Genomic DNA, 55,236 nt, shown 5'->3' on the forward strand with positions numbered 1-55,236 from the left:
CAGCGCCAACTCACCGGAATCATTCCCGACGGCGATCGCCGCGGCTGTTGCTGCTGCCCTGGTCCTCGGTGCTGCAATCACAGTGCGGACACGGGCGGCGCTGGCACGTCGCTAGCGTTTGCCTGCTGGCTGGCTACGAAACCCGCACTAGTTCGCTGCGCGAGCCGCAGAGCGGTGGGCCATACGGACAGGGGCGGGATTGCACGTCGCTAGCGCGTAGCCGCTGGCCGGCTACGAAACCCGCACTAGTTCGCTGCGCGACCCGCAGAGCGGTGGGCCATACGGAAAGGGGTGGGATTGCACGTCGCTAGCGTGGCCGCTGGCCGGCTACGAAACCCGCACTAGTTCGCTGCGCGAGCCGCAGAGCGGTGAGCCACGCGGACAGGGGTGGGATTCGGGGTGTGCTGGGTTCGGGGTGGTTGGTTCTGGTGTGCTGGGTTCGGGGCTGGTTGGTTCTGGTTGGTTTTCCACATAGGAGGATTGCGGTCTTATTGCGTTCTCTGGTGGCTGGAAGAGTGGGGGCATGGAGCAACTGCGGGAGGGCGAGGCGATTGATGCAGTCGTGCTTCGTCGCGATCCGGAGGGCTCTCCGTATGGGCCCCGGGTTTCCGATGTCCTCTCGCTCCTGAACACTGTCCGCTTGGGCGCCGATAGTGCCGGGCTGATCGAGCAAATCCGGGGGTTGGAGAACCTGAAATCGGCAATTTCCGCTGTGCACGCACGGGCGGCTGTGGCTTTCGATCTCGCCCAGCGCCGGGAGCAGGAAGCAGCCGGGGTCCCTGCGTCCGACCGTGGCCAGGGCGTGAGTTCTCAGGTGGCGTTGGCGAGGCGGGAGTCACCGAACCGCGGGTCCCGGCTCCTTGGTTTGGCGAAGGCCCTCGTGATGGAGATGCCACGGACTTTGGCTGCATTGGAGACGGGCCAGTTGAATGAATGGCGGGCCACGCTGCTGGTAAAAGAGACCGCGTGCCTCTCTGTTGAGGACCGGTGTGCGGTGGATGAAGAGCTCGCCGCCGATACCGGGACCTTCGATGGTGCCGGGGATAAGGTGATCCTTGCGGCGGCGAAAGCTGCCGCGTATCGGCGGGATCCCCGGTCCGTGGTCGGGCGTGCCAGCCGGGCCGCCGCCGAACGGACCATGAGCCTGCGCCCGGCGCCGGACGCCATGACCTACCTGACCGCCCTGCTGCCCGTCGCCCAAGGCGTAGCCGTCTACGCAGCCCTGAGCCGGGCGGCTGATTCGGCCCGTTCCAGCGGTGATCCAAAATCCGCGGGGTCTGTTAGGGGCGCGGGGGTTGTCGGGGGCGCGGGGTCTGTTAGAGGCGCGGGGTCTGTCGGGGTTGTCCGGAACCGTGGCCAGGTCATGGCCGACACCCTGGTCGAACGCGTCACCGGCACACCCGGCGGGGTCTCGGGGATCAACCTGGACCTCGTCATGACCGACCGCACCCTCTTCCAAGGCGACAGCGAACCAGCCCGGCTTCAGGGCTACGGAATCGTCCCGGCCGAATGGGCAAGAACCCTCGTTAATGAGGAGCAAACAGGCCAAGAGCAAACGACAACGCCGGATACAGAGTTCACTGTCTGGCTCCGCCGGCTCTACACCGCGCCGGGCACGGGCGAGCTGCTGAGCATGGACTCCAAAGCACGGCTCTTCCCTGGCCGTATGCGGCGCTTCATCGAAACCCGCGACGACATCTGCCGCACCCCTTACTGCGACGCGCCCATCCGGCACATCGATCACATCGTCCCGTGGCACTCAGGCGGAACCACCACCCTGACCAACGGAGCAGGGCTGTGCGAAGCCTGCAACCACACCAAAGAAAACCCGGGATGGACCGCCAGAACCACCTCAGGCACCGGGCCTTCCGGAGTTACAAACGCTGGCATCGGGCTTAGCGGGAGTACGGACAGCACGAACACCAGGGAGGTGCACACCATCGAAGTCTGCACTCCCACCGGTCACAGCTACCGGTCCAGACCCCCACCCCTCCCGGGACATCGGGTTGGGCCAACGAAACCGTCGCCTACAACACTTCCCCAGTCAGCCTGAACTCAGCACCCGTGAAGCCTTGCACCCTACACACGCAAACGGGCGGACCGCCCAGCTGTCCGCCCGTCTGGTGTCATCAGGCCCTTAGGAGCGCATTGCGTTTACCTTCCGGTCACGGATCCCGTGCGGGTGTTGGTGGTCCGTCGGCTAAGCGCCAGGCCGAGCGCCAGCATGCCCACTCCCAAGATGAGGTGAAGCCAGTTGTCGGCGTTGTTGACCGGCACGAAGTTCGCGCTGGATTCCTGATCGATGACCAGACCGTAGATCCAAAGCACCAGGTACACAGCGCCACCACCAATAAGGTAGTTGCGTGCCTGTCCTGGCGTACGGGCCATCAGGATTCCTACCACACCAAAGAGCAGGTGCACGATGTTATGCAGGATCGAAACTTGGAAAATTCCCAACAAGAGTGCGTCGGAATCATGTCCTGCGAACGACAATGACTCGTAATTCGAAGTGATTCCAGGGATGAATCCCAGCACTCCAACGAGGAGGAATACTGCTCCCACGATTTGTGCTGCTCGTTGGATGGTTGATCGGGTTCCGGCGGGGCTATTGGTGGATGTCATGAGTTCTCCTCTATTGGCAAACGGCTCAAGATCCTGGTTGTCGTGACCGGAACCGTCTGCTCAATCCCAGTCAACCTGAAAATATCATAAGGCTGCTTAGTATAAAAGGAATCAAGCTCACTGCAGGTGGGATAGTTTGCAACGGCATCCGACATCCGGACCGCTGAAATACTGCTACGGTGCGCAGGCGTCCTTGAGGGCCTGAACCGACTCGGCCGGCACCTCGTCTCCGGCTTCCGCGATCTGGTTCAACGGCGTCGTGATTTCAGCGGGAACGCCGGCAGCACCGGCGGCCGAGACCAAGCCGGCAAGCAACTGCTTGTCCTGAACGCTGACCAAGCCGTCCTGGACTACAGCGCAGACCTGCTTGGTCACTTCATCGGCGGCGGCCGTAGCCACCTTCGATGCGGCGCCGCTGGCTGCGTTTGTAGCTGCTTCCTCCACGGCTCCGCAGCCGACGAGCAGCAGCAACAGGGGGACGGCGGTCAGGGCAGCAAGGCGACGGGTCATGAGTCCAGCCTAGCAATCGGACGCGATGAGCTCCTTGACGGGACCTTCGTGCAAGGCCAGATAGACGTCGTCGCGGATCCGGTTAGCTTCAGGATCGGTCATCGTGCGGCCAAGAGGGCGCAGTACCAGCCGAATCAGGGCGTTGGCCTGCCCGGCAAGAATGTGAAGACGTTCTCGAGCCGCTGGCGGCAACTGGCTGTAGGTAGTCAAGGCCAGCAGCTCAACGCTTTCCAAGTCCTCGGCTCGGCCAGCCAAGGCTGACCGGACCTTGTCGCCAAGCAATTCAGCGTCTGCGTCCTCCCCAATCACAATGGAAAGATCCCTGCTGATAGGAGGCAATTGGGACACAGGTTTCCAGGGGGACAGGTCAAGCATTTGCTGTGCAACCCGCAGGTCGGCAGACCTGAGCAACCTGATGTCCGGGATGCCCTTGCGAAGCATCAGGGCACGGTCCAGTCCCATCCCTAGAGCCAAGCCGGACCAGGTTCCGGGATCCAAACCTGCATCAAGGAAAAGTTGAGGCGCCATGAGTCCGCATTCGGCGAGCTCAAGCCAGTCACCATTCATGAGGACGTCGATCTGCAAGCCCTCTCGGGTGTAGGGATGGACGGCCGGAACGGCGCGCCATTCTGCGCCCGGAAGCACGGCATCCACCAGCGAGCTGATCATCTCCTGCAGGTGGCCTGAATCCAGCGACTTAATGGAGCAGACGCGCCACAAGTCCACCTGATGGGGCGTTCCAACGTGGGTGCGGTCGATGGAGTCGCGGCGATAGACCAGCCCGGAGATGGCCCAAAGCTCGTCCAACAACGCCTCCGGATCAAGCGAGCGCAATAGCGATGGAATGGACGCCGATGTGTGGCTGCGCAGCATCACGGTGGGGCTGACATAGCGGGAATACCTTTGGTCACGCGTGACGTCTGCGGGGCTGAAGCCCAGCCGATCGTAATTGTCGGCAACGCTGACCAATGGACTATGTCGAACTATTCGTTCGGGCACATTCCATTGCTCGCGCAGGGCGTGAAGCACGTCGTGCAGTAGGGATTGCATGGCGTGTGGGCCATGATCGGGATCCGAGAGATCCCTGATGCTCAGGGCGTCGTGAAGCTCTAAAGAGCTGAGATAAGTGGGCATTGCTGGTCCTTGGGTTGGAATGAATGGAGGCTTCCTCCCCCGACTCACTCCAGCGCCAGGACCTAGGCGCGCGCCAAACAGCCCTCGCGACCGGAGACCGGTCGGGGGCAAGTAAATCGACGCAATGAGAGCATGGGCCGACTATACCGCTGTCCCGGGCTGCAGGACAGCCGCATGCTCAGCCAGCCGGTACACCGATACGTGACTCCGGGACTCCGCCGTGAACTCACTACGGTCCCAGTCCGCCCACCTGGATTCCAGCTCGAATCCGGCCAACCGCGCCATGAGGTCGAGCTCGCTGGGCCAAATGTATCGGTGTGGGGTCCGCCTAAGCCGCGCCTCACGTCCATCTGAAATCTCCGGGCCAAAGTGCACGTGGTGAGAAATGACGTGTTGGCGAAGAACATCGTAGGTGTCCACCAGCAGGTACCCAGGCTGGCTCACCTCCACAGTTCCGCCGCGCCCAGGTGGCAGGGAACGCAATTGCGGCACCCAGAGCTCGATGACGAAACAGCCGCCAGGCGCAAGATGACGGGCTGCGTTCTCGAAACACGCGATTTGCTCGTCCTGGGTCAGGAGATTGGCGATGGTGTTGAACACCAGGAAGGCTAGCGAGAATTCTCCGGCGACACGCGCCTGGGCCATGTCGCCCTGAACCACGGATATCAGGTCCTCGCTTACCTTTTCGCGAAGGCGGGCGATCATCGCATGGGACAGTTCGATGCCACTGACAGGGACACCAGCCTCCGAAAGGGGGATGGCCACGCGACCAGTACCGATCGCGAATTCGACAGCAGGACCTCCCTCAGCAAGCCCGGAAAGTACCTCAACTGTGGGCCGCAGTACCTCGGGCGAGAACATACCATCACCAGGAGTGTCGTACTGGCCTGCGGCTTCGTCGTCCCAGAGCTGTTGCTGGTTGATCATGGTTCCACTATTGCACCCACCTATGCTTGACGGATGGGAGAAAAGCCAGTGGACCACGTGGCGTTGGCCGTCTGCATGATCGATATCTCGTCCGACATCCGGCGTAAGTCGCTCAACGAAACAGGCCTTCGCCCCATTTCGAACGGTGTACTGGAGATTCTCAGGGTCATCGAGAGCCACCCCGGAGTCACCGTTGCCGAGGTGGCCGCGCGCCTGGGCCGGCAACTGAGCAATGTAAGCGTCCAGTTGCGCGAGCTGGTGGCTGCCGGCCTGGTTACGCGAGTCAAGGATGCAGCAGACAAGCGGTACGTCTCCCTCCACCCCACAGACGAATCCAAACGCATTAAGTCACTCCTCGAGGGCGCATGGGCTGAGGCCCTCACAAAAGCCAGCGAACGCTTGCTCCCCGAAGAGCGTGAACAGATCGCGGCCAGCCTGCCCGCCTTGGAGCGGTTGGCTTCGTTCCTTGCGGAACCCGAAAAGGTGCCGGAACAGGTAACCGAACTGGCACAAACCCCACGACCAGAACAGCACTAGGACATAAGTCACTCCCTCACGGCTTACACGAGTCATCCAAAGTACTTATACTTTCATAAGTATTACTACTTAAAAGAATGGGTGACGCGTGGCATCACAACTACTCGAGACGTCGGACCCTTTGGGTCAAGGCGGCAAACAAGGTCAACATAATAAGAAGGGGATCGGCTGGCGCGCCCTCCCCTTCCTGGCCTTGGCCCAGTTCATGGTTGTCCTGGACGGCACCATCGTGAACCTGGCACTCCCCCGCCTCCAGATGGAAATGGGCATCAGCGACTCGACCCGGGCATGGGTGGTCACCGCCTACGCACTGGTCTTCGGCGCTTTCCTGCTGCTCGGCGGGCGCATCGCGGACTTCTGGGGCCGGAAGCGGACCTTCATCACAGCCTCGGCAGGCTTCGCCGTCGCATCCCTGATCGGTGGACTTGCGCAGCAGCCGTGGGAACTGATTGGAGCCCGAGCCCTGCAGGGTATCTTCGCAGCCCTACTCGCACCGGCGGCGCTGGCGCTTCTGACGGTTGCTTTCCCCGGAGGCAAGGACCGCGGCACCGCGTTTGCCATCTTTGGCTCCATTAGCGGGGTGGGCGCGGCGGCTGGAGTCTTACTCGGCGGCTTCCTCACCGAGTTCGTCTCTTGGCGCTGGTGCTTCTTCGTCAACGTCCCCATTGCCGTCATCGCCCTCGTTGGCGTCTGGGCTTTGGTGAGTGAAAGCAAAGCCGGCGGCTCCACCAAATACGACTGGCCCGGCGTCGTTCTTGCCGCGCTGGGGCTGGGCTCCCTGGTCTACGGCTTCGCCAACGCCGAGCACGGCTGGGGTGCTATCGAATCATGGGGTTTCATCACTGCAGGTGCGCTGCTGCTGGTACTGTTCGTCGCTGTCGAACGCAAAGTCAGGAATCCACTGCTGCCGCTGCGCGTCGCTACGGAACGCAACCGTGCAGCAGCGTTCCTGGCATCATTCCTGGCAGGAGCGGTGTTGATTGGCGGCATCCTGTTCATCAATTTCTATCTGCAGATCGTCCTCGGTTTCGCGCCGTTTGCCGCAGGAATCGCATCGCTACCCATGACGGTGGTCCTGATTGTCACCGCTGGCATCGTTGCGAAGAACCTACCCAAGTTGGGCGCGAGAATCCCCAGCGCCGTGGGCCCCGTCTTCATGGCCGCTGCCATGCTGTGGCTCACCCAGGTCACACCCGAGGGTACTTACGCCGTCAACATGCTTCCTGCACTGGTACTGATGGGCATCGGCCTCGGAATGGTCTTCGTCCCCATGCAGAACCTGGCCCTGTTCGGCGTGGACAAGGACGATGCCGGCGTCGCGAGCGCACTGGTTAACGCGTCACAACAGATCGGTGGCTCGCTGGGCATCGCGCTCTTCAGCGCCATTGCGGCCGCAGCCACAGCCGCAGTTGGTGGCGGGACACTGGCCGCCCTGACCTCGGGCTATTCACTGGTGTTCCTATGGGCGGCCGGCGTGGCGGTACTGATCGCCCCGATTGCCTTGCTCCTCATCAGGATCGACCGCAAGACCTTCAGCGGCGCGGAGGACACTCCCCACATCCACCTCGGATAGACGCAGAGGCGCCGCCACCCCGTACGGGGCGGCGGCGCTTTTCTGCTTTGAGCGGCGGAACTATAAATCACGACGGCGGTTAACTCGCGTAACGATTGACATGACATAACTCACATTCTGTAAGCTAATTTCATAGTCACGCAGCCGGCTTCCTTCGCACTCATCAGGGAGGTCCGCCTTGGCCCCCAATTCCCTCAAGTCAGAGATCCTCCTGGCCCATGGGGCCGCACCTTCCGCGGCCAGCATTGCTCGACGGAGAGCAGCCGCACACCATGGAAGCCACGGCGTGTCCAACAAACCCGATGCCCTTCTTGGAGCCATCGCCGTCAGGCAGTTGTTTCACCGCTGGCCTTTAGTGCCATCACGTGAACTGGAACGGATCCGCCATGTGCTCCTGCACTGCGACCAACTAGGCTCCCCCGACACCCACCACCTGTCCGAGCCGGCCCAAGCGCTGCTGGAGCTGATCAACTGCGAGTTGGAACGGCGTCGAAACGCCGCGGCTCCGCAAGGGACGCCAGGGGCAAAGACGCCCGTAGACGTTCCGGAACGGGGTGCCGCTTAGATGGCAGGCCACTTTGAGTTGTTCGAAGAATCCGGAGGTGATTGCCGCGTCCGGCTCGTCGATGGTGACGGGACGGAACTCGCTCTTTCCATCTGTTTCCACGACAAGGACTCCGCCGCCAAAGCCATCTACTCTCTACGGGAGATCGCGGCGAGTGGCCTGATAGAGGACCACACGTCGCGGGCATCCTGACGTTGCAGTTCGGGCTGAGGGTACAGTTCGCTCCTACCGGATAATGGGAAGGCCCGCCGTCGGAAAGACGCTGGGGAAGATCGACGGCGGCGGGACGGCTACGGTGTCCAAGGGCACCGTGACGGTTTCCGCGCCAACAGTGACGTCGTAACCCCGCACATCAATCCGCAACGGCTGGTCACTGTAGTCCTCGCCGGACACGAGCGTCAGTGCGATGGAACCCTGAGAGAGGTCCACGGCCAACAGGCGTCCCTGCACCTTGAGCCGGAAGGACAGGCCTTCCCACTCTGACGGAAGGCGAGGATCAAAGCGCAGCACCTCGCCCTGGTCGCGCATGCCTGCGAAACCGCATACCAAGGAGCTCCAGATACCACCAGTGGAGGCGATGTGGACGCCGTCGATGGTGTTGCCATGGGAGTTGTCGAGGTCGATGAACAGTGCCTCGGTAAAGTGCTTCAGCGCCACGTCGCCGTAACCAACCTCGGCCGCCATGATGCCCTGCACGCAGGCGGACAGGGTGGAGTCGCCCGTGGTGATGGGATCGTAGAAGTCGAAAGCGCGCTGCTTTTCCTCGGCCGTGAAGTCCTGCCACTGCAGGAACATGGCCAGCACGGTGTCAGCCTGCTTGAGGACCTGGTGCCGGTAGATCACCAAGGGGTGGAAGTTCAGCAGCAGCGGGTACTTGGACTTGGGTGTGTTCCAGTCCCACGGCTCCAGAGTCATGAAGTCGTTGTCCTGGCTGAAGACTTCCAGGTGGGGGTCGTACGGGAGCGACATCCGCTCGGCCGCCTGCCGCCACACCATGCGCTCGGTTTCGGCGATCCCCTCGTGTTCCAGCGCGGCGGCGGCCCGCAGATTGAAGCGCGCCATGACGTTGGTGTAGAGGTTGTCGTTGACTACGGCAGTGTACTCATCCGGGCCGGTGACACCGTGGATGTGGAACATTCCGTCCTTGCCGAAGAAGCCCAGCGAGGCCCACATCCGTGCTGTTTCAATCAGCAGGTCGGCGCCGAGTTCGCCGCGGAACGTATCATCGCCGCTGGCCCACTGGTATCGGTTGGCTGCGAAGGCGATGGCCGCGGCAATGTGGAACTGGGCAGTACCGGCTGCGTAGTAGGCACTCGCTTCGAGGCCGTTAATGGTCCGCCACGGGAACAGTGCACCGTCCACGCTGAGCTCCTTGGCCCGGACGCGCGCGTCCGGCAGCATCGCGTGCCGCGACTCCAGCACCTTCCGCGCTCCGCAGGGATTGGTGTAGGTCAGGTACGGAAGGAGGTAGACCTCCTGGTCCCAGAAGTAATGGCCCTCGTAACCGGAACCACTCACACCCTTGGCCGGGATACCCGCAACGCCGGCCCGGGCAGTGGCTTGTGCCAACTGGAACAAACCCCAGCGCACCGCCTGCTGCATTTCCGGCTGCCCGCCAATTGAGATGTCCGCCGTGGTCCAGTATTCGGCGTAGTGGGCCTTGCTCTGGGCCAGGATGTCGGAGAAGGACACCAGGTTCGCTTCGGCTTCGGCCGCGAGGCTTTCGCCACGGTCTTCGGCGTCAGAGGAGCCGGCAACCACGTAGCTGACCGACTTCTCCAAACGGAAAGTGTCGCCCTCGTGAATGGCCAAAACGTAGCGGACGGACGATTCGTCCTCCGCCACCAAGGTCTCGAAGGGCTGGCCTTCAGCCGAAATCCAGTGGTCAACGGCCATGGCGACGCGCTGGCGGGACTCGGACGTTTCCCATGCCAGGCGAAGCGAGCCGTCGGTACCCTGGAGGTGCAGCGGCAGCAAGACCCGGCCAGCGTGCCGGCCCGATCGACGGGGGTCGTGGACTGAGTGGTCCTCCACAGGCTGGTCCTGGCGGTTCACGACGCCGGAGGTGATGTCCGCGGATACGTCGCGGTCAGCTGTCAGCGACAGTTCCAAGCCAAGACATCCGCGGGAATCGAAGCCTACGGCGCGACGCTCCACCGTGGTGACGGTAGCGCCCGAGCGGCAGGCCCAGGTGATGCTTTCCTCGTAGACGCCTGTGGAAAAGTCCACGCTGCGGTGATAGTCCAGCACCGTGGATTCGGCAAGGCTCAGGGCTTCGCCATCAATGGAGACGGTGAAGTTGTTGGCGTCCGGCACGTAGACGATCCGCTGGCCGGTCCGGGCAAAACCATACGCGTTTTCGGCGTGCTTGATGTCCCAAATCTCATGGAAACCGTTGATGAACGTGCCGGGAAGCTCGCCGTCCCCGGCTGTTGAATGCGAGCCACGGATACCAAGGTGGCCGTTGCCAAGCGCGAATAGCGTTTCCAGCGTTCCCTCGTCACCGGGGACGTGGATATTCTCCACGAGCTTCCAGGGCTCGCAGGGGAAGCGAAGCCGATCGGAGCTGATGAGTGCCATGGGCTGTTGAAGTCCTTCGAAAAAAGTAGGGTCAGAGAAGATCGTTGAGGTCGTCCACCACCAGCGTGGCGCCGGCGTCGAGCAGGGTTTTCCGGCCTGCCCCGCGGTCCACGCCGATCACGGCGTAAAAGTCGGCTCCTGCACCGGCCTGCACGCCGGACACTGCGTCCTCAACCACGATGCATTCCTCCACGGGCACGCCCAGCAGGCTTGCTCCATAGACGTAGGTGGCCGGGTCCGGCTTACCGGGAAGTCCGACGCCGGCAGCAACCTGGCCGTCGACGACCACCTCAAAGTGGTGGTCGAGTCCGGCGGCCTTCAGTACCGCAGGCGCGTTGCGCGAGGAGGACACCACAGCCACCTTGAGACCCAGCTCTACTGCTGCGTTGATGAACTTGACCGAGCCCTCATACGGCTCAACGCCGCGGGAGTTCACGATCTCGTTGAATATCGCATTCTTGCGATTGCCCAGGCCTTGAACCGTCTCGTTGTCCGGGTGGTCATGAACCGGCCCTTCAGGCAGCGTGATGCCGCGGGACGTCAGGAAGTCACGGACGCCGTCGAAGCGAGGCTTGCCATCGATGTGATCGAAGTAGTCACTCTCCCGGTATCCCTGAGGGTGGCCCGTAGCGGCCAGGTAACCGTCGAAAAGTTCCTGCCACGCCTGCTCATGCACCACGGCAGTGGGCGTCAGCACGCCGTCGAGGTCGAACAACAGCGCCGAGGCGCCAGTCCAGGCATTACGAAGATCAGTCATGTGCATTGTTCCGTTCAGCGCTTGTGGCGCGTGGTCTTGCGTTCGATGAGCTTGGTATCGAGCAGGTGGTTGGAGGATTGATGGGGGGTTTCAGTATTCAGCAGGCGTTCACACAGCAGGTTTGCTGCGAAGGCACCTTGGTCGGCAACGGGTTGCGCCACGGTGCTCAGGCCCAGGAACCAGCTCATGGGGTGATCGTCTATGCCGATCACGGACACGTTCTTGGGCACGGAAAGGCCGTGTTCACGCAGTGCCATCAGGGCACCGAACGCGGCCTCATCACAGTGGGCGAACACTGCTGTGGGCCTCCCGCCGCGGGTCATAAGTTCAGTCATTGCCCGCCTGCCGTCGTCGATGCTCGGCCCGGTTCCCACCACAAGGTCCGGGTGGACGGTGAGGTGGTGATCATCCAGCGCACGTTTGAAGCCACGGAACCGTGGAGTCTCAGTCACAACGGAGTCTTCATTGCTCGAGAGAACGGCCAAGTCCCAATGGCCCAGCCCCAGCAGGTGTTGGGTGGCCTGCCAGGCTGCGTGTTCGTCATCGATACCTACATTGTCCCACGGAACATTTCGCATGCCCACGCTGGCCACTGCCAGCCCGCAGGCTTCCAACGCTTCCACCTCTTTGGGGGCGAGGTCAATATTGAGCAGCAGTAGCCCATCCACTCTTTGCGTCAGGTTTCCCAGGTCCGCAAAGAATTGTTGCCGCACGCTGGCTTTGTTGCGCAGGCTGATCAGGACTGTGTCGTAGCCACTGTCGCCGAAGACTTCTTCTGCTGCTTCCACGGCCTGGGCGAAGAACCAGGCAGTGGCTGTCGGGGCCACGATAGCCACCGAACCCGTATTCCCACCGGCCAGCCTGGAAGCTGCGGCGGAGGCTTTGTAGCCAAGTTTGCTGGCGGCTTCCGCCACCTGTCGCTGGGCTTTTTCAGAAACATTGGGGAGGTTCCTGAGGGCCCGCGACACCGTGCAAATGGACAACCCGGACAGAACGGCTACGTCCTGGATTGTCACTCTGTGAGTCCTAACCATGCAACACGGCCTCAACCCTTTCCATCCTCGTCTGACGCCTTCGCGTGAGCCCCTAACCGGGACACCAGCCAAAAGTGTAAGCGCTTACAATTTTGTCATTCAATAGAGTGTGGTCGAATGCGATATTGTGACGCGAATCTCGCCGAAAGCTTGATTCCGAGGCCTTGATGCCTTCTAATCCTTAGGGCTTAACCCAAGACGTAGTACTTGAGGAACGCGCTCACATCCACCAGCTCCGGCGGCTCGATCCTGTGTCCCATCCCCGGATAGGTGCGCGCCGTTAGTGCGACGTTGGCGTTCAACCACTCCTCGGTGTGGGCTATGGCGTCCTCATTGATCACCGGATCAGCCTTGTCCCGCCCCCAGAAGAAGGGTGGTGGAGCGTCAAAAGACTCACTCAGAGCCAGGAGATCGTTGTCCAGGACGAACCCGGACAGGCCCACCGTTGCCTTGAACGCGTTGGGCCGCAGACGGAGGAGAGTGCTGGCCATGGCCATGCCCTGCGAATATCCCAGCAGGCTGACGCTGCTGTGGTTGTCCTTGACGGAGTTGATCCAGTTGAACACTGAGTTGGTGGATGCGATGACATCCGCGAAGTCGTTGGTCAAGAAGTAGTCCAGCAGGAACCAGCCATAGTGGTCACCAATGATCTTGGGGCCGCGAAGTGCCGCGCAGGTGAACTCACCCGGAAGGTGCGGGAAGAGGTCCACCATGCGCTGCTCGCTGGTGCCATACCCGTGCATCATTACCAGCAACGGGGTGCCCTTGCGCTGATTTTCGGGCTTCGACCACACCACTGATTCCATGGGGACGAGCCTAGTAGACTGTGCCCATGACTCCGCAGGAACTGGCCAACCTGGCCCATCTGCGGCGCGCCCGCGACTTCATCGATCGCGAATACGCGCGTCCGCTGGACGTTCCCACCATGGCCGCCGGGGCACTGATGTCCCCCGCGCATTTCTCCCGCCAGTTCAAGGCCGCCTACGGTGAATCGCCGTACAACTACCTCATGACCAGGCGCATCGAGCGTGCCATGGCCCTGCTCCGCGCAGGAACAAGCGTGACGGATGCCTGCATGGAAGTCGGCTGTACCTCGCTGGGCTCGTTCAGCAGCCGCTTCACGGAGATCGTAGGAATCAACCCCAGCGAATACCGGACCCGGGAGCACCACGCCGTGAAGGCCATGCCCAACTGCATCGCAAAACAGCACACCCGCCCTGAGAGAACGGGCAACAAAAATCTGAGCAGGATTGAAGAAGCGCCCGCGTCATAGCTGCAATAGCGTGTGATCCATGAACATTTCACTGAAGTACGCACACGTCACAGTCAACGATGTCGATGAGTCGCTCGCCTTCTACCGGGACGCCCTGGGTTTTGACGTTCGGAACGACGTCGGCTCCGACGGACAGCGCTGGGTAACCATCGGCAGCGATGCCCAGCCTGACCTTGAGCTTGTCCTTTCTCCGCCACACGCAGGCCGCTCACAGGCCGACGGCGACGCCATCCAGGAACTCCTTACCAAGGGCGTCATGCCCATGCTCGTGTTCACCACGGATAACCTCGACGCCACCTTCGAAAAGCTACGCGCATCCGGCGCCGAAGTACTCCAGGAGCCGATCGACCAGCCGTGGGGCCCGCGCGACTGCGCCTTCCGCGACCCCTCGGGCAACATGATCCGCATCAATCAGGGCTAACCATCCTCGCAGGGTTCACAGTCCGAAAGCACGACGGCGGGATGTCACCGTGGGCACCCACAGCGACGTCCCGCCGTCGTCGTTCTTCTGTTGTCAGAGACTCATCAGGCTGGCATCGGACCGCTCGCCGCCCTGATGCGTGGAGGTGATTGCCTCAGTTACGACGTCGGACAGCCGCTGCCGTCGGCCATAAGCTTGCCGCTGCAGCCGCTCGCCGGTTCCGCGCCGGAGGATGTTCGCCACCCCTGTCCGCGCGAGCGCGAGGTCCCCTGATTCGGTCAGGGCCCGGCGGATGTGCCGGAGTAGGGCAGCGGCCACATCAGCGGCAGCATATGGCGCCTGCTCCAGCGGGTGCAGCAATTGGTTATTGACGCCGAAACGGCTCGCCTTCCAGTTGGCCATGCGGATCACCGGGGTCAAAGTGCTCGACGGCGGTTCCCCCTTGCGCCACTCGCTTGCCGACGTTTCCACAAGGGCCCGTGCGAGGACCGCAATGGTGAGGGCATCCGCTGCATAGAGGCAGACGTCGGCAATCCGAAGTTCCACCGTCGGGTGTCCCCTGGACAGGCGGGCGTCGAAGTAGATCATGCCCTCGTCCAGTGGAACTCCGGTGCCCAGCAGCTCTGAAAGCACTGCCCGGTAGCCGTCAGCCGAACCGAAAACATCCATGGGACCAGCCGTAGGCCATCTGTTCCAGATCTGGGTGCGATAACTTGCGAACCCCGTGTCAGCCCCCATCCAGTAAGGGGAATTGGCGCTCAATGCCAAGAGGACCGGCAGCCAATGGCGCATCCGGTCCAGCACTGCGACGCCCTCATCCGGCGACTCGATGGACACGTGGACGTGGAAGCCGCAGGTGAGTTGCTCACGGGAAATGAGGCCAAATTCCGTGCCCATGGCGGCGTAGCGCTGATTGCCCGCAGTGGGTGTGGCATGGAAGACGGGCGGGGTTGCCAATGCCGCAACCCGCGCCCCCACGGCCCGGGCGGCGGAGTCCGCCAACGCCCGGCCGGCCCGGATCTCGGCCCTCAGTTCTTTGGCAGTCCGGCAGGGCAGCGAGTTGACCTCAATCTGCTCCTGCTTGAACTCCGACTTCAGCGAAGGCTCTTTAGGGTTGGACTCCGGGCCCTCAGGGGAGGCCACATCCAGGATGTCGGCGGCCAATGCCAAGGGCATGCCATCCACCGGATCAGCAATGAGCAGTTCCTCTTCGACGCCAAACGTACGCATAGCCACCCCTCCCCGCGACGAGTTGTTTAGAGACGGCGATTATCCAACGTGGCGCGGAACCTCCATTTGGAAACCGCAACGACAGTGGAGCACCTGCGTTTGCAAGTACACCTCAAGGAGGCTGGGACTGTCCGGATCGTCAGTGGTCCGGGGCGCCTCGATGACGCGTTCCGTGGGGCGTCCCAAGGTCATGGGATCACCGCAGTGGGTGCAGCTGAACCAGAGGCCCGCTGCGGACGTGGAAAGAAATTCACTCTGGATGGCTGGTATCAAGGCATCCAGTCGGACTGCGTGGGCGTAAAACGTATCGCATTCGCTACAGGTGTAGCTGACTTCGACGATCTCCGACTGATTCGGTGTTGCTTCCACAACCGTCTCTACAAAAACGTAGGAATCAGTATTGCAAACGGTGCACCACGGGCGTGCTCCGGTATCGGCAGTTGCAGGTGCCTGTCCACTTGCAGGCTTCGGGGCGGGAATCGGGGATCCAAGCGTCATTGCCATTCTCCTTTTACTCCTTCAAGGAGCCTGCATGGAGGCACACTGTGAGCCGGCCGAAAAGGGCCACGGCTAAAAAGGTGCAGTTCTTGGACCATCCGGGATGGCACAACTCATGAGGCTCCAAGGGCTATCTGCTTAACCCATGTATGAATGTAGTTCACTAGTGGCGCCCGTCACAAGTGATCGGGTTTCCTCCTACCCCTGGTGCGCGCGCTTTTAAGCTTCGAAGTGCGCCACGGGAGCTTCGTTGGCCACGCTCTTGACGATAGCCTCCGCCACGTTCCGCAGCTTCTGGTTCCGGGTGCTCGATGCCTTCTTGAGGATTTGGAACGCTTCTTCCTGCGTACAGCGGTTTTGGCCCATGATGATTCCACTGGCGAGGTCGATCACCGTACGAGTCTGCATGGCTTCCTGCAGATCGTCTGCGTGCTGCTGCTTCACACCAATCCGTACGGCCAGCCGCAGGGAGCGCTCGGCTTGGCTTGCGTAAAGTTCGCAATTACGGATGGTGGCGTCATCATATGCGTGGGCTTGCGGGGCGAAGAAGTTGAGGGCTGCGGTGGCTCCTTCGTCCAATTCCAGGGGCACGCAGAGGGCCGAAAGATGCCCTCGCTCGGCGATGACCCTGCAGTATTCCGACCACCTTTCTTCGGTTGATGTGTCAGGAACATGCTGGGTCCCATGGCTGCGCATGGCCTCCAGGCACGGACCATCACCGTACGCTTGCTGAACTTCATCGATCAGCCTGGCTTCATGGGTGCTTCCAGCTACCGTGGCAGTGCGTCGGCGCCGGCTGAGGGTGATGCCGCAGAGCACATCCATGCCAACGGCCTGCGACACGGCAGAAGCCGAAAAAACCGCGAGCTCATGGAGAAATCCGCCCACATCTTCGCTGTCTATCACCAGGTCCTGAAGCTGCTCAGGCACCGAAACATCGTCGGGCGCAGAGACAGCATCAGGCGCCGCAAAATCAACGTTCATTTCGTCCATGCCTCATTTTACGGTCGCCCAGGCCCAACTCGTCACCCGTCCGGCAATGGAAACAGAATCCTTGCATCTGGCGTGCACCTATGTGCACAATCGATTTATAGTCCACGTCACAGGACTCAGGCTTTTCAGCTCATGCAGACGGGCACCCCGCATTTTTTGATGCAGAGGTACAGACCCATGCCGGCTCAGCCAGCGTCCAGAGTCCCGGACGAAGCACATCAACCGCCAGATGAACCGCTTTGGTGCTCGCGCTGCAATACCGACCAGCACCTCCTGGTGAATTCCATTCAGTCGCACTATCCGCCCGCGCCCAACATGGTGGAAGTGGCATACGAGTGCCATGTTTGCAGGTACTCCTATGAACATGTCGCCTCCGTACGACGCGTGGCCGCGATCCTGAACCGCCCCGGCGTCCCCCAAGGCGTTCTGCAATTCGGCGGCCAGTACCTCCACTGCGGTGAACCTATGAAAACCAAAAGTTGCGAGCTTCGCAGAGTCCAGGCCCCTCTGGTGCTGACTCCTGGAGCGCAGCTGCGGATGTACGAGGTACTTATCAACACACGCATCCTCGGGTGCCATTGCGGCTTCCGTATGGAAATTCCGGACTGAGATTGGGGACGACATGGGGAGCAGCGCCATGAGAAACAACGCGATGAGAAGCTACACCAACAATTCTGAAGCTACCGGGAGGGATAGCATGCACGCAGAATCGCAACGAAAAGAGTCTTCCACCACGGCTGGAAAGCTGGGGCAAGCCGGCAAGCGCCGCCTTCCGGATCCGCCCGATCCGGACAACCTTCCCATCGACTACCCGGGCTCGGGGTGGGACTCCAGCAGGTATCCCTCCGCTGTTCCGGGAAGCCTTCGGCCGCAACACTCCGCACATCGGCGGAGCGCCTGATCATGAGTGAATTCCCGCCGGACCCATCACATCCTGATCCCACCCGCGAGCCGGGTCCCACTCCTGAGCCCGTTCCGTTGCCGGAACCAGGGCCGCCGCCCGTTCCGGAGCCCACACCCGGACCTACAGTGCCTTCGCCGCCAACACCGGGAGAACCGCCCGGGCCTTTGACCTAGCCCACGGCGGCAGGAAAACCAGGCAGGTTCACTCCACAGACCGGATCCCGTACATATCCCCCAGTCGGGATCCGAACGAGGGCGTGCCGCGCTACAGGGAGCGCGGAACGCCCTTTTCGTGCGCTTGGAGTCTTCTGTCGTCCGCACTATCCGCATCTGCATCTGCGTTTATGTTGGTTTCTATTGACTTACCAACATAAACAAAGATAGAGTCAAGCAATTCCACATCGTTGTGACAGCAGTCACTGATGTGGCTGCACTGATAAGCCAGCTTGACCGCAATGGAGGGTAAGTGTTCGCCGAAGAACGCCAGCAACTGATCTCCGCACTCGTCGCAGAGCGCGGACGGGTGAGCGTCACTGACCTTGCCGACCGTTTCAGCATCACCACTGAGACAATCCGCCGTGACCTCGCGGCCCTTGAGGTTTCCGGGAACCTGAGGCGCGTTCATGGCGGCGCCGTCACCTCCGACCTCCTGAGCACACGTGAGGAGAGCATCCTCGAGCGCGCCGTCCAGCGTCAGGTGGAAAAACTTCGCATCGCTAACGCGGCACTCGCCCTGATCCCCCAACTCACCACGGGAAGCGTCCTCCTGGACGCGGGTTCCACCACCGAGACCCTCGCCGACCTACTGGCCCAGCGCACGCCACCGGCCAACGGAAATGATGAGCTCGTGGTCATCACGCACGCCATCCCCATCGCCGGCAAGCTCTCCTCCTCGCAGGGCATAGCACTCCAGATCCTTGGCGGCCGTGTCCGCGGACTGACGCAGGCCGCCGTCGGGCAGTCAACCGTGGAGGCAGCTCACAAACTTCGGCCGGACATTGCCTTCGTCGGTGCCAACGGCATCCACGCAACATTTGGGCTCAGCACGCCGGATCCCGAAGAAGCCGCGGTGAAAGCCGCCTTCGTCACGTCAGCCCGCCGCGTGGTGGCCCTGGCCGACTCTTCCAAGCTGGACGCCGAAACACTGGTCCAGTTCGCCACCCTGAAGGACGTTGACACTTTGATCACAGACAGCGAACCGTCCGCGGAACTCGCAGCGGCCCTGGCCGATGCCGGGGTCGACGTGGTGATCGCATGATCATCACTTTGACCGCCAACCCGAGCCTGGACCGTACGGTTGAGCTCCCCGGCGCCTTGGCCCGCGGTGAGGTTCAGCGCGCGGTGGCCGTCCACCAGGAATCCGGCGGAAAGGGTGTCAACGTTTCACGGGCGCTGGTTGCCTCTGGCCTGGACACTTTGGCAGTCCTTCCGGGCGCCGATTCGGATCCTGTACTTTCAGGGCTGCACGACGGCGGCGTACCGTTCGCGGCGCTGCCCATCGGCCAGGCGTTGCGCAGCAACGTCACGCTCACCGAACCGGACGGTGTCACCACCAAGATCAACGAACCCGGCCCGGAGTTGAGCGGTGAACAGCAGGAAGCCCTGATCGGGCTGCTGCTGGAACGCTCCCGTGGCGCCAGCTGGGTGGTTCTCGCAGGTTCGCTCCCACCAGGAGTACCCGCGGATTTCTACGCCACCATCGCTCGTCGACTCCGGTCGAACGCGGACGGAACGGCCGCCCCAAGCATCGCCATTGACTCCTCCGGAGCGCCGCTCGCGGCCGCCTTGGTGGGCGATGCCGCAGGAAAGCCGGACCTCCTCAAGCCGAACGCGGAAGAGCTCGCAGAGCTTGCCGCCGCGGCCGGTTTTACCAACGTCTCCACTGCTGACGAACTGGAAGCGGATCCGGCCAAAGCTGCTGAAGCCGCTGCCGCCGTCGTCGCCAGCGGTGTAGGTGCCGTTCTTGCAACACTCGGGTCCAAGGGAGCAGTCCTGGTGACGGCCGACGGAGCATGGTTCGCCACGCATCCTCCCATCAAAGCCGTCAGCACGGTGGGCGCCGGGGACTCTTCATTGGCCGGCTATTTGTTGGCTGCTACCCAAGGTGGCTCTGCGCAGGACTGCCTTCGTCAAGCCGTGGCACATGGTGCCGCTGCTGCTTCGCTGCCGGGCTCCACTGTCCCGGCAGTCCACCAGACAAACCCCAATGCCGTAACCATCACGGCCCTCCAGAAGGACTCACAGTGACCCAGCTGATCACACCCCAATTGGTCACCCTCGACCAAAACCTGGGCGACTCCCCTGCCGACGTCATCCGCGTCCTGGCTGGCAAAGTTGCCGCCACCGGCCGTGCTTCCGAGGTTGAAGGCCTCTTCGCCGACGCCTTCGCCCGCGAGCAAAAGACCGCAACCGGCGTTCCCGGCGGCATCGCTATTCCGCACTGCCGCTCCGCTGCCGTCCAGGAGCCTGCCCTGGCCATGGCGCGCCTGTCCCACAAAGTGGACTTCGGTGCCAAGGACGGCCCGGCTGACCTCATCTTCTTCATCGCGGCCCCGGACGGCGCGGACCAGGAGCACTTGAAGCTGCTCTCCAAGCTGGCCCGTTCGCTGATCAAAAAGGACTTCACGGCGGCTCTGCGTGCGGCAGCCACCGAGCAGGACATTGTGGACCTCGTCGATGGCGCCCTGGCCGACAAGCCGGCTGCAGCACCTGCGGAGGCTGCACCCGCTGCCGCTACCGCCAGTACGACGACGACTGCAGCACCAAAGCGCATCGTGGCCGTGACTGCTTGCCCCACAGGTATTGCGCACACGTATATGGCTGCCGACTCCTTGGTGGCCGCCGCCAAGGAAATGGGCGTTGACCTTCAGGTCGAGACCCAGGGATCCTCTGGCGCCAAGCCGCTTGACCCGGCAGTGATTGCAGCAGCTGACGCAGTAATCTTCGCCGTCGACGTGGATGTTCGAGGCAAGGAACGTTTCGCCGGCAAGCCGGTCATCAACGCACCGGTCAAGCGGGGCATCGACGAACCCACCAAGATGGTTCAGGAAGCACTTGCAGCTGCCGACGACCCCCGGGCACGCCGCGTTCCCCATGCAGGCCCTGAAGAGCAGGCTGAGCGCGATGCGGAGGAGAAGGGCGAGCACATCGGCCAGAAGCTGAAGCGAGCACTCCTCACCGGCGTGAGCTACATGATTCCGTTCGTAGCCGGTGGTGGCCTGTTGATGGCGCTCGGATTCCTTATGGGTGGCTATCTCATTACGGACTTCGCCGACAAGATCGTCGTCGAAAACAGCATCTTCAACCTCCCCACCGCCTTCCCCGACAACGCTTGGGGTCCTCTGGGTGCTTATCTGGGAGCCGTGTTGTTCAAGATCGGCAACCTGTCGATTCAGTTCCTGGTGCCTGCGCTGGCTGGCTACATTGCCTACGCCATCGCCGACAGGCCCGGTATTGCACCCGGCTTCGTTGCCGGCGCGGTGGCTGGATTCATGGGGGCGGGCTTCCTCGGCGGCATCGTCGGCGGCCTCCTCGCCGGCTACGCCGCTTACCAAATAGGAAAACTCAACGTTCCTCGTTGGCTCCGAGGTTTGATGCCCGTAGTCATCATCCCTCTTATAGCTTCCATTGTGGCGTCCGGACTGATGTTCCTCATCCTTGGGCGCCCCATCGTGGACCTGACCAACGCACTCAATGCTGGACTTTCAAGCCTGACGGGTGCGGGCGCTATCCTTCTGGGCATCATCCTCGGCCTCATGATGTGCTTCGATCTGGGTGGCCCGGTCAACAAGGTGGCTTACTCCTTCGCGGTCGCGGGTCTGGGAGCTGCTTCGGTAGCAAACCAGGCACCATGGCAGATCATGGCAGCTGTCATGGCTGCCGGCATGGTTCCGCCCCTCGCGATGGCTTTGGCCACGGTCTTGAACAAGAAGCTGTTCTCTTTGGCTGAGCGTGAAAATGGAAAGGCTGCATGGCTTCTCGGGGCTTCGTTCATCTCGGAAGGTGCCATCCCCTTCGCCGCTGCTGATCCCCTTCGCGTCATCCCTGCCAGCATGGTGGGTGGTGCAGTAACCGGCGCACTGTCCATGGCCTTTGCCGTAACGTCCAAGGCGCCCCACGGCGGCCTGTTCGTGTTCTTCGCGATCGACAACTTCCTGCTGTTCTTCCTGTCAGTTGCCGTTGGTGTGGTCATCACCGCACTTCTGGTTATCGCCCTCAAGCGCTTTGCAGTCAAGAAGCCGGTGGAAGCGGAACCCATTCCTGCTACTGCCAGCGTGTAGCCACAACGGTCTAGACTTCCCACAAAGCAACCCCTCAACACAGCCACCCCTTACAAAGAGGAGCACCAATGCCAGAACGTACAGCCACCATTGCAAGCCGTGTGGGCCTCCACGCCCGTCCGGCAGCCATTTTCGCCGAAGCAGCTGGAGACCTGGATCTCGACGTCACCATCGCACGCCAGGGCGAGCCCGCGGATGACGCCATGGACGCCGCGAGCATCCTGTCACTGATGAGCCTGGGCGCTTCCCACGGCGACGTTGTAGTCCTGCGCGCCGATGGTGAAGGTGCGGATGCGGCCTTGGACAGCTTGGTCAAGATCCTCGAAACGGACCACGACGCCTAACCCGGGATACGCAAGTCCCTCAGCGACACAGATAGAGCCTGTCAACACCGGAATAAGGGTGTCGGCAGGCTCTATCTGTGTCTGCCGCCGTCAATCACCGGCTAGGTCTTCTCTTCGTTCAGGAAGGCCGCAACAGACGCCTCCGTTGGCTTCACTTCCTTGAGCTTGCCCGAGAGGTAGGCCTCGATGATCCTTGGGTCGACGTACGAAGAGCGGGCCACCGACGGGGTGTTGCCCAGCAACTCCGAAGCTTCCTTGATGGCCCGCACTATCGCTTGGCGTGGTGTGCCCTTATGGCCGGACTTGATCAGGCATATCGCCGCAGCTGCAGTGCCTTTCCACGTCCGGAAATCCTTTGATGTGTAGGCTTCGCCGGCGATGCCACGCAAGTATTCATTGATCATGGACGCGTCAACGGAAACCCATGACCCGTTGGCTTGGTAGGCCAGCAACCGCTCTTTGCCGGGCCGTTGTGCGAGCGGTTCCAGGAAGGCTGCCAGCCCGGGGTCGTGTATGGATGTGTCCCACAACTGGCCGCTCTTACCGGGGAACTTCAGGAAGACATCCTGCCCTTCCACCCGGGCGTGGCGGCATCGGAGTGTGGTGAGCCCATAGGAGCCGTTCTGCTTCATATAGATCTCGGAGCCGACGCGGAGCGCACCCAGATCCATGAGCCGTACCGCAGCGGCGAGGGTTTGTTGCCTGGGATCTTCGGAGTTCTGCAGGTGCACCGTGACGTTGCGCCGAATTGCGGGCAGGACAAGGCCTAGCTTGGCTGCGCGAAGGAACTTCTCGGTGTCCTTCCGTTCCCTCCACCGGGGATGGTAGATGTACTGGCTGCGGCCTGCACCATCAACCCCGGTGGCCAGAATGTGGCCGTGCTCGTAGGGGCTGATCCACACGTCGGTCCACGCAGGCGGGATCGCCAGCGCATTAATGCGCTGGCGATCCTCTTTGCTGACAAGGGTCCCGTCCGGATGCCTGTAGCTGAACCCTTTTCCTACCTTGCGGCGGACGATGCCGGGCTTGGACAGGTCACTGCGCTTAAGCCTGGGCACGGTTCTTCCGCCCTACTCGTGGTCGCCCGGTCCTTTAAGGCCTAGGCCTCGTCCGGATCCGTCACGGCAGCGCCGGCGTTCATGATTTCCGCGTTAATCATCCACACCAGCTGCTCAAGGCGGGAGATGAACGCGTGAAGCAGGTCCGCCGTCGTGGGGTCTTCCTCGTCCACTTCGTCATGGACATCGCGCATGGTCTGAACGGCACGCTCCACACGCTCAGTGACCAGCTTGACGGCGTTCTTGGTGTTGACCAGGCCTGCCGGGAATTCCTCCAGGCGGGTGCCCTTGGCGATGGTTGCGCTGCGGCCGTCGGGCAGGGCGTGGAGTGCACGCATGCGCTCGGCTGTGTCGTCAGCGAATTGGCGTGTGGCCAGGACCAGCTCGTCCAGCTGGAGGTGGAGATCGCGGAAGTTCGGTCCCACAATGTTCCAGTGCGCCTGCTTCCCCTGGAGCTGCAGCTCGATGAGGTCGGTCAGGACGATCTGAAGGTTGTCTGCAAGCTGCTGTGACGCTTTCATGTGTTCCTCTCATGGACGTTCATGTGAGCCAAAAACGCGCCGCATAATCTCTGCGGCAACTGCCCAATCATCAGGTGACGACTGCCATAAGCCTTTCATAAGGTTGCTTAGTAGTACAATGAAGAGTGTTACTGTTCACGACTGGCGAACTTCACCACATGGCGAAGACCGGCATGTGATACACGAAAAGGCACTTTGAGGCCGTGGAACGCCTCCAAGTACCGGCATAACTCAATCGAAGTAAATCGGAATGCATAGTTTGGAATCGGCGATTCATCAAAGATTCCCCCAGAAAGGAATGTGCTGACCATGAATACGCTTCTGATCATTGCTGGTGTAGTAGCAATTGTTCTTCTCTTGGTAGGCGGCTTCACTGAAGCCCTGAGTTGGTTGCTGTGGGTAGGCGTCATCCTCCTCGTCATTGCGGCCATCGGCTGGTTGCTGAGCTTCATGTCGGGTCGCAGGGGACACACGGTATAAACCAAAACCGGACATACCCCTCCCGGATCCCACGGCCAGGCCCTAAGCAGTTACAGACCGTGAGGGCTGTTCCCATCACTGCAAGTGCACTGGGAGCAGCCCTCCTGTATCACCCGTCGCCGTCGGCGCCTTTACCGGTCGCTGAAGGTGGCGGGGCCGCATCAGGGTCCTGGGGTGTCGGGAACTCGTCACCAAGGGTGTCGGGCACTCCCTGGGCCGGCCGTTCCGGCGTCTCGCGTTCATCACCCTGGCCAGGCATCTCCTGCTCCGGGGTGGGGGTGCCGTAGCCGCCGGGTTCGCTCTCCGGGTCTACGCGGTGTTCGTCCTGGCTCATTGCTTCCTCCTTGGAAATCCGATGAGGCCCCGATAGAAAAGATCGAGGAATGCTGACAGTTCGACCGTAGTCCCACGCATGGTCGTCGTCCACCAAAACCACAATGGAGGTGCACAGATGGTAGAGCCGGAGCAGGCTCCCAGAACCGGTCGCAATGAATCGCTCGAGGAGCGTATGGACCGGAACTGGATGGAACTGATCCAGGAATTGCGGGTGCTCCAGACCGGGGTCCAGATTCTGGGAGGCTTCTTGCTGACGCTGCCCTTCCAGGAACGCTTCGAAGAGCTGGACGACTGGCAACGGAGCCTCTACCTCTTCAACGTGATGGTGGCAGCGCTGACGACAATCCTCATCGTGCTCCCCGTCAGTGTTCATCGCCGGTTGTTCCGCAGGGGGCTGAAGGCCACCCTGGTCTCCAGTGCCGACGTTGTCACCAAGTGGGCGTTGGGCGGGGTAGCACTCCTGATCGTGGGCTCGGCCACCTTGGTCTTCGACTTCACCGCAGGACGAACCGCAGGAATTGTGGCCGCCAGTTTCATCATCCTGGTCCTGTTGCTCCTCGTGGTGGGCACGCCGCTATGGCTGCACCGCCGCGCCGTCCGGAACGGCAACGGCAACAGCAACAGCGGAAATTCAAGAGAGGTGTGAGCATGCTGAAACCTGCCAAGCACCAAGACACATCTGGTAAAGACAACAAGCCAGCCCGCCAGTGGGTCAAGGACCATGGTTTGCTGCTGGTCAACGCGGGCCTGTTCGTCGTTTTCCTCGGCGGAATGATCATTTCAGGGGCAGCCCATTACAGCGAAGAACAGCAAACACACGGACAACCGGCAACCGGCATTTCCGATTTCCTGACTTCTGGAAATTTCTGGGAAGCCGTCTTTGAGAACTGGGAGTCGGAGTTCCTCCAGATGGCCATGTACGTGGTCCTGACGGTTTTCCTGTTCCAAAGGGGCTCCTCCGAATCAAAGCCCGTGGACAAGGACGCCCCTCAGGACGAGGACCCGCGAGACGCAAAGATGACAGCCAAGACCCCTTGGCCTGTACGCCGGGGCGGTTGGGTCCTGAAGGTCTACGAGCATTCGCTTTCCGGCCTGCTCGGCCTGCTTTTCCTGCTTTCCTTCATCCTGCATGCCTTTAGCGGAACGTCCGCTTACAACGACGAACAGCGCAGCCATGGCCTTCCCGAGGTCTCCACGTGGGAGTACGTCGGGTCAAGCCAGTTCTGGTTTGAGTCCTTCCAAAACTGGCAAAGCGAGTTTCTGGCCGTGGCCGTGCTGGTAGGAGCGTCCGTGTACCTCCGCGAAAGAGGCTCACCGGAGTCAAAGCCGGTTGCAGAGCCACACTACGAGACGGGCGCCTAACCCAATTCAGAGAAAGGACGGCATCATGCCTGGAAAGAAAAACTCCAGTTTGAAGGACCCCAAACTTTATGAAGAGCTCCGCGAGGATGGCGCGTCCAAGGAGAAGGCAGCCCGCGTCTCGAACGCTGCCGCGGCGAAGGGCCGCAAGGAAGTAGGACGCAAGGGCGGTAAGTCCGGTGACTACGATGACTGGACTGTGGACAAATTGAAGTCACGCGCCAAAGAACTTGGGCTAAAGGGTTACTCGGATAAGAAGAAATCCGAGCTCATCTCCATGCTGCGGAATCACTAGTTATCCAGGTCAAACATGAAAGCAGCGGCCGCTTGAACGGCGGCCACTGCTTTCATGAAATTCGATCGGGTGAATTACGACGCCGGTTCACGCCTTTTTCTTGGCCCGCGTCTTTGGTTTGCTGGCAGTTTTGCTGGCGGCAGCGGCGTCGTCGTCCGCTTTTTCCTTTCCGCGTTTCTTGTCCAAGCTGCGTTTGAGGGCTTCCATGAGGTCGATGACGTCCCCGCCCTCGCCTTCGCCTTCCGTTGCACCGAAAGTGGCCTCGGTATCCAAGGCTTCGCCCTTTTCCAGCTTTGCCTCAATCAGCGTTCGGAGCTGCGCTTGATAGTCGTCGGTGTATTCATCGGGGTCAAAGTCGTGCGCCATGGATTCCACCAAAGCGGAGGACATTTCCAGCTCCTTGTCGGAGATTTTGATGTCGGTCTCCAAGGACGGGAATTTGGCTTCCCGGACCTCATCTCCCCACAAGAGCGCCTGCAACAACAGCACGTCACCACGTACCCGCAGCGCCCCCAAGCGGGTCTTCTGCCGCAACGCGTACTGGACGATCGCGATCCTGTCCGTGTCCTCCAGTGTCTGCCGAAGAAGCATGTACGCCTTGGGCGATTTGGAGTCCGGCTCCAGGAAATAACTGCGTTCATACATGATGGGGTCCAGTTGCTCGGCGGGGATGAACTCCACCACCTCAATTTCGCGGCTATTCTCTTCCGGCAACGACTTCAATTCAGCCGACGTCAGGACTACGGTGCGGCCTTCTTCTTCATAGGCCTTGTCGATATCCTCGTACGCCACAACTTCGCCGCAAATTTCGCATTTCCGCTGGTACCGAATGCGCCCGCCGTCCTTATTGTGGACTTGGTGCAGGCCAATATCGTGATCCTCCGTGGCACTGTAGAGCTTCACTGGTACGTTGACCAGACCGAACGCGATAGATCCCTTCCATATGGCCCTCATGCACCCAGTCAACAGCACAACACAGCAGAGGAGAAGAGGTGGCAGGCAAGCAACAGGAGCGGGTGAACGTGGAAGGCCACGAGCTCACCCTCACCAACCTGGGCAAAATCATCTACCCCGAAACCGGCACCACCAAGGCTGAAGTGCTGGAGTACTACGCCGCCGTCGCGCCGTTCCTGATCCCGGCCGCTGCCAATCGGCCCGTAACCCGCAAGCGCTGGGTCAACGGGGTGGGCACCGCTGAGGATCCCGGGCAAGTGTTCTTCCAGAAAAATCTCGAAGACTCGGCTCCCAAATGGATTCCCCGTGCCGCCATCCAGCACTCGGACCACACCAACGTGTATCCCATGGTGAACAACCTTGCGACGCTCACCTGGATGGCCCAGATCGCCTCCTTGGAGATCCACGTACCGCAGTGGCAGGTGGACCCTTCGGGAAAGCCGCTACGACCCGACCGCTTCGTCCTTGACCTCGATCCAGGCCCTGGTGCTGGACTGCCCGAGTGCGTTGAGGTGGCCAAGCTGGCCCGTTCCATCCTGCAGGACATGGGCATGGATCCAGTCCCTGTCACCAGCGGAAGCAAGGGTATCCACCTCTACACCGGCCTCGACGGCACCCTGAAGTCCGAGCAAGTGTCCGCGTTCGCCAAAGAGCTCGCCCGTGCCTTGGAATCGGATCACCCGGAGCTGGTGGTCAGCGACATGAAGAAGTCCCTCCGCCACGGAAAAGTGCTGGTGGACTGGAGCCAGAACAGCGGGAACAAGACCACCATCGTCCCCTATTCCCTGCGCGGAAAAGCCCACCCTACTGTCGCCGCACCGCGCACTTGGCGGGAGCTCTCCTCCCCTTCATTGGACCATCTCGATTACTTGGCCGTGATGAAGCGCGTTGCTACCGGGAAGGACCACTTTGCGTCCATCTCCGACCGGCACCTGCCGCCTCACGGTGAGGATGATAATGACGACGACGGCGCTGCTGCCGGAGGCAGTTCAAGCACCGCCGGTTCCGGCGGCGGTTCGGTCCGTTCCCGCGAGCGGGTGGTGACGGTAGAGAACCGTCTCGCCAAATACGTCGGGATGCGCGATCCGGGGAAAACCCCGGAGCCGTTTCCGTCGTCGTCGGCTGTTTCCACCTCCAAGCAATCCGGAGGCTCCTCTTCCGATCAACCGAAGCCCGGCGATCCTCCACCCCCCGGCGGCATCTTCGTCATCCAAGAGCACCACGCCCGCCGCTACCACTTGGACCTGCGCCTGGAGCACAATGGCGTCCTGGCGTCGTGGGCGCTGCCGCGTGGCATCCCGGAAACCCCCGACCGCAACAACCTTGCCGTCCATACCGAAGACCACCCCATGGAATACGCGAACTTTGCGGGCGTGATCCCCAAAGGTGAGTACGGGGCAGGCACCATGACCATTTGGGACCGCGGCGAGTACACGTGCGAGAAGTGGCGCGACGGCAAGGAAGTGATCGCGACCCTCACGGGCGAGCCGGGTGGTGGTCTCGGTGGAACCAAACGTTTTGCGCTCATCAATACGGGCGACCGATGGTTGATTCACCTGATGAAGGAGCAGCCGGGAGGACGGCGGGTTCCGTCCGCGAGCTCGGCGAAGTCCTCGCCGCGGCCGCCCAAGCCTGCTGCTCCCCAGCCCATGCCGAACTACACCCCCATGCTCGCCACCTCCGGGACCACAGCCGATTTGCGCGGCGATGATTGGCTGTATGAACTGAAATGGGACGGAATCCGGGCGATCATCACCGGCACGGAGGGCAAGATCCGGCTCATGAGTCGCAACGGAAACGATCTCACCGCCGCCTATCCCGAACTGACGGACCGTGCATGCTGGCCCGATGGCGACTTCGTGGCTGATGGCGAAATTGTGGCGCTCGGCAAAGGTTCGCGGCCTGATTTCGGGCGGCTGCAACTCCGGATGAACCTGGTCAAGGCTGCGGATATTGAACGTGCCCGATCAACGGTTCCGGTGCAGCTGATGCTGTTCGACCTTCTTTACGACGACGCCACGGACCTGAGCGGGCTGCCCTTCCGAGAGCGTCGCGAGAGGCTCTCCGGGTTTGCGCAGCGCTTGCCGAAAGGCTGCCCGTTGCATCTTTCGGCAGTGTTGGACCACGACGTTGAGGACCTGATGACCAGCGCGGCCGAGCTTGGCTTGGAGGGTGTCATGGCCAAGAAGGCCGACAGCCGCTACGTGATTGGTCGCCGCAGCAGGTCCTGGATCAAGCTGAAGCTGGAGCAAAGCCAGGAAGTGGTAGTGGGCGGTTGGCGTCCCGGTGCGGGCGCCAGGAGCGGGACTTTCGGTGCGCTGCTGCTGGGCATCCCAGACGGCGACAAGCTGCACTACGTGGGCCGGGTGGGCACCGGGTTCAAGGACTGGCAGCTCCGCGACGTCATGGAGAAACTGGAGCCCCTGGGAGTGGGCAACTCCCCCTTCGCGGACATTCCGCGGGAGGATGCTGCGGGTGCCAAGTGGGTGAGCCCTGAGCTGGTGGCCGAGGTAACGTTCGGTGAATGGACAGGCCCCGGCCGGCTGCGGCATCCGGTGTGGCGTGGCTGGCGTCCGGACAAGTCCCCTGAGGACGTAAGCCAGCCCAACTAGGTCGCAGTTAATGCCGTTCTGAGGGCTCAAAACGGCATGATCTGCGACCTAGTTGGGCTGGCTCCTGTTGGTGCGATTGGTTCGGCGATGCGAGCCTAGGAGGAGTGCGGCATTTGCGGGCGGCTGGTCCTGTGGATCGCCGTCACAGCTGCCCCCTGGCCCATCCGGCCATGGGCTTGGTCGCGGTCCTTCGGGTGGCGACGTTTGCCGTTACCGTCCGGCCACTGCTTGCTCTGGTCAGCGCCCAGCGCGACGGCGACGGTTGTCGGCTCGGGCATCGGCGCCATACCCATGGACTCCACCAAGTGGCTAGCAACCTCAGGATTGATGCGTTCAGACTCGTGATTCGCAGTCATGGTTCTTCCTTTCCAGTGTGCCTGTATTTCCAATGTGCCTGTCCGCTGGTTTTACCAGCGGACCTTCTTTTCCGTCTTAGCCTGCTTACCGCTGGCGGAGGTTGGCTTATGCCCCTTGCCTGTGCTTTGCCAACCGGCCGGAGCACCACCCCCGGACTTGCTGGCCAGCATGGCCTTCTGGGCGTCGGTCAGTTTGGACTTGATACCGCCGGAAGCCGGGGTCTTCTTGTTTTCGGAAGGGTTGGCAGTCATACGTGGACTCCTAAAAGTGTGAGTCCTGAAGAGACACGTATCCCTGTCGTCGCGGTTCGGGAAAAAGTCATCAAGAACGGGAACGGCATGGAGGCAGGGCCTCAACAGGCGTGGATTTTTGTCAGGTTAAACTCGGCTGTGCCGCTAGGGCAGAGGCCGGTCTACTCAAAAATCAGTGTTCCCATGCCTCATACCCTAACCAAATCCCTGCAGATTTGTGAACCCCTCACCTGCAGCTTCTTCGTGCTCCACAGGAATTCCTCCTCGGCTAGCATGGCAAACGTGACCCGGAGAGCATCCATCGCCACAGCACTGCGTGCCGCCGGCTGCGTTTTTGCGGAGGACGAAGCACAACTGCTCCTCGATGCCGCCCACCATCCGGACCAACTCAACCGCATGGTGGACCAACGCCTTACCGGACGCCCCTTGGAACACATTGTGGGGTGGGCGGAGTTCTGCGGGACGCGAATCTCCGTGGACCCCGGTGTGTTCGTGCCCCGGCGGCGCACGGAGTTCGTGGTGCGAGTGGCGGCGATGATCGCCAAACCCGGAGCCGTCGTCGTCGACCTTTGCTGCGGTTCCGGGGCGATAGGTGCAGCACTCAACGATCTCCTGGGGAGCTGCAAACTGCACGCTGCGGATATCGACCCCGCAGCGGTTCAGTGCGCCCGCCGCAACGTTGAGCCTCGCGGCGGCCGCGTCCACCAGGGGGACCTCTACGCGGCATTGCCCCGGGAACTACGCGGGAAAGTTGACGTGCTGCTCGCGAACGCGCCCTATGTTCCTACGGAGTCCATGGTGCTGATGCCGCAGGAGGCGCGGCTCCACGAGCCGAGGGTAGCGCTCGACGGCGGCGCTGACGGTTTGGATGTCCAGCGTCGCTTAGCGCTGGGCGCGGCTGAGTGGCTGGCGCCGGGTGGGTCCTTGGTGATGGAAACCTCAAGTCAACAGGCGCCGCGCACTGCCCGACTCCTGCAGGAGGCGGGGTTGCTCACGAAGGTGGCCTCGGACGAGGAGTTGGATGCAACCGTGGTGCTCGCGGCGCACGGGTGATCCGTTCAAACCGTCAGCTTTTAGGCCCGAATCCGGCCCGTTAAGTGGGCTCAGCTAAACAATTTGGTAACAACGTGCTCCCGAGGGCAAAAACGAGCCCGGATCCGCATGATTACAGGGCAAGAGCGGGTAATGAGATGCAACACAGCTAGGCAATTTGCACCCTCATATGGCCCAAAAATCGGATCTCAACTCGGGTTTTCGGTCCAAAACGCGTAAAATTGAAACCCTGCCCAGAGCGGGGCAGCAGAAGTCGCAAGCAAATGACCTCCCTAGGAGAAGCCCAAATGCCCACAGACCAAAGCAACACCGTCTCTCCGGATGGCGCAAGGAACGCCACCGGGAACCAGGTATTGGCAGGCCCCACCCCGGCCGCCACAAACGCACCAAATTCAGTAGATACAGTAAAGAAAACGAAGCTTCGCCCGAAGCGCCGGCTGAAAGAATCCGACGTCAACGTGGTGAATAAGCCGATGCTGCGCAAAGCACTCGGCGGCACGATCGTCGGCAACACCATGGAATGGTACGACGTCGGCGTGTTCGGCTACCTCATCACCACCATGGGCCCTGTCTTCCTGCCGGAAGCAGACAAGTCCGTCCAGACACTCTTCCTTCTGGGCACCTTCGCCGCAACCTTCATCGCGCGCCCCCTCGGCGGCGTCGTGTTCGGTTGGCTTGGCGACAAGGTTGGCCGTCAGAAGGTCCTCGCCGCAACACTGATGCTCATGGCGGCAAGTACGTTCGCCGTCGGCCTCCTTCCCGGCTACGCGCAGATCGGCATCTGGGCCGCCGCGTTGCTGGTGATCCTGAAGCTCATCCAAGGCTTCTCCACCGGTGGCGAATACGCCGGTGCCACCACCTTCGTTAGCGAGTACGCCCCGGACAAGCGCCGCGGCTACTTTGCCAGCTTCCTCGATATGGGCAGCTACATCGGATTCGCCCTTGGTGCCGCCCTGGTTTCGGTCCTGCAGCTCACGCTCGGACAGGCAGCCATGGAGGAATGGGGTTGGAGGATCCCCTTCCTGATCGCAGGTCCGCTGGGCCTCATCGCCGTGTACTTCCGTAGCAAGATCGAGGAATCACCCCAGTTCCAGGCAACCCTGGACGCCCAGGAAGCCTCTGCCAAGGACGCCGCATCGCAGGATGCTGCCGTGGCCAAGGGTCCAATTGGAATCATCAAGGCCTACTGGCGCCAGATCGTGCTGGCCATGATCCTCGCGGCCGCAGCCAACACTGTTGGTTACGCCCTGACGTCGTACATGCCCACGTACCTTACGGATTCCAAGGGTTACGATCCCGTTCATGGCACGCTGCTGACCATCCCGGTCTTGGTGATCATGGCTGTTTGTATTCCACTGACCGGAAAGCTTTCCGACCGCATCGGCCGCCGTCCTGTGCTGTGGATCGGCGCAGGCAGCACCATCGTCTTCGCCATTCCGGCATTCCTGCTGATCGGCATTGGCGACATCTGGTCCACGCTGGCCGGCCTCGCCCTGATCGCCTTCCCGGTGACGTTCTACATCGCCAACCTGGCTTCCGCCCTGCCGGCCCTGTTCCCGACGTCCAGCCGTTATGGCGGAATGGGCATCGCTTACAACTTCTCGGTTGCGATCTTCGGCGGGACCACACCGTTCATTGTCCAGGGCCTGATCGAAGGCACGGGCGACGACATGATGCCGGCGTACTACCTGATGGCCACGTCCATCATCGGTGCAATCGCCATCTACTTCCTGCGTGAATCCGCCCAGCGCCCCCTGCCTGGCTCCATGCCCAGCGTGGATACTCAGGCCGAGGCACGTGAGCTCGTAGCAACGCAGGACACCAACCCGCTTATCAACCTGGACGAAATGCCGTTTGACGGCCAGCCCATCGATGACGCGGTGTTTGGTAAAGGCAACAAGGACCTGACTCCCGTTTAGGCACTCACTGCCTGCAACTTCTGCAACGCACTTCAGATAGTTCGCGGCAGCTAGCCGCCCACCGCAGCCACCAGCCCCAAGGCGCTCTCCTTGAGGTTGGTGGCTGCGGCTGTTAAAGCCCCAACTGGGCCTGCACTGCCGCGCCAATGATCCGCGCACCTTCCGGGAAGCCGCCCGGATTCGGTCCGGCGTAGTTGAGCCGGATGTACGGCCCTTCAGGTTCCGCAGGGAACCACTCCGTTCCGGCCGCAATAAGAACGCCGGCCGCCTCGCAATCCTTGGTGAGTTGATCGACGTCGAACCCGTCCGGCATCCGCAACCACAAGTTCAAACCGCCTTTTGGCAAGTGGCTGAGATGGGCCTGCGGAACATGCTCGCGGAGGCTGGTGACCAGCAAATCGCGCCGCGACTGCAGCTGATGGCTGAGGCCGCGAAGGTGGGTTTGCCACCCTGGCTGCGTGACGACGTCGAGCGCTGCCGCCTGAAGCAGGCCGCTGACGTACATGGACTCAGCCGCCTGCGCCCCCATGATGCGTTCGCGTGCCGGTCCCCGCGCGATGACCGCTGCAATACGGATGGAAGGCGAGACGCTCTTGGTCAGCGAGCGGATATAGACCACATGCCCGGAATCGTCTCTGGCGGCGAGCGGGACCGACTGCGCCGTGATGCCGAAGTCGTGCGCCCAGTCGTCCTCCACCAGGAAGGCCCCGTGCCTCTGAACGATCCGCAGTACCTCTTCCCCACGCTCCGCCGACCACTGCGCGCCCGTGGGATTGGCGAAGTTGGGCTGCGCGTAGAACAGCCGCGCGCCCGATTCCTCGAAAGCCCGGTCCAGTTCTTCCGGGTCGGGGCCCTCCGGGCCGCTCGGAACAGGAATGACATTGACGCCCGCCTGGCCCGCCGCCAGCAGCGCACCCCAGTAACTGGGCGACTCCACCAACAGCGGCTGGCCATGCCCCACTAGTCCGCGAAAAATCGAGCTGAGTCCGCTCTGGCTCCCCGGAAGTACGACGACGTCGCTCGGCTGGGGCGGCGTAACGCCCACTGGCGTTGAGGTACTAAGTTCCTGCGCGAACCAGGTCTGGAGCTCGGGAAGTCCTTGGGCCGGCGGCCGGGTCAGAGCGGCGTCTCCCCTTGCGGCACGTGTGAGGGCGCCGCGGATGAGTCTTTCGGGGAGGAGTTCGCGGTCCGGGTATCCGGAATGGAATGCGATGACGTCATTGGTAGCGCTCCGCATGGCGCCAGAGTTCAGTGGTCGGGCGACTTGGGCTGCCCGCAAGGCTGCTGTTTGCCAGCCGTAGTCGGAGGGCCTGGCAGTGCGATAAGCCCGGACGAAAGTTCCAACGCCGGGCCGGCTCTCAATCAGGCCCTGCGCGGTGAGTGTCCTGAGGGCCTTCTGGACGGTGACAGGGCTGGCTTGGTACTCAGCAACGAGTTGGCGCGTTGATGGCAGCTTGGCTCCCGGCGCAGCCCCTGCGATCCATTCTTTTACTCGCGAGACGATTCGGGAACTGCTATCGTTGTTCATGAGTCCTAATAGTAGCGCTACTACGCTTTTGCGGCCAGTGGTATCCACCCGGACATCAACGGGTGTTTGGTGGGGTCTCCTTGGCGTCGTCGCTTTCTCCTTCACTGTTCCGCTGACACGGGTGGCTGTGGAGGGAATGTCTCCCCTGTTCATCGGCGCCGGCCGGGCAGTTGTTGCCGCCATTCTCGCGGCCCTTGCCTTGGCGCTAACTCGGCAGCGGTTTCCACAGGGCATCCAATGGTTGCGGCTGGCTGTAGTTGCCGGGGGAATCGTGGCCGGATTCCCGCTGCTGACCACGTTCGCGTTGACCAGTACTTCCGCCAGCCATGGAGCCGTGGTCATCGCGCTACTGCCAGCGGCCACAGCGACTGTAGCGGTGATCAGGGGACGGGAACATCCTCGTCCCTTGTTCTGGGTACTGACAGTGGTGGGAGTGATTGCCGCCGTGGTGTTCGCTTTGGTGCAGTCCGGTGGATTTGGTGCGCTTCACTGGGCGGATCTTCTGCTGCTGGGTGCAGTGGTGGCTGCCGCCATCGGCTATGCAGAGGGTGGGTTGCTGGCCCGGGAACTGGGCGCATGGCAGACCATCTCCTGGGCTTTGGTGGTGGCTGCACCAGTGATGATCCTGCTGACGGTGGTATCGCTAGGCTCCGGCATACCTTCTGCCACTCCGGTCCAGTGGTTGTCCTTCGCGTACCTGGGAGTGGTGAGCATGTTCCTCGGCTTCTTCGCTTGGTACCGCGGCCTGGCCATCGGGCCCATGGCCCAGGTCAGCCAGATCCAACTCGTCCAACCGGTCATGAGTATCGCCTGGGCCGGACTCTTGTTAGGCGAGTCGATGACGTGGACCACCGTAGTGGGCGGCCTTGCGGTGATCCTGTGCGCCGGCGCCGCCGTTCGCGTCAGGCTCAGGAAGTAGAAACCCCTGTACGCGCAGCGACTCGGCGAACGCAACCGATGTGGAACGGGCGCGGACCTCGTAGAATCGGCGCATGCGTGAGGTTCCGGTGGGATCGATCCACCATCTTGAGATCTGGGTGCCGTTCCTTGACCGGGCAAGGGAAGAGTGGGGCTGGCTCCTGGGTGAGCTGGGTTATGAGCCATTCCAGGAGTGGCCCACGGGGTGCAGCTGGAAGCTTGACGGCACGTATGTGGTGGTGGAGCAGACTGATGCAACCACCGCCACTACCCACCGACGCACTGATCCAGGAGTCAACCACATAGCCTTCCACGCCGGGACCCGGGAGAACGTGGACAGGATCCGAGCTCTCGGGGCAGATGCCGGTTGGTACGAGATGTTCGAGTCGAAGTACCCGCACGCTGGCGGCCCGGACCACTACGCGGCATACCTGCTCAACACGGACAGCTATGAGGTTGAGTTGGTGGCCAGTTAGCTATTTCGGCGGGACCGCCGGGCGCCACATGGCTACACGGGCCCAGCGGGTCAGGCCCAACTCAGCCTCGTGCTCCATGAGGCGGGTCAGCCCCGGACCCCAACTGCCGGCGTCGAGCACTTCGAAGCCGAGGCGGCGATAGTACGGGGCGTTCCACGGCACGTCCCGGAAGGTGCTCAAGGTTTGGCGCTGCATTCCGTGTCCGCGCGTCCATACGCGCGCGGCATGCAGCAACTCCCGGCCCAGTCCTTGGTGTGCTTGATCCGGGTGGACGCTGACCTGCTCCACGTGACCGTTGCCGTCAACGATATCCGTCAACAGGTACGCCACCGGGTAGTCGAGTCCGTCGACGGAAACCCAAGCGCGCCCGGCCGAGGCATAACTGTTCAGCTCATCGATGGAAAGGGGCTCGTCGTCCGCGATGGAGTCCATTCCCAAAGCCCGGAAAGCCTCGCCCGCGGCACGCTCGATGTCCTGCAGAATCAGCAGGTCGTCCGCGTGCGCGAGCCTGATCATTGCCGGGAGTCCAGAGTGGGAGGGGTTGGGGCCACCAGGAACGCGTTGCGCTTCTCAATCAGGTTCTGCAGGTAGCGGGCCAGAACCAGCTTTTCCACCAGCCTGCCCAGCGGACCGAACGGTGCGGCGAATTCCACGGTATCCACCATGAGGGTCCCGCTGCCGTCCTGCCGGAACTCGTGCGTGTGGCGGAGGTACTTGAAAGGGCCCTTCACCTGTTCATCAGAGAACGACGACGGCGCGTCCATCCCCGTGATGCGGCTGGTCATGCGGAACCGGACTCCGAGGTGCCAGGCCTGCCAGGTAACAGTCTCACCTTCCGAGATGAGCCCAGTGGTGACGCCGCCGATTGCCTTCTCGCGGCTCTGCGTCATGGACCCTACGTGGGCATCGATGTTGCGGGAGAGATCAAACAGCTCCTGCGGTGACAGGCTGGAGCGGGTGCGGCAGACGAAAGCGACGGGCATACCTTGATCTTCCCAGAACTTCCCGGCTGCGTGTGCCCAACCTCGCTACGGCTTGTGACCGGGCTAATGGCGAGCTGCGTAGCCATCCTGATAATTTCAAAGGAGTCCCTCGATGATTGGTGGTGTTTTCTGTGCCTGCAATCATCGCCCATGCCCGCGAACTGCACCGGCTTGGCCCCGCCAACAACGATCGCCTCTCAGCAGTACGCGTAGCCCTGAGTGTCGCAGTTCCTGGGCTGTTCCTCATTCTCATCGGCCGTCCGGACCTTATGATGTACGCCGTATTCGGTGCACTCACCGGCATGTACGGCCGCAACGAAACGCATCAGCTCAGACTCAAACATCAAGCCCAGGCCGCCCTGTTCCTGGTTGGCGGACTCACCGTCGGGGTGTTCCTCTCCGTCAACCACATCCAGTCTTGGTGGTTGGTACTCGTGGCAACCTTCTTCGCCGGCGCCGGATCCCTTTATGCAGACGCCGTACGGCTCAAGCCCATAGGCCCGTTCTTCGGTATCCTCGCCCTGGGCGCCTGCGCCTCCGTGCCAACCAATGTGCCATTTGCGACGGCGGTACTCATCGGCGCCGCGTCCGCCGTCTTTTCGCTGGTGGTCGGTTTCAGCGGCTGGTTCCGGGCGCGTACGTGGGTCGCCGGTGCTGGCCGCGACGTTCCCGTCTTTCGCGGCCCGCAGCGTCAGGATGCCCTGATCCGGGCTGCTCTAGTTCATGCTGCACGCTATTCCTTGGCGGTCGGGACAGCCGGGGCCATCGGAGTGCTGAGCGGCAGCGGCCATCCCCACTGGGCCATGGCCGCCGCGGCCGTGCCGTTGGCAGGAGCCGACCTCCCAAGCCGCGTCCACCGAGGTATCCACCGCATCGTGGGGACGTTCCTCGGGCTGGGGATCGTCGCCGTCGTGCTTTTCCCCAGTCCGCTATCGCCGCTTCAGTACTTCCCCGGTCAAACCGCGGTGGTGCTCGCTGTGCTGGTGGTTCTGTGCCAGTTCCCCACCGAGCTGTTCATGGCACGGCACTACGGCTGGGCCATGGTGTTCTTCACGCCGGTGATCCTGTTGATCGCCCAACTCGCTGCTCCCATGGATCCAGGAGTGCTGGTCATGGAGCGTGCCATCGAGACATTTGTGGGGGCCGTGGTTGGGATCGCAGTGGCGGTGCTGGTGCGGGCACCGCGGGGCCGGGTCAACTCTTAATCGGGTCAGTTGGTAACTACCAGGATGTTCGGGTGGATTTTCGTCAAGCCACTCGACTCAAGCTCCTTGGTGTCATAGTCGTCGGCAACCAGAACAGCAGATTTCTGGTCGGGACCACTGATCCTCAGCATCTCCCCCTGAACGGAGTCAGTGCAGCCGCTATGAGAGAGCGATGGGTCCGCATTTTCTACGACCAGGCATGACGGACGGCCCTGTTTGCCCTGTCCCAAGTAGTACTTCTTCCCGTTCGCTTCAGCGACCAACAGCACCTTTTCCAAGTCGAATTGCTCGAGTTTCAGGCCCGTCGGCGGAGTGTCGGTCTCCGTTGCCTCTCGTTCCAACGCCTTGAATCCCGTGTTGCTCGTTCCGGTGCAGCTGCTCAGCAGCACTCCGCTGACAACCATGGCCATAATGAATGCCAAGGATTTGTTCCTCACAGCACTGCCCCCTCAGGCTCGAATGAACTGTCATAGTAACCCGGGGTCTCAGATTTACGGTTCGAGCGGCCGCCGGGGTGGGCCCGAGGTGAGCTTCGCCGGCAGGATACGCGCAAAGAAGCTGACCACTTTATAGCGTCGTGTAGGGATGGAGACACCCTTGCCCTTGGCGTTGTCCTCCAGACCCTCGCGCACTACCCGCTCGGCTGTGAGCCACAAGAACCGGGGAGCAACAGTTTTGTCCATGCCCATACGGTCGTGGAATTCGGTGTGGGTGAAACCTGGGCAAACCGCGGTGACCTGCACTCCGGATTTCGCGTAGGTGATGTTGGCCCACCGACTGAATGTCACTTGCCATGCTTTGGCGGCGGAGTAAGTACCCCTGTTGGCGAACGCTGCCACGCTGGCGACGTTGATGATCCGCCCCTTCCCGCGCGCCAGCATGACTTCAAGTGCCGCGTGGCTCAATTCCATGGGCGTTTGGACGTGGAGCCTCAGGTGGCGACGTTCCTCGTCCAGGTCATTCAGTTCGAACGACTTCAACAGTCCGATGCCCGCGTTGTTGACCAGGACATCCACAGGCCGTGCAGCGTCCCGCAAACGGTCAGCCACAGCCGAGACACCGACGTCGGTGGTTAAGTCCGCGGAAAGGACCTCCGCCGAGATACTGAAGTCGCGTTCGAGTTCCTCGGCCTTGTCTTTTAGGCGCTCTTCATCGCGGGCCACCAGGACAAGGTGGTGCCCGGCTTCTGCGAGCTGGCGGGCGAATTCTGCACCGAGCCCGGCGGTGGCGCCGGTAACCAAGGCAGTGAGTTCGTTGGCTCGAGTGGTCATGCGCCTAGACTAGCCCCTCCCCTTTTCCCGCGCCGAGATGGCAGTTAACACCAATGTCTGCGAGCCGGATTGGCGTTAACTGCCACCTCGGCGGAGTAATTTAGGCGAACTTGGCCAAGGGGTTCGCCAAACGACCCGCCATTTGGAGCCCACCGGAGGGATCCGAGATGTCGAGCATTTGCTGGTTGTTCCGGAGCTGCAGGCGGTTGAGGCAGGAGAGCTCGAAGTCCGGAGCGAACAGATCATGCATCGCGAACTGGTCCGCCAGTTCCGGGTGGCGCTGTTGGTATTCCCGCAGCACGGCGGCCGCAGTTCCCCAGAACTCGTCCTCGCGCAGCGTGCCGTCCTCCACAAGAATTGCCCCCAGGAAGCGGAAAATGCAGTCGAACACGTCGGTAAAGATGGCCAGGACCATTTCTTCGGCAGGGATCTCGGCCTTGACGCGGGAGACTTCCTCGGGAAGTTCCAGCCGGTCCCCCATGACCACGATTTCCTCCGCGATGTCCTTCATGATGGCGCGGACGGGCACTCCATCCTCGAGGATCAGGATGACGTTCTCGCCGTGCGGCATGAAAGCCAGCTCGTACTCGTAGAGGCAGTGGACCAGCGGCACGAGGTAGGCCTCGAAGTAGCGGCGCAGCCACTCGGTGGGTGCCAGGCCGGACCGCTGAATCAGCGCAGACACCACCGATTCCCCGGAGGTGTCCACGTGCAGCAAAGATGCCATGGTGGCCAGCTGCTGCCCGTTCTTGAGCAACGGCAACGGACTTTCCCTCCACAGGGCCGAGAGCATCTTCCGGTAAGGGGACCCCTTGGCCGAAGCAGCCTCGTAATAGTGGTTGTGGTAGCCGATGGCCGCGGTTTCACGGATCATGGCCAGGCCCCGGTTCTGGAGCTCCTGGTCATTGCCGATCAATTCCTGCAGCCAATCGTTGATGGCCGGCGTTGCCTTCATGTACTGCGGGGACAGGCCACGCATGAAGCCCATGTTCAACACGGACATGGCCGTCTTGACGTAGGCCTTTTCAGGGTAGTCGGTGTTGAAGAACGTACGGATCGACTGCTGTGCCTGGTACGAATCTTCCCCAGTGCCAAGGTTCACGATGTGGCGCTGGGCGATTTCTGCCGCGAACGTCACCGTGAGCTTGTTGTCCCACTGCCACGGATGGACGGGCATGAGGAGGTAGTCCTCCGGATCCAGGCCGGATGCGGACAGTTCCGCGTTGAACCATGCAAGAGCCGTGGGCCCAAGTTCGGCCTCGAAGTGCGTCCGGTAATCCAGCCCCGCGCTTGAGGTGAATACTGCCTTGCTGCGGTGCACAGCGATCCACTGCAGCTTCACGGTTGCGCCGGTTTCCGGTGCGAACGCATGGTAGTCGGCGATCCCGAATCCAAGCCGGCCGTTGTTGGCCACAAAGCACGGGTGTCCCTCTGTCATGCTGTGCTCAATGGCTTGGAAGTCAGCGGCGCGGTCAGTGCCGCCGGTGATGCCCGCAGCCAATTGGGCCGAGCTAAACGGCTTGCCCTGCTTATAGGCGTGGCTGGCCAGCGTGCTGCTGATTTCCTCGAGGTATACAGGCAGCATTTCCTGGCGGATGGCCAGTGCCTCATGGAACTCGGCAATAAAGTCCATGGCATCCACAGGTAGCTCTTCGCCGTCCCGCAACCGAACGATGGATTCCGGGGATACGGACCAGTGCTCCAATTGCAGCAGCCGGGCGCGGAAGCGGTATTCCGTGGCAGCGTCATCGCTCACTACCTTGTACAGTCCCACGCCGGCGCCCTCCTCGCGGATCAGCTCCGGGACCAGGATGCGCTCGTGCGAGAACTCAGCGATCGCCTTGCGGACCAGGTGCCGGTTGGCGGTGGCCCAGCGCTCCGGGGTCAGATGGGACACGGGCGCGGCGAGATCATTGACAGCGGTCACGGTTTCGGTGGTGCCGGCAGTAGTGGTCACAGGGATTCTCCTCTGGTCGCCGCGGCAGGCGCGGCCAGAATCGGGGTCAGGGTCGCGAGGAAATCCTCGCGGGTGCAGAAGCTGAGCAGCGCCTGCTTGTGGTCTTCGGCGGGGTCGACGGCGGGAAGGGTCACCACGCCGTGAGGCCGGAAGCCCACCTTCTCGTTCAGGACATGGATCTTGTGGTTGCTGGCGTCAGGCTCGACGACGACCCGCCGGGTTGCCGGGTCGGCGAACAGTTCAGTCATGACAGACTGCATGACGGCGGTGGTGAAACCAGGCTGCGGCTCGCCATGGGGCGGTGACACCAGAAGATGCATGCCGACGTCACCGTGTTGGACCTCGTAAACGTCCGCCAACGGCGATGACTCGGGGCGGTACCGCTCCATCAGGAAGGCGGGGACGCCGTCGTCGAGCCCCAGGAACGCTTGGTGATGGCCGGACTCGGCGATCCTCGAGTACTCCTCCACAACGTCCTGCTCGGTGGCCGAAACCATGCCCCAGAACCGCGCATATTCTTGGCTGACCCAGCTGTGGAGGACGGGTGCGTCCGCTATGGGATCAACGGGTCGAAACGTGAAGCTCATACGGTGGCTCCAGCGGTTTCGGGGGCGGCAGCAGTCACGGGAGCGGGAGCACCGAACTGCTGGAAGGCGATGCTGCGCTCGATCGGGTAGACCTCGCGGCCGGTTATTTCGCGGAGGATGCAGGAGTTGCGGTAGGCGGCCATGCCAAGGTCCGGCGTGACGAAGCCGTGCGTGTGCAGTTCGGCGTTCTGGACGAAGATTTCGCCCGGTTCCACGCCGGTGCCGTAGTTGCGTTCGACGTCAAAGCGGCCCTTGGCGTCACGACGGATCCGGTCCTGGATGCCTGCCAGGAAGGCGGGCTCCTTGTAGGTGTAACCGGTCGCCAGAACCACGGCTTCCGACTCCAAGGTGTAGCCCTGCCCGTGCTCCTCATGGTGCAACTGGAGCGTGTGGGTGCCCGCGACGGCATCCCATTCTGCGGCGATGAGCGACGAATGCGTATGCAGCTGGGTGTCCACCATGCCCGAGAGGCTCTTGGTGTAAAGGAGATCGTAGATGTCGTCAATCAGGTCCGAATTGATGCCCTTGTACAGGTTCTTTTGGCTCTTGATCAGCGAATCCCGCTGCTCGCCCGGGAGTGAGTGGAAGTAGTCAACGTACTCCGGCGAGGTCATCTCAAGCGTGAGCTTGGTGTACTCCAGGGGGAAGAACCGGCCCGAACGTGTGACCCAGTTGAGCTGGTAACCGTAGACATCGATTTCCTGCAGCAACTCGTAGTACAGCTCCGCGGCGCTCTGTCCGCTGCCCACGATAGTGATGCTGCGCTTGGACTGCAGCTCACTCTTCCTCGACAGGTAGTCGGCGTTGTGGAGGACAAGTCCTCCTGCGTCCACTATTCCTGCACAGGATTCCGGGACATACGGGGAGGTGCCGGTGCCCAGGACAAGCTTGCGGGCGCGAAGCACCTCAGCTCCTTCCGGCCCCTGCACCGAAAGCCGGTACACACCGTCGTCGTACGTCACATCCAGCACATCTGTGCTATAACGAACGGACTCCAGCTGGCCGGCCACCCACTGGCAATACTGGTTGTACTCGGCCCGCAGCGGGTAGAAGTTCTCGCGGATATAGAAACGGTACAAGCGCCCGGTCTGCTTCAGGAAGTTCAGGAACGAGAACGGCGACGTCGGGTCGGCGAGCGTCACCAGGTCCGCCATGAACGGGACCTGCAGGTGCGCCGGCTCCAACATCATGCCGGGGTGCCAGTCGAAGGACTCGCGGCGGTCAAGGAAAACACAGTCGAGGTTGTCCACGGGCTCGCTCAGGGCGGCCAGGCCCAGGTTGAAAGGCCCGACGCCGATGCCTGCGACGTCGTAGATCTTGCCGTTGTCTTGGGTGCTCACGCTGCGGCCTCCGTGGTGTTCGCCAACAGGTTGTCGCCCGTCCGGCGGATAAGTTCGATGATTTCCTGGATGTCCCTCAGGCTCGCCTCGGCGTTGAGGAGGGTGAATTTGAGGTAGTGGCGGCCAGCCACTTTGGTGCCGGCAACAACGGCCTGGCCGGAAGCGAAGATCGCGGCGCGGATAGCCGGGTTGAGAACGTCTGCAGCATCTTCATCGAGGGCTGCACCGTCAACCACTGGGCGGTAGCGGAAAACCAAGGTGCTCAGCTGGGGCGGGGCAGCGAGCTCGAACTCAGCGTCATCAGCCAGCGAGGTTCCCACCCGGGCGGCGAGGTCGATCGCTTCGTCAAAGAGTGCGCCGATGGCGTCGGCACCCATGATGCGGAGGGTAAGCCAAAGCTTCAGTGCATCGAAACGGCGGGTGGTCTGGATGCTCTTATCCACTTGATTGGGGATCTCGGCCTTCGCCGCGCTCTCAGGATTCAGGTAGTCCGCGTAGTAGGTGACGTGGCCCATCATGGAGCCGTTGCGGACAATGACTGCGCTGGAGCTGACAGGCTGGAAGAAGGTCTTGTGGAAGTCGACCGTGACGGAGTCCGCCAGGTGGATCCCGTTCAGGAGATGACGGTGCCTGCCGGAAACGATGAGCCCTCCACCGTAGGCGCCGTCCACGTGCAGCCACGAATCGTAGGCGCGAACCAATGCGGCCATTTCGGACAACGGGTCAACCGAGCCGAAGTCTGTAGTCCCGGCAGTGGCCACAACCGCCATTGGCACCAGTCCGGCGTCGTGCGCTTCCGCCAAAGCAGTAGCAAGCGCGGCGGGGTCCATGCGGTGATCTTCGGTGGTGGGCACTGCGATGACGGCATCGAAGCCCAACCCCAGCATGGAAGCAGACTTCTGGATGCTGAAGTGGCTATCTACGGACGTGAAAATCCGGAGCCGGTCAAGCAGGTGCGGCAGGCGCGCGTCCCCATTCGCGGCCCGCAGCTTGGCGACGGCATGATTCCGGGCAATCAGCAGGGCCTGGAAGTTGGACTGGCTGCCGCCGGACGTGAACACGCCGTCAGCTTCTCCCGTAAAGCCGATACGCTCCGCCGTCCAGTCGATCAGGCGGCGCTCGATCATGGTGGCACCGGCGCTCTGGTCCCAGGTGTCCATGGAGGAATTCACTGCCGAGAGCACGGCTTCGCCAACCAGCGCCGGAATGACAACCGGGCAGTTGAGGTGCGCCGCGTAGCGGGAATCGTGGAAGTAGATGGCGTCCTTGAGGTAGAGCTCCTCAAGCTCTTCCAAGGCTGCAGCTGTGTCCGGCAGCGGGAGTTCAAGATCCACCGCACCAACCTTGGCCTTCAGTTCAGCATGCCCGACGCCGGTGAACGGCTGGGCGGTCCGCTGAACTTTGGTTGAGACCGCGTTGACCCCCTGGAGAACCTGAGCGACGTAACTGGGTGAATTTCGTGCGTTGAACAGCTGGTTTGTGGCAGCGAGGGCCAGTTCCACTTTGGAGCCAAAATCCTGCTCCTGAGCAATCCGCTCTTCGACACTAGGTGACGTCACGTCAGCTTCCTTCCATTGCGTTGGGGGCGCTTGTTAGCAAGGTAAGCCTTACTTAGGTAAGCCTTTCCGTCAAACTTTTGTGATGTATTTCGCTGAGAAGGCGGTTTCTCGTGACTATGCCGGGCGGAATCACGTCATTGACTTTTTTTCGGGCCTGCTTGGGTGCAAAATATGGCACTTTTCTCGGCCACCGAATGCTGCCTTTGGGCCATTTGCGCAGCCTGCTGCCTTCCGGGTTGCAGGGGGTAGAGTGCTAGGACTACCCGCTGTCAACGGTTGGGGGACCACATGAAGGACCACGCCCACGAGCGGATCGGCTTCCGCGAAATCGACGAGCATGGCAACGCCCAGCCCGCCGTCAGCCCCCACGTGCCGGAGGCCGCGGGCCCGGAACGCAAGCGCGTTCAGCTCAACCCCTTCATCATTGCCTTGTGGGCCTTGGACGCCGGCTTGGCATGGTTTGGATTATGGGCCCTAACTACGGCGGCCAGTGCGATAGTGAGCACTGCGCAAGCTCAGTCCGCCGAGTCAGCCCAGACAGCCCAAATGAACTTCATCATGCTCTCCAACGCACCCTATGCGCTCCTGGCTGCGTTGCTGATCACTGCCGCCCTGCTCTTGTGGCACGCAGTGCAATGGCAAAGAAAGCGCCATCCGATTCCCTAGGGAACCGGTTCCTTGAGGAAGCAGGCGGCAAGTTACTCGTTCTCGGGTTCACCCACCGGCTTTTCCGCGGGCCAGTCGACGTCCTGCTCGTAGCCCTCGTGCTTCTTCAAGTACGCGGCGATGTACGGGCAGTGCGGGATGATGCGCTTCCCGGAGGCCACCACGTCATCCAGCGCAAAGTGCGCCAGGACTTTTGCAAGGCCTTGGCCGTGGAACCCGGGTTTCGTTTCAGTGTGGATGAAGTCGATATGACCGGGCTTGTCCATGAACTGGGAGATCACGGCCAGCTCACCGTCCACGTGCAGCTCATAGCGGTGAAATTTGTCGTTGCGCACCGTGGTGACGCCAGCTCGGAACGACTCTGCCAGTGAATCCGTGTACTCGGTCATGTTTCGAGATTGGCACGTAAATCCGGCTCTGGCAACGTGCGCCACCGCCCCCCGCGGAATTCAGCGCCTTCCTGCGTGGGCCGCGTCAGCACCGGCGTCGGAACCCTGCCAAGCAACAGGACCGAAAGGGCAAAGCACGCCGCTCCCCCACCCAACAGAGCAAGGGTCAACCCGTTGAAGGCGGCGTCCGCCACCGGGATCAAAACCACGACGGCGGCGGTCACCACAGCGGTACGTGACGGTCCCCGCGCATGGCTGGCCGCCGTCGGACGGTTCTCCAAGCGACCAAAAATCCACACAACCGGGACCATCAGGGTCACTACTGCGACGAAGACGGGTATCCGGGCCCACCACCACTCTGAAGTCCCGGCCAACGGCTTGGGCACATCGGTGAGCAACAGCAACCCGGATATGCCCACCAGCAGCGGAAGATGCCACAGATAGACAGTCATGGACCGTCGTCCCGCCGCTGCAATGACTATCTGGACCCAACGGCTATGGGCGATCCACCGAATGCCCTTCTGCAGCAGTTGAAGAGTCGCCGCCTGGGAAATGCCCAGGAGAAGCAGGCAAAAATTAGGCGGGTTCAGGTTCACCACCATGTTCCCCGGGTACACGGCCACGCCGGTCACCAGTCCCAGCAGAAGGTTGCTGGAAACCGTGGCACCAAGAAGCCAGCTGCGACTCCGTTTCTCGAAGAAGCCATCCGCCATGAGAAGGCCCAGCTGCTGGACAGCGCACCACACGAAGATCATGTTTGCGAACGCCAGGACAGGGACAGCGCCGCGAAGGGAATCCACCGTAATGATCAGTGCCACAAGCGCAGCGAAAGTCAGCAGTGGCGCACGTTCGTGAAGGCGGGCCATCAGCGGAATGCTGAGTTGGGCGGTGAGGTAGGCCGCCAGGAACCAGAGGGGCATTGCGGCCCCGGCAGTCATCAACTGGATGACTTGCGGGTGGACACCAAGCAGCAACGCGCCCCATAGTCCTCCCCACATAACAGCCAGCACAGCCATGGCCGGGCGGACCAAGCGCAGGAGCCGCAATTGGGCAAAGTCGAACCCGGTGCCGCCGCGCGCCTTCAGGCGCCGCCACGATTGCAGCCCTGTCACGCCGCCTAGGACGAAGAACAGCGGCACAATCATGAGCGCCCACGCCACAGGGGTGAACCAGCTTTGCTCCATGAGCACGTTCAGGGTAGTGACAGTTCCATCTTTGTGCAGGACAGGGCTGACCATCATGCAGTGTGCCGCGACGACCAGGAGCAGGCAGGTGAAGCGGACAAGGTCGATCGCAGGGTCCCTTTGCACAGCCGTTGCCTGGCCGGCCGGAGGATGCGCGTCCATCTCCATGGCTCTCCCTACAATGGCACGCGCCTGCGTGCTGACTCCATTGTCCGCCGGTGCGAGGGCTTGGGCCAGCAGGCAGGGCGGACTACCCAGCCGTTATCCACAGACTCGAAATTGGCTCTGGACGGGTCGGAGAATCACCGGCAGGATCAGACGCATGACTACGTCGATTTTCGTGAACCTGCCCGTCAGCGACCTCGAGGCCTCCAAGGCCTTCTATACGTCCCTTGGCTACTCCATTAACCCGAACTTCACCGACGAGACCGCCGCCTGTGTGGTCTTCAGCGACACCATCTATGCAATGCTCCTGACCCACGCCAAGTTCAGTGAATTCACCAAGCAGCCCATCGCGGACACGCAAAATTCGACGGCGGCCATCGTCGCCATTTCAGCCGACAGCCGTGAGGACGTGGATGCTTTGGCTGCCAAGGCACTCGAAGCTGGTGGATCCGAAACCTACGACGCCCAGGATCTCGGCTTCATGTACAGCCGCGCGTTCCGTGACCTGGACGGCCACCACTGGGAAGTCCTCTGGATGGACGACGCCGCAGCGCAGGATGGTCCGCCGGAGTCCTAGCCCATTGGCTTAGGCCATCTTGGCTTAGCCCAGCGTCACTGCCAGCACGCCAAGCACGACGGCGAGAAGCGGCGTGGTGCCTTGGAGCGTAGCTGCGCGGAGGTACTTCTTGCCGCTTGCTGCGAGCACGAGGGCGGCCAGGAGCATGGAACCGCAGCTGCTGAAGACAAGGGTCCAGCCCACTTGGGGTGCACCCATAGCCACTGCAACAATGCCAATCAGTGCTCCGATGGCCAAGAACAGGTTGTAGAAACCTTGGTTGTACGCGAGCGGTTTGGTGGTTTCCGCATCGGCCTGGGAAGTGATGCTGAAGGTCTTCCAGGTTTTTGGCTTTGTCCAGGTAATGGACTCCATGGTGAAGATATAGACGTGGAGCAAAGCGGCAATCGTCGCGAAAATCAGGGAGGCCAGGATCATGTTTTGATCCTAGCCTCCCTGATTGCCGGTCTTGGTTGCTGCGCCTGTTTCCCGGGCGTGGTTGCTGCGCCTGTTTCCCGGGCGTGGTTGCCGCGTTGCTCGTCAGGCGCTGAGCAACTCCAGTGTGGCGCCCGCGAAAGTTGCCGCCGAGCCATTCCATCGGGCCAACAACCCTTGCAGGTTCTCGCCGTCAGCCCGGTGCGCCGCGGTTTCAGCCTCCAGCGTGGACAGGATTCCCGTACGCAGCTCGGTGTTGAAGTTCACCTTGCCAACATTCATGGAAGGAGCCTTCGCGAGCTGGTCGGCGGGGATGCCGGAGGCGCCGTGCAGCACCAGCGGCACCTCGGTCTGAGCAGCGACTTCTTGCAGTACGTCCCAACGGATGTTGGGCTCGCCCTTGTACTTTCCATGTACGTTGCCCACGGCGACAGCCAGCAGCTGGGCACCCGTGCGCTCCACAAAGTCGGCCACCTGTGCCGGGTTGGTGAGTCCCGCAACGGACGTTCCGGCGTCGTGCGCTGAATCTTCGGCACCGAACGCCTTGTCCTCATCGCCCGCAAGGCCGCCTAACTCCGCCTCAATCACCACGTCGGTAGCGCCCTGCGTGTCCAATGCCGCACGGATTTCGCGGACGAGGGCGATGTTGTCCTCGTAGGGCAATGATGATCCGTCAGCGAGCACCGCATCCGCGCCGGCGGTCACGGATTCCAGGATGACCTTGAGGTCCGAGGCGTGGTCCAACTGGACCGAGACGGGGATGCTGGCGTGGTCAGCTAAGCCACGAAGGGCTGCGATGAGGCGCAGCCCATTGGGTGTGGACGCGGTCTTCGGAGCGACGAGCAGGATCACGCCGAGCCCTGCTTCTTCCGCCGCGCCAACAACAGCCAGGGCGGTGGTGAAGTCATAGCAGGTGAAGGCCGGAACAGCCGAGCCGGAGTTCAGGGCAGAGCTGACCATTTGGTCGAGTTTGCCGCGCATTAGTGGGCCAAACCTCCCACCAGGATCCAGGCAACGTAAGTCAACGCGAAGCCGGCCAGGCCCAGGATGGTGGTGAGGACGGTCCAGGTCTTGAGGCCGTCGGACACGGTGAGGCCGTAGTAACGGACCACCGTCCAGAACCCAGCGTCGGTTACATGGGACAAGCCCAGCGAACCGAAGCCAATGGCGATAACGATTACAGCGATCTGGGCCGGCGTGTAGCCACCTTCCATCACAGCGGAGGTGAGCAGGCCCGTCGTCGTCACGATGGCGACGGTGGCCGAACCCTGCGCGGCACGCAACGCCAGGGAGATGATGAAGCCGAGCACGATCACCGGCAGACCCAGGCTGTCCAACGTGTGGGACAAAGCGGCGCCAATGCCGGAGGTACGGAGGACTTCACCGAACACGCCACCAGCCGCCACCACCATGAGGATGGAAGCGATGGGAGGCAAGGCGCCTTCGAAGATCTCACCCGTTTCCTTGAGGGACCAGTTGCGGCGAACGGCCAGCAGGAAGAAGGAGAGTGCCACAGCCACCAGGAGTGCGAAGAACGGGTTGCCGATAAAGGCTGCCACGCCGTACCAGTAGTTGTCCTTGGGGAGGGTCAGCGTTCCCACGGTGCCAAGGAGGATCTGGACGATCGGGGCGGCGATAAGGAACATGATCTGGCCAGGCCGCGGAGGAGCGATGGCGCGGGCCCCGGGGCCGTCATGGCCAACGTGGACAAGCGATTCGGAGCCGAACTCGTCTACCTGCTGCTTCACACCGGGAAGCAGTTCGTACTCTTTGCGGTTCATGATGCTGGCAACCCAGTAGGACAGGAAGCCAAGCGGCACGCAGATGATCAGCGAGATCAGGGTGATGAGTCCGATGTCCGCACCAAACACACCGGCGCCGGCAACGATTCCCGGGTGCGGCGGGACGGCCACGTGAATGGACAGCATGATGCCGGCCATGGGCAGGCCGAACTTGATCGGGTGCACGTTAGCGATCTTCGCGAACGCATAAACAATGGGAACGAGGACAATCACGCCTACCTCGAAGAACACGGGAATCGCCACGAGGAAGCCGACAGCCGTCAGGGCAATGGCAACGCGCTTGGCGCCGAGCTTTTCAGTGAAGTGGGTAGCCAGCGACTGCACGCCGCCGGAAACTTCAATCATGCGGCCGAGGATGGCGCCAAGGGCGATCAGCAAAGCGACCTTGCCCATTGTGCTGCCAACGCCTGTAGTCACAACAGTGAAGATGTCCTTGAGCGGAATCTGCGCGGCTACGCCCACCAGGATGCTGACAGCAAGCAGCGCAACAAAAGCCTGGATTTTGAAGCGGATGATCAGCACCAGCAACAGGGCGATGCCTGCTGCGGCGATGGTCAGCAGCAGGGGTGTTCCCAGCTCCACAGCGGGCTTGATGGCGGGGGCGTCCGCCGCCTGAACCATCAGAGAGTTAACGAGGGGATTCATTGGGGGGTGTCTCCTTTGACATACCAGTCTAGAGAAGACCGGCGGGAGGTGGCGGCGACGGCGAAGGGGGGATCGCCGTCGTCGCGCGTTCTGGTGGGGTGCTTAGGCGGTGCGCTTTGCGGGCGCAACAACCTTGATGACGGCGGAGTCGTCGGCGGCGGCGAGGCCCTGGGCCTGGCCGAGAAGGTAAAGCTGCTCGGCAGCAGCGGCAACGGGTGCGGCAAGACCGGCGGCCCGGGTTGCCTTACCCACGATGCCCATGTCCTTGACGAAGATGTCCAAGCGGCTGAGTACCTCGGCGCCGTCTTCGGAGTAGGCCTCGAGGATGCGCGGGCCACGGTTTGAAAGCATGAAGGAACCGGCGGCTCCGGCTTCCAGGGCGGCGAGGGTCTTAGCCTGATCGAGTCCGAGGGCGTCGGCCAGGGCCATGGCCTCGGCAGCAGCTGCTATGTGCACGCCGCACAGGAGCTGGTTGACGGTCTTGAGCGCCTGGCCGTCGCCGGGCTTGTCGCCCACGATGCTCAGGGTGGAGGCCAGCAGCTCCAGCGCGGGGCGGGCCTTCTCGAGTGCCTCGGGCTCGGCACCCACGACGATGAGCAGGTCACCTTCACCGGCACGCTTCGGGCCGCCGGAGAGCGGCGCATCCACCAGGGCCACACCGTATTCCGCAAGCTTTTCCACCGTAGCCGGAATGGCTTCGGTGCCGACGGTGCTGCCGAGGATCACGACGGCGCCCGGTTTGAGGACCGAAGCCACGCCGTTCTCGCCGAAGAGGACATCGTTGAGCTGCTCACCATTGCGGACGGCCAGGAGCAGCGCGTCGGCGCCGTCCGATGCCTCGCGGGCGGAGGCGAACGTCTTGATGCCGGCCGCTGCGGCAAGTTCCAGGCGGGGTTCGGCGATGTCGAAGCCGTGGACGGTGAGCTCGGACGCGAGGCGGGTGGCCATGGGCAGGCCCATGGCGCCGAGGCCCAGGACTGTGACGGTGTAGTTGCTGGTCATGGTGTTCTCCATTGAATTTCGGGGTACTAGAAAGTGGCGCTGAGCTTGCGGGTGACTTCAGTCAGGGATTGGTCGTCGCCCACGTTGCCGGCGAAGACGATGTACGGGATGCCCTTCGCGGGACCGTCCACCGGTTCCCAGAGCGAGACGATGCCCGGCAGCATGGGTCCGCGGACAATCGCGTGGCGGATTTCCAAGCCGTGCGCAGCGACGTCCGAGGACGTGATGCCGCCTTTGGCAATGACGAACCGCGGCGGGAAGGTCTTCAGCGTCCGGTTCACAACGGCGACGACGGCGGCCGAGACGGTGCGGGCGATCTTCAGGCTCGCTGCGGCGTCGTCGGTCTTGATGAGCAGGCGGCTTGTGTGGACGATGACGTCGCCTTTGCGAAGTGCATCGACGACGTCGGAGACGACAGTTGCGATGTAGGCCTCGGCCTCGGCGGTCAGGAGCTTCTCGACGTCGATCTCGATGGTCCGTGCCGAGCTGTGCTCCGCCGTGAGGTCGTTCAGCTGGCGGGTGGTGACGCCGACGTGGGAGCCGACCACGATCAGGCCACCTGCTGTGGAGGGAGAGTTGCCGGCAAAGGCCTCTTCAGAGGTCAGCGCGGTACGGATCTCCTGGCCGATGCGGCCCCTCACGAAGGGCGGGCCCACACGGTACAGGAGCTTCTTGCCACGGCGCTCGGCTTCTTCGAGGCCCAAGGCCAAGGCGCGGAAATCATTCTCGGTGACGATGTCGGCCACGATGGGCGTGGAGTTGGTGGCGGACTCAAGGGCGTCGGCAATGGCCTTCGCTGAGATGGTGGGATCTTGGGCGGACGCTCCGGCACGGATGATGTTGAGGTCAAGCACGATCACATCGCCGGCAGCGAACCGGCCCTGCGACTTCTCCTCCACGTACTTGGCCATCTCGGAGTTCTTGAAGCCGAAGCTGGCATCCTTGGCGAATTCCGTCTCAGCAACGGGGGTGAGGGAGCCTGCGGTTTCTCCGGTGCCGCGCATGTAGTGGATGCCGCCGATGGTGACGCGGCCGGCGTCGGGGAATGCCGGGACGATTACCACGCCATCGGTGGCTTCGCCGGTCTCAGCGGCCACGGTCGATGCGATGACGTCCGGCTCCAGCGGGTAGTGGCCGCGGAGGGTGGAGTCGCTGCGGCTCACAAAACCGAGCCTTACATTCCCTGCTGCCGCAGCAAGGGCGTTGCGCACAATTTCCTCGTTCCGCGCGGCGGCTTCGGCCGGATCCAGGCTGCGGGTATTGGTGAGGACGTAGACAGCAGGCTTGGTCTGGTTCTGCCGGATGTGGGTGAAAGCCCAGGTGAAGTCTGCGACGTCCCACCGGGTGAGCACGGCGAGATCCGCAACGGACTGCGTTCCGGTGGGGTCGTCGTCGAGTACTACCAGGACGCGGGGAGACGTTGCCGAGGACGCCGCAAGGGCGTCGGCAACCAACTGAGCAGGAATCTGGACTTCCGCCGGGAAAGCGGCCAGTACGTCGGCTTCAAGGGTCACTGTGCACTCCATCGTGGGAAATCTCTGTAGCGGTTTCGTGAATGTAAGATGTCAGACATCTAACATTTGAATTAGTGTGACACACGGCTCTTCACCGCGCAAGGAGCTGCGTTTCACTAGGCTGGGGGCATGGCCGACAGTGCTGTTCCGCTCCCGTTCGTGAACGTCCTCACGCCTTCCGTTTCCGCAGGTGAGGCGGTTCCCGTGGCACTGATCCACGGCTGGGCCTCCGGCTCTGTGTACTGGGAACCACTTGCGAAAAAACTGCTCGACGCCGGCCGGACGGTCTGGGTTTTCGACCTCCCGGGCTACCACCCAGGTGAAGAACTGCCAGCGGACTTCGCGTGGACGATGGACTCGGTAGCCGGTTCGGTAGCGGCAGCCATTGAAGTCAGGAGCAGCGGACCGGTGCACCTGGTGGGGCATTCCATGGGAGGCAGCGTTTCGTTGACGCTTGCGGCAGCCCGCCCCGAACTGGTGGCCACCATAACCTTGGTGGGCATGGCGCCCGTGCCGCAGAATCAGGGGTTCAAGGAGCTGCTGAGCTCGCAACTGGATCAGGGATTTTTCGATCCCGAGACCGTAGCGAAGCTCATGAATGCTTGGTACGGGGAACTGTCCGCAGCAGACACTGCCCGGCTCAGCACCGGGTTTGATGCGCCGTTCCCCATCCTGTCCGCCAGCGCTGTGGCGGCCATGACCGGCGTCGAACCTTCAGTGCCCGGGCGCGTCCACGCGCCACTGCTGGTGATAGCCGGCACCGATGACCGGGTGCGGCCCATGGAGCAGATGCGCACGTTCGTAGCCGAAAGCCCGCATCGGCAGCTAAGTGCCATCCACGGCGCCGGCCACAACGTCCACTGGGAACAGCCGGAAAAATGCGCTGCGGCACTAACTGGGTTTTGGGAAACAAGCTGGCCACCGCCAGCGTAAGATGTCTGACAACCGCCCGTCCGAGGGAAATGCGCGGGGAGCCGGGCGGTCTGAAGTAGAGGAAATGGGGATACATGGCACGCAAGTCGCTGGTCGGCGTCGTCGCTGACGAGCTGCTGGACCGGATCATCGCGGGCGAGTTTCCGCCCGGAACGGTGGTCCCGGGAGAGCTGGAGCTCAGCGCCAAACACGAGGTGAGCCGGATGACCGTGCGCGAGGCCATGAAAACCCTCGAAGCGCAGCGGATCCTTAGTGTTGAACGCGGCCGCGGAACGTTCGTCAACCCCCTCAACCAATGGGCGTCGCTGGAAGCCGTTTTGCGTGCGGCCTCAGAGGGAACCAAGGATGCAGCTGCCGCGATCCAGCTGATCGAACTGCGCCGCATGCTTGAAACCGGGGCATGCGAACTGGCAGCGGAGCGCATCTCCGACAATGAACTCACGGCCCTCAAAGAGCACGTGGAAAAGATGCAGGCCGCCCACGAAATCAATGACCTCGCCGCCTTCGTGGAAGCAGATCTTGCCTTCCACGACGTGATCCTTCACGCCTCAGGCAACGTCTTTGTCGCCGTGCTCTTCGAGCCGCTGCACCGGGTCCTCGAAGCCCGGCGCACCGAGACCTCAGCCTTCCCGGAGATCCAGGAACACGCGATCGGCCATCACCGGAAGATCGCGGCCGCTTTGGAATCGCGCAACCCCAACGACTCGCGTCTCGCCATGGACGCCCATATGCAGCAGACGCTGGA

General features: G+C 62.1%; 59 protein-coding genes (2 of these 59 only partly in view). 26 read left to right on the top strand and 33 right to left on the bottom strand.

What is annotated here, in order from left to right:
* Window positions 1-115: the 3' portion of a TspO-related membrane protein gene (locus M1D89_RS22370; RefSeq protein ID WP_498647089.1), read on the top strand. It extends 677 nt beyond the left edge of the window; the window shows 115 of its 792 coding nt (coding positions 678-792); the start codon falls outside the window, past its left edge; it ends in the stop codon at window positions 113-115.
* Between the two features lie 408 nt (window positions 116-523).
* Complete coding sequence (locus tag M1D89_RS22375; protein ID WP_498647091.1) at window positions 524-2,053, top strand: HNH endonuclease; 1,530 nt, start codon at window positions 524-526, stop codon at window positions 2,051-2,053.
* A gap of 101 nt (window positions 2,054-2,154) precedes the next feature.
* Here the strand turns inward: M1D89_RS22375 and M1D89_RS22380 are convergent, their stop codons facing one another.
* The 4 genes from M1D89_RS22380 to M1D89_RS22395 form a co-directional block, all read right to left on the bottom strand.
* A complete protein-coding gene (locus M1D89_RS22380; protein ID WP_498647095.1) occupies window positions 2,155-2,622 on the bottom strand; it encodes a DUF4383 domain-containing protein in 468 nt (155 codons plus the stop codon).
* Window positions 2,623-2,796: 174 nt separating this feature from the next.
* A complete protein-coding gene (locus M1D89_RS22385; RefSeq protein WP_498647097.1) occupies window positions 2,797-3,132 on the bottom strand; it encodes a hypothetical protein in 336 nt (111 codons plus the stop codon).
* Between the two features lie 9 nt (window positions 3,133-3,141).
* On the bottom strand, window positions 3,142-4,266 hold the full coding sequence (srmL, locus tag M1D89_RS22390; RefSeq protein WP_498647099.1) for a PheS-related mystery ligase SrmL: 1,125 nt from the start codon (window positions 4,264-4,266) through the stop codon (window positions 3,142-3,144).
* Window positions 4,267-4,407: 141 nt separating this feature from the next.
* Window positions 4,408-5,193: a class I SAM-dependent DNA methyltransferase gene (locus tag M1D89_RS22395; protein WP_498647101.1), complete on the bottom strand. Its 786-nt coding sequence runs from the start codon at window positions 5,191-5,193 to the stop codon at window positions 4,408-4,410.
* A gap of 33 nt (window positions 5,194-5,226) precedes the next feature.
* Between M1D89_RS22395 and M1D89_RS22400 the strand changes: the two genes are divergently transcribed.
* The 4 genes from M1D89_RS22400 (at window position 5,227) to M1D89_RS22415 (ending at window position 8,060) form a co-directional block, all read left to right on the top strand.
* A complete protein-coding gene (locus M1D89_RS22400; protein ID WP_498647103.1) occupies window positions 5,227-5,730 on the top strand; it encodes a MarR family winged helix-turn-helix transcriptional regulator in 504 nt (167 codons plus the stop codon).
* A gap of 88 nt (window positions 5,731-5,818) precedes the next feature.
* On the top strand, window positions 5,819-7,303 hold the full coding sequence (locus M1D89_RS22405; RefSeq protein WP_498647105.1) for an MFS transporter: 1,485 nt from the start codon (window positions 5,819-5,821) through the stop codon (window positions 7,301-7,303).
* 286 nt (window positions 7,304-7,589) lie between these two features.
* Complete coding sequence (locus tag M1D89_RS22410; protein ID WP_498647107.1) at window positions 7,590-7,868, top strand: hypothetical protein; 279 nt, start codon at window positions 7,590-7,592, stop codon at window positions 7,866-7,868.
* Window positions 7,869-8,060 (top strand): YegP family protein, encoded by a 192-nt coding sequence (locus tag M1D89_RS22415; RefSeq protein WP_402940782.1) that lies wholly within the window; start codon window positions 7,869-7,871, stop codon window positions 8,058-8,060.
* A 33-nt stretch (window positions 8,061-8,093) separates the two neighbouring features.
* On the opposite strand, the gene M1D89_RS22420 is transcribed toward M1D89_RS22415, so the two are convergent.
* The 4 genes from M1D89_RS22420 to M1D89_RS22435 form a co-directional block, all read right to left on the bottom strand.
* Window positions 8,094-10,448, bottom strand: coding sequence for a glycoside hydrolase family 65 protein (locus tag M1D89_RS22420; protein ID WP_498647109.1), 2,355 nt, complete (start codon window positions 10,446-10,448; stop codon window positions 8,094-8,096).
* 31 nt (window positions 10,449-10,479) lie between these two features.
* Window positions 10,480-11,211, bottom strand: a complete 732-nt coding sequence (locus M1D89_RS22425) for an HAD family hydrolase (protein ID WP_498647111.1) — start codon at window positions 11,209-11,211, stop codon at window positions 10,480-10,482.
* Between the two features lie 8 nt (window positions 11,212-11,219).
* The gene (locus M1D89_RS22430) at window positions 11,220-12,221 is read right to left on the bottom strand and encodes a LacI family DNA-binding transcriptional regulator (protein WP_498647113.1); all 1,002 of its coding nucleotides are present in this window, start codon (window positions 12,219-12,221) and stop codon (window positions 11,220-11,222) included.
* A gap of 206 nt (window positions 12,222-12,427) precedes the next feature.
* Window positions 12,428-13,045, bottom strand: a complete 618-nt coding sequence (locus M1D89_RS22435; RefSeq protein WP_419203625.1) for an alpha/beta hydrolase — start codon at window positions 13,043-13,045, stop codon at window positions 12,428-12,430.
* Between the two features lie 26 nt (window positions 13,046-13,071).
* Here M1D89_RS22435 and M1D89_RS22440 point away from each other — a divergent pair, with 26 nt between their 5' ends.
* Together M1D89_RS22440 and M1D89_RS22445 are read left to right on the top strand one after the other, a co-directional pair.
* Window positions 13,072-13,512, top strand: coding sequence for a helix-turn-helix transcriptional regulator (locus tag M1D89_RS22440; protein WP_498647116.1), 441 nt, complete (start codon window positions 13,072-13,074; stop codon window positions 13,510-13,512).
* A gap of 19 nt (window positions 13,513-13,531) precedes the next feature.
* Window positions 13,532-13,933 (top strand): VOC family protein, encoded by a 402-nt coding sequence (locus M1D89_RS22445; protein ID WP_498647117.1) that lies wholly within the window; start codon window positions 13,532-13,534, stop codon window positions 13,931-13,933.
* 93 nt (window positions 13,934-14,026) lie between these two features.
* Here M1D89_RS22445 and M1D89_RS22450 read toward each other — a convergent pair whose 3' ends face one another.
* The 3 genes from M1D89_RS22450 to M1D89_RS22460 form a co-directional block, all read right to left on the bottom strand.
* Entirely contained in the window at window positions 14,027-15,163 is a 1,137-nt protein-coding gene (locus M1D89_RS22450) for a glutamate--cysteine ligase 2 (RefSeq protein WP_498647118.1), read from the bottom strand.
* A gap of 39 nt (window positions 15,164-15,202) precedes the next feature.
* A complete protein-coding gene (locus tag M1D89_RS22455; RefSeq protein WP_498647121.1) occupies window positions 15,203-15,661 on the bottom strand; it encodes a hypothetical protein in 459 nt (152 codons plus the stop codon).
* A gap of 219 nt (window positions 15,662-15,880) precedes the next feature.
* The gene (locus tag M1D89_RS22460; RefSeq protein WP_498647124.1) at window positions 15,881-16,654 is read right to left on the bottom strand and encodes a GAF and ANTAR domain-containing protein; all 774 of its coding nucleotides are present in this window, start codon (window positions 16,652-16,654) and stop codon (window positions 15,881-15,883) included.
* Window positions 16,655-18,023: 1,369 nt separating this feature from the next.
* Between M1D89_RS22460 and M1D89_RS22465 the strand changes: the two genes are divergently transcribed.
* The 4 genes from M1D89_RS22465 (at window position 18,024) to M1D89_RS22480 (ending at window position 22,181) form a co-directional block, all read left to right on the top strand.
* Complete coding sequence (locus tag M1D89_RS22465) at window positions 18,024-18,815, top strand: DeoR/GlpR family DNA-binding transcription regulator (protein ID WP_498647126.1); 792 nt, start codon at window positions 18,024-18,026, stop codon at window positions 18,813-18,815.
* The gene (locus tag M1D89_RS22470) at window positions 18,812-19,804 is read left to right on the top strand and encodes a 1-phosphofructokinase family hexose kinase (RefSeq protein WP_498647128.1); all 993 of its coding nucleotides are present in this window, start codon (window positions 18,812-18,814) and stop codon (window positions 19,802-19,804) included. The genes M1D89_RS22465 and M1D89_RS22470 overlap by 4 nt, the downstream gene beginning before the upstream one ends.
* Window positions 19,801-21,837, top strand: coding sequence for a PTS fructose transporter subunit IIABC (locus M1D89_RS22475; protein WP_498647130.1), 2,037 nt, complete (start codon window positions 19,801-19,803; stop codon window positions 21,835-21,837). The genes M1D89_RS22470 and M1D89_RS22475 overlap by 4 nt, the downstream gene beginning before the upstream one ends.
* Window positions 21,838-21,905: 68 nt before the next feature.
* Window positions 21,906-22,181, top strand: coding sequence for an HPr family phosphocarrier protein (locus M1D89_RS22480; RefSeq protein WP_498647132.1), 276 nt, complete (start codon window positions 21,906-21,908; stop codon window positions 22,179-22,181).
* 101 nt (window positions 22,182-22,282) lie between these two features.
* Here the strand turns inward: M1D89_RS22480 and M1D89_RS22485 are convergent, their stop codons facing one another.
* The gene (locus M1D89_RS22485) at window positions 22,283-23,239 is read right to left on the bottom strand and encodes a DNA topoisomerase IB (RefSeq protein ID WP_498647134.1); all 957 of its coding nucleotides are present in this window, start codon (window positions 23,237-23,239) and stop codon (window positions 22,283-22,285) included.
* A 41-nt stretch (window positions 23,240-23,280) separates the two neighbouring features.
* Entirely contained in the window at window positions 23,281-23,760 is a 480-nt protein-coding gene (locus tag M1D89_RS22490) for a Dps family protein (RefSeq protein ID WP_017197103.1), read from the bottom strand.
* Window positions 23,761-24,069: 309 nt separating this feature from the next.
* Here M1D89_RS22490 and M1D89_RS22495 point away from each other — a divergent pair, with 309 nt between their 5' ends.
* Window positions 24,070-24,240, top strand: coding sequence for a hypothetical protein (locus M1D89_RS22495; protein ID WP_017197102.1), 171 nt, complete (start codon window positions 24,070-24,072; stop codon window positions 24,238-24,240).
* A gap of 109 nt (window positions 24,241-24,349) precedes the next feature.
* Here the strand turns inward: M1D89_RS22495 and M1D89_RS22500 are convergent, their stop codons facing one another.
* Window positions 24,350-24,574, bottom strand: a complete 225-nt coding sequence (locus tag M1D89_RS22500) for a hypothetical protein (protein WP_402940739.1) — start codon at window positions 24,572-24,574, stop codon at window positions 24,350-24,352.
* 117 nt (window positions 24,575-24,691) lie between these two features.
* On the opposite strand from M1D89_RS22500, the gene M1D89_RS22505 reads away from it, so the two are divergent.
* The 3 genes from M1D89_RS22505 to M1D89_RS22515 are packed head-to-tail and all read left to right on the top strand — an operon-like array spanning window position 24,692 to window position 26,230.
* Window positions 24,692-25,222, top strand: a complete 531-nt coding sequence (locus M1D89_RS22505) for a DUF6328 family protein (protein WP_498647137.1) — start codon at window positions 24,692-24,694, stop codon at window positions 25,220-25,222.
* A 2-nt stretch (window positions 25,223-25,224) separates the two neighbouring features.
* The gene (locus M1D89_RS22510; protein ID WP_498647139.1) at window positions 25,225-25,938 is read left to right on the top strand and encodes a DUF6766 family protein; all 714 of its coding nucleotides are present in this window, start codon (window positions 25,225-25,227) and stop codon (window positions 25,936-25,938) included.
* Window positions 25,939-25,963: 25 nt separating this feature from the next.
* Complete coding sequence (locus tag M1D89_RS22515; protein WP_017197099.1) at window positions 25,964-26,230, top strand: DUF7218 family protein; 267 nt, start codon at window positions 25,964-25,966, stop codon at window positions 26,228-26,230.
* An 87-nt stretch (window positions 26,231-26,317) separates the two neighbouring features.
* Here the strand turns inward: M1D89_RS22515 and ku are convergent, their stop codons facing one another.
* On the bottom strand, window positions 26,318-27,184 hold the full coding sequence (gene ku / locus M1D89_RS22520; RefSeq protein WP_498647141.1) for a non-homologous end joining protein Ku: 867 nt from the start codon (window positions 27,182-27,184) through the stop codon (window positions 26,318-26,320).
* A 38-nt stretch (window positions 27,185-27,222) separates the two neighbouring features.
* Here ku and M1D89_RS22525 point away from each other — a divergent pair, with 38 nt between their 5' ends.
* Window positions 27,223-29,796, top strand: a complete 2,574-nt coding sequence (locus M1D89_RS22525; protein WP_498647143.1) for an ATP-dependent DNA ligase — start codon at window positions 27,223-27,225, stop codon at window positions 29,794-29,796.
* Window positions 29,797-29,891: 95 nt separating this feature from the next.
* Here M1D89_RS22525 and M1D89_RS22530 read toward each other — a convergent pair whose 3' ends face one another.
* Together M1D89_RS22530 and M1D89_RS22535 are read right to left on the bottom strand one after the other, a co-directional pair.
* Complete coding sequence (locus M1D89_RS22530) at window positions 29,892-30,152, bottom strand: hypothetical protein (RefSeq protein ID WP_498647145.1); 261 nt, start codon at window positions 30,150-30,152, stop codon at window positions 29,892-29,894.
* A 51-nt stretch (window positions 30,153-30,203) separates the two neighbouring features.
* A complete protein-coding gene (locus tag M1D89_RS22535; protein ID WP_043469623.1) occupies window positions 30,204-30,404 on the bottom strand; it encodes a hypothetical protein in 201 nt (66 codons plus the stop codon).
* 183 nt (window positions 30,405-30,587) lie between these two features.
* Between M1D89_RS22535 and M1D89_RS22540 the strand changes: the two genes are divergently transcribed.
* Both M1D89_RS22540 and M1D89_RS22545 read left to right on the top strand, forming a co-directional pair.
* Window positions 30,588-31,457, top strand: coding sequence for a putative protein N(5)-glutamine methyltransferase (locus tag M1D89_RS22540; RefSeq protein WP_498647147.1), 870 nt, complete (start codon window positions 30,588-30,590; stop codon window positions 31,455-31,457).
* A 287-nt stretch (window positions 31,458-31,744) separates the two neighbouring features.
* Window positions 31,745-33,376, top strand: a complete 1,632-nt coding sequence (locus M1D89_RS22545) for an MFS transporter (RefSeq protein ID WP_498647149.1) — start codon at window positions 31,745-31,747, stop codon at window positions 33,374-33,376.
* 112 nt (window positions 33,377-33,488) lie between these two features.
* On the opposite strand, the gene M1D89_RS22550 is transcribed toward M1D89_RS22545, so the two are convergent.
* Window positions 33,489-34,904: an aminotransferase-like domain-containing protein gene (locus M1D89_RS22550; protein ID WP_498647151.1), complete on the bottom strand. Its 1,416-nt coding sequence runs from the start codon at window positions 34,902-34,904 to the stop codon at window positions 33,489-33,491.
* On the opposite strand from M1D89_RS22550, the gene M1D89_RS22555 reads away from it, so the two are divergent.
* Together M1D89_RS22555 and M1D89_RS22560 are read left to right on the top strand one after the other, a co-directional pair.
* Window positions 34,903-35,823 carry a DMT family transporter gene (locus M1D89_RS22555; protein WP_498647153.1) on the top strand — a complete coding sequence of 307 codons (921 nt, stop codon included), beginning with the start codon at window positions 34,903-34,905 and terminating at the stop codon, window positions 35,821-35,823. The genes M1D89_RS22550 and M1D89_RS22555 overlap by 2 nt on opposite strands.
* Before the next feature lie 73 nt (window positions 35,824-35,896).
* Window positions 35,897-36,298: a VOC family protein gene (locus tag M1D89_RS22560; RefSeq protein ID WP_498647156.1), complete on the top strand. Its 402-nt coding sequence runs from the start codon at window positions 35,897-35,899 to the stop codon at window positions 36,296-36,298.
* Here M1D89_RS22560 and M1D89_RS22565 read toward each other — a convergent pair whose 3' ends face one another.
* Both M1D89_RS22565 and M1D89_RS22570 read right to left on the bottom strand, forming a co-directional pair.
* Entirely contained in the window at window positions 36,299-36,814 is a 516-nt protein-coding gene (locus tag M1D89_RS22565) for a GNAT family N-acetyltransferase (RefSeq protein WP_498647158.1), read from the bottom strand. It lies immediately after the preceding gene.
* Window positions 36,811-37,281, bottom strand: coding sequence for an SRPBCC family protein (locus tag M1D89_RS22570; RefSeq protein WP_498647160.1), 471 nt, complete (start codon window positions 37,279-37,281; stop codon window positions 36,811-36,813). Before M1D89_RS22570 ends, M1D89_RS22565 begins: the two co-directional genes overlap by 4 nt.
* 131 nt (window positions 37,282-37,412) lie before the next feature.
* Between M1D89_RS22570 and M1D89_RS22575 the strand changes: the two genes are divergently transcribed.
* A complete protein-coding gene (locus M1D89_RS22575) occupies window positions 37,413-38,486 on the top strand; it encodes an FUSC family protein (protein WP_498647162.1) in 1,074 nt (357 codons plus the stop codon).
* A gap of 5 nt (window positions 38,487-38,491) precedes the next feature.
* Here M1D89_RS22575 and M1D89_RS22580 read toward each other — a convergent pair whose 3' ends face one another.
* From M1D89_RS22580 to M1D89_RS22605, 6 genes are all read right to left on the bottom strand, one after another.
* The gene (locus tag M1D89_RS22580) at window positions 38,492-38,908 is read right to left on the bottom strand and encodes a hypothetical protein (RefSeq protein WP_498647164.1); all 417 of its coding nucleotides are present in this window, start codon (window positions 38,906-38,908) and stop codon (window positions 38,492-38,494) included.
* Between the two features lie 69 nt (window positions 38,909-38,977).
* Window positions 38,978-39,757, bottom strand: a complete 780-nt coding sequence (locus tag M1D89_RS22585) for an SDR family NAD(P)-dependent oxidoreductase (protein WP_498647166.1) — start codon at window positions 39,755-39,757, stop codon at window positions 38,978-38,980.
* A gap of 100 nt (window positions 39,758-39,857) precedes the next feature.
* The gene (locus M1D89_RS22590) at window positions 39,858-41,714 is read right to left on the bottom strand and encodes an IucA/IucC family protein (RefSeq protein WP_498647168.1); all 1,857 of its coding nucleotides are present in this window, start codon (window positions 41,712-41,714) and stop codon (window positions 39,858-39,860) included.
* Window positions 41,711-42,301, bottom strand: a complete 591-nt coding sequence (locus M1D89_RS22595; RefSeq protein WP_498647170.1) for a GNAT family N-acetyltransferase — start codon at window positions 42,299-42,301, stop codon at window positions 41,711-41,713. The genes M1D89_RS22590 and M1D89_RS22595 overlap by 4 nt, the downstream gene beginning before the upstream one ends.
* Complete coding sequence (locus M1D89_RS22600; RefSeq protein WP_498647172.1) at window positions 42,298-43,641, bottom strand: lysine N(6)-hydroxylase/L-ornithine N(5)-oxygenase family protein; 1,344 nt, start codon at window positions 43,639-43,641, stop codon at window positions 42,298-42,300. The genes M1D89_RS22595 and M1D89_RS22600 overlap by 4 nt, the downstream gene beginning before the upstream one ends.
* Window positions 43,638-45,200, bottom strand: a complete 1,563-nt coding sequence (locus M1D89_RS22605; RefSeq protein ID WP_498647174.1) for a pyridoxal phosphate-dependent decarboxylase family protein — start codon at window positions 45,198-45,200, stop codon at window positions 43,638-43,640. Before M1D89_RS22605 ends, M1D89_RS22600 begins: the two co-directional genes overlap by 4 nt.
* Window positions 45,201-45,488: 288 nt before the next feature.
* Between M1D89_RS22605 and M1D89_RS22610 the strand changes: the two genes are divergently transcribed.
* On the top strand, window positions 45,489-45,866 hold the full coding sequence (locus M1D89_RS22610) for a hypothetical protein (protein ID WP_498647176.1): 378 nt from the start codon (window positions 45,489-45,491) through the stop codon (window positions 45,864-45,866).
* Window positions 45,867-45,898: 32 nt separating this feature from the next.
* Here M1D89_RS22610 and M1D89_RS22615 read toward each other — a convergent pair whose 3' ends face one another.
* Together M1D89_RS22615 and M1D89_RS22620 are read right to left on the bottom strand one after the other, a co-directional pair.
* Window positions 45,899-46,255 carry a GNAT family N-acetyltransferase gene (locus M1D89_RS22615; RefSeq protein ID WP_498647178.1) on the bottom strand — a complete coding sequence of 119 codons (357 nt, stop codon included), beginning with the start codon at window positions 46,253-46,255 and terminating at the stop codon, window positions 45,899-45,901.
* Complete coding sequence (locus M1D89_RS22620) at window positions 46,252-47,607, bottom strand: acyltransferase family protein (protein ID WP_498647180.1); 1,356 nt, start codon at window positions 47,605-47,607, stop codon at window positions 46,252-46,254. The genes M1D89_RS22615 and M1D89_RS22620 overlap by 4 nt, the downstream gene beginning before the upstream one ends.
* Window positions 47,608-47,761: 154 nt before the next feature.
* On the opposite strand from M1D89_RS22620, the gene M1D89_RS22625 reads away from it, so the two are divergent.
* The gene (locus tag M1D89_RS22625; RefSeq protein ID WP_498647182.1) at window positions 47,762-48,181 is read left to right on the top strand and encodes a VOC family protein; all 420 of its coding nucleotides are present in this window, start codon (window positions 47,762-47,764) and stop codon (window positions 48,179-48,181) included.
* 24 nt (window positions 48,182-48,205) lie between these two features.
* On the opposite strand, the gene M1D89_RS22630 is transcribed toward M1D89_RS22625, so the two are convergent.
* The 5 genes from M1D89_RS22630 to M1D89_RS22650 all read right to left on the bottom strand — a co-directional run bounded on the left by M1D89_RS22630 (window position 48,206) and on the right by M1D89_RS22650 (window position 53,558).
* On the bottom strand, window positions 48,206-48,598 hold the full coding sequence (locus tag M1D89_RS22630) for a DUF1304 domain-containing protein (protein WP_054808805.1): 393 nt from the start codon (window positions 48,596-48,598) through the stop codon (window positions 48,206-48,208).
* A 102-nt stretch (window positions 48,599-48,700) separates the two neighbouring features.
* Window positions 48,701-49,576: a class II fructose-bisphosphate aldolase gene (locus M1D89_RS22635; protein WP_498647184.1), complete on the bottom strand. Its 876-nt coding sequence runs from the start codon at window positions 49,574-49,576 to the stop codon at window positions 48,701-48,703.
* A complete protein-coding gene (locus M1D89_RS22640) occupies window positions 49,576-51,042 on the bottom strand; it encodes a GntP family transporter (protein ID WP_498647186.1) in 1,467 nt (488 codons plus the stop codon). Before M1D89_RS22640 ends, M1D89_RS22635 begins: the two co-directional genes overlap by 1 nt.
* A 102-nt stretch (window positions 51,043-51,144) precedes the next feature.
* Complete coding sequence (locus tag M1D89_RS22645) at window positions 51,145-52,044, bottom strand: NAD(P)-dependent oxidoreductase (protein WP_498647187.1); 900 nt, start codon at window positions 52,042-52,044, stop codon at window positions 51,145-51,147.
* A 26-nt stretch (window positions 52,045-52,070) separates the two neighbouring features.
* Complete coding sequence (locus M1D89_RS22650; RefSeq protein ID WP_498647189.1) at window positions 52,071-53,558, bottom strand: four-carbon acid sugar kinase family protein; 1,488 nt, start codon at window positions 53,556-53,558, stop codon at window positions 52,071-52,073.
* A 129-nt stretch (window positions 53,559-53,687) separates the two neighbouring features.
* Here M1D89_RS22650 and M1D89_RS22655 point away from each other — a divergent pair, with 129 nt between their 5' ends.
* A complete protein-coding gene (locus M1D89_RS22655; protein WP_498647191.1) occupies window positions 53,688-54,491 on the top strand; it encodes an alpha/beta fold hydrolase in 804 nt (267 codons plus the stop codon).
* 74 nt (window positions 54,492-54,565) lie between these two features.
* A protein-coding gene (locus M1D89_RS22660) for a FadR/GntR family transcriptional regulator (protein ID WP_498647193.1) crosses the window boundary here: on the top strand, window positions 54,566-55,236 show its 5' portion. It continues 31 nt past the right edge of the window; 671 of the gene's 702 nt are visible here — the first part of the coding sequence; the start codon lies at window positions 54,566-54,568; its stop codon lies off the right edge, out of view.

The organism is Arthrobacter sp. D3-18, from assembly GCF_054408525.1.

Coding starts and splice junctions, on each gene's coding strand:
- M1D89_RS22375 (WP_498647091.1), top strand. CDS start 524: ATGGAGCAACTGCGGGAGGGCGAGGCGATTGATGCAGTCGTGCTTCGT.
- M1D89_RS22380 (WP_498647095.1), bottom strand. CDS start 2,622: ATGACATCCACCAATAGCCCCGCCGGAACCCGATCAACCATCCAACGA.
- M1D89_RS22385 (WP_498647097.1), bottom strand. CDS start 3,132: ATGACCCGTCGCCTTGCTGCCCTGACCGCCGTCCCCCTGTTGCTGCTG.
- srmL (WP_498647099.1), bottom strand. CDS start 4,266: ATGCCCACTTATCTCAGCTCTTTAGAGCTTCACGACGCCCTGAGCATC.
- M1D89_RS22395 (WP_498647101.1), bottom strand. CDS start 5,193: ATGATCAACCAGCAACAGCTCTGGGACGACGAAGCCGCAGGCCAGTAC.
- M1D89_RS22400 (WP_498647103.1), top strand. CDS start 5,227: ATGGGAGAAAAGCCAGTGGACCACGTGGCGTTGGCCGTCTGCATGATC.
- M1D89_RS22415 (WP_402940782.1), top strand. CDS start 7,869: ATGGCAGGCCACTTTGAGTTGTTCGAAGAATCCGGAGGTGATTGCCGC.
- M1D89_RS22420 (WP_498647109.1), bottom strand. CDS start 10,448: ATGGCACTCATCAGCTCCGATCGGCTTCGCTTCCCCTGCGAGCCCTGG.
- M1D89_RS22425 (WP_498647111.1), bottom strand. CDS start 11,211: ATGCACATGACTGATCTTCGTAATGCCTGGACTGGCGCCTCGGCGCTG.
- M1D89_RS22435 (WP_419203625.1), bottom strand. CDS start 13,045: ATGGAATCAGTGGTGTGGTCGAAGCCCGAAAATCAGCGCAAGGGCACC.
- M1D89_RS22440 (WP_498647116.1), top strand. CDS start 13,072: ATGACTCCGCAGGAACTGGCCAACCTGGCCCATCTGCGGCGCGCCCGC.
- M1D89_RS22445 (WP_498647117.1), top strand. CDS start 13,532: ATGAACATTTCACTGAAGTACGCACACGTCACAGTCAACGATGTCGAT.
- M1D89_RS22450 (WP_498647118.1), bottom strand. CDS start 15,163: ATGCGTACGTTTGGCGTCGAAGAGGAACTGCTCATTGCTGATCCGGTG.
- M1D89_RS22455 (WP_498647121.1), bottom strand. CDS start 15,661: ATGACGCTTGGATCCCCGATTCCCGCCCCGAAGCCTGCAAGTGGACAG.
- M1D89_RS22460 (WP_498647124.1), bottom strand. CDS start 16,654: ATGGACGAAATGAACGTTGATTTTGCGGCGCCTGATGCTGTCTCTGCG.
- M1D89_RS22470 (WP_498647128.1), top strand. CDS start 18,812: ATGATCATCACTTTGACCGCCAACCCGAGCCTGGACCGTACGGTTGAG.
- M1D89_RS22480 (WP_498647132.1), top strand. CDS start 21,906: ATGCCAGAACGTACAGCCACCATTGCAAGCCGTGTGGGCCTCCACGCC.
- M1D89_RS22490 (WP_017197103.1), bottom strand. CDS start 23,760: ATGAAAGCGTCACAGCAGCTTGCAGACAACCTTCAGATCGTCCTGACC.
- M1D89_RS22495 (WP_017197102.1), top strand. CDS start 24,070: ATGAATACGCTTCTGATCATTGCTGGTGTAGTAGCAATTGTTCTTCTC.
- M1D89_RS22500 (WP_402940739.1), bottom strand. CDS start 24,574: ATGAGCCAGGACGAACACCGCGTAGACCCGGAGAGCGAACCCGGCGGC.
- M1D89_RS22505 (WP_498647137.1), top strand. CDS start 24,692: ATGGTAGAGCCGGAGCAGGCTCCCAGAACCGGTCGCAATGAATCGCTC.
- M1D89_RS22510 (WP_498647139.1), top strand. CDS start 25,225: ATGCTGAAACCTGCCAAGCACCAAGACACATCTGGTAAAGACAACAAG.
- M1D89_RS22515 (WP_017197099.1), top strand. CDS start 25,964: ATGCCTGGAAAGAAAAACTCCAGTTTGAAGGACCCCAAACTTTATGAA.
- ku (WP_498647141.1), bottom strand. CDS start 27,184: ATGAGGGCCATATGGAAGGGATCTATCGCGTTCGGTCTGGTCAACGTA.
- M1D89_RS22530 (WP_498647145.1), bottom strand. CDS start 30,152: ATGACTGCGAATCACGAGTCTGAACGCATCAATCCTGAGGTTGCTAGC.
- M1D89_RS22535 (WP_043469623.1), bottom strand. CDS start 30,404: ATGACTGCCAACCCTTCCGAAAACAAGAAGACCCCGGCTTCCGGCGGT.
- M1D89_RS22540 (WP_498647147.1), top strand. CDS start 30,588: ATGCCTCATACCCTAACCAAATCCCTGCAGATTTGTGAACCCCTCACC.
- M1D89_RS22545 (WP_498647149.1), top strand. CDS start 31,745: ATGCCCACAGACCAAAGCAACACCGTCTCTCCGGATGGCGCAAGGAAC.
- M1D89_RS22555 (WP_498647153.1), top strand. CDS start 34,903: ATGAGTCCTAATAGTAGCGCTACTACGCTTTTGCGGCCAGTGGTATCC.
- M1D89_RS22550 (WP_498647151.1), bottom strand. CDS start 34,904: ATGAACAACGATAGCAGTTCCCGAATCGTCTCGCGAGTAAAAGAATGG.
- M1D89_RS22560 (WP_498647156.1), top strand. CDS start 35,897: ATGCGTGAGGTTCCGGTGGGATCGATCCACCATCTTGAGATCTGGGTG.
- M1D89_RS22565 (WP_498647158.1), bottom strand. CDS start 36,814: ATGATCAGGCTCGCGCACGCGGACGACCTGCTGATTCTGCAGGACATC.
- M1D89_RS22570 (WP_498647160.1), bottom strand. CDS start 37,281: ATGCCCGTCGCTTTCGTCTGCCGCACCCGCTCCAGCCTGTCACCGCAG.
- M1D89_RS22585 (WP_498647166.1), bottom strand. CDS start 39,757: ATGACCACTCGAGCCAACGAACTCACTGCCTTGGTTACCGGCGCCACC.
- M1D89_RS22595 (WP_498647170.1), bottom strand. CDS start 42,301: ATGAGCTTCACGTTTCGACCCGTTGATCCCATAGCGGACGCACCCGTC.
- M1D89_RS22610 (WP_498647176.1), top strand. CDS start 45,489: ATGAAGGACCACGCCCACGAGCGGATCGGCTTCCGCGAAATCGACGAG.
- M1D89_RS22615 (WP_498647178.1), bottom strand. CDS start 46,255: ATGACCGAGTACACGGATTCACTGGCAGAGTCGTTCCGAGCTGGCGTC.
- M1D89_RS22620 (WP_498647180.1), bottom strand. CDS start 47,607: ATGGAGATGGACGCGCATCCTCCGGCCGGCCAGGCAACGGCTGTGCAA.
- M1D89_RS22625 (WP_498647182.1), top strand. CDS start 47,762: ATGACTACGTCGATTTTCGTGAACCTGCCCGTCAGCGACCTCGAGGCC.
- M1D89_RS22630 (WP_054808805.1), bottom strand. CDS start 48,598: ATGATCCTGGCCTCCCTGATTTTCGCGACGATTGCCGCTTTGCTCCAC.
- M1D89_RS22635 (WP_498647184.1), bottom strand. CDS start 49,576: ATGCGCGGCAAACTCGACCAAATGGTCAGCTCTGCCCTGAACTCCGGC.
- M1D89_RS22640 (WP_498647186.1), bottom strand. CDS start 51,042: ATGAATCCCCTCGTTAACTCTCTGATGGTTCAGGCGGCGGACGCCCCC.
- M1D89_RS22645 (WP_498647187.1), bottom strand. CDS start 52,044: ATGACCAGCAACTACACCGTCACAGTCCTGGGCCTCGGCGCCATGGGC.
- M1D89_RS22655 (WP_498647191.1), top strand. CDS start 53,688: ATGGCCGACAGTGCTGTTCCGCTCCCGTTCGTGAACGTCCTCACGCCT.